General features: G+C 67.3%; 59 protein-coding genes (1 of these 59 only partly in view). 28 read left to right on the top strand and 31 right to left on the bottom strand.

Annotated elements, in window-relative coordinates; translation table 11 throughout:
- Positions 1 to 36: 36 nt before the first annotated feature.
- A complete protein-coding gene (locus ACFV15_RS19490; protein ID WP_378351879.1) occupies positions 37 to 1,587 on the bottom strand; it encodes an MFS transporter in 1,551 nt (516 codons plus the stop codon).
- 16 nt (positions 1,588 to 1,603) lie between these two features.
- The gene (locus ACFV15_RS19495; protein ID WP_378351880.1) at positions 1,604 to 2,224 is read right to left on the bottom strand and encodes a TetR/AcrR family transcriptional regulator; all 621 of its coding nucleotides are present in this window, start codon (positions 2,222 to 2,224) and stop codon (positions 1,604 to 1,606) included.
- 105 nt (positions 2,225 to 2,329) lie between these two features.
- Here ACFV15_RS19495 and ACFV15_RS19500 point away from each other — a divergent pair, with 105 nt between their 5' ends.
- Positions 2,330 to 2,620: a hypothetical protein gene (locus ACFV15_RS19500; RefSeq protein WP_378351881.1), complete on the top strand. Its 291-nt coding sequence runs from the start codon at positions 2,330 to 2,332 to the stop codon at positions 2,618 to 2,620.
- Position 2,621: 1 nt separating this feature from the next.
- Here the strand turns inward: ACFV15_RS19500 and ACFV15_RS19505 are convergent, their stop codons facing one another.
- A complete protein-coding gene (locus ACFV15_RS19505) occupies positions 2,622 to 4,013 on the bottom strand; it encodes an aspartate aminotransferase family protein (RefSeq protein WP_378351882.1) in 1,392 nt (463 codons plus the stop codon).
- A 102-nt stretch (positions 4,014 to 4,115) separates the two neighbouring features.
- Here ACFV15_RS19505 and ACFV15_RS19510 point away from each other — a divergent pair, with 102 nt between their 5' ends.
- Both ACFV15_RS19510 and ACFV15_RS19515 read left to right on the top strand, forming a co-directional pair.
- Entirely contained in the window at positions 4,116 to 4,838 is a 723-nt protein-coding gene (locus ACFV15_RS19510; protein ID WP_378351883.1) for an SDR family NAD(P)-dependent oxidoreductase, read from the top strand.
- A 103-nt stretch (positions 4,839 to 4,941) separates the two neighbouring features.
- The gene (locus tag ACFV15_RS19515; protein ID WP_378351884.1) at positions 4,942 to 6,120 is read left to right on the top strand and encodes an LCP family protein; all 1,179 of its coding nucleotides are present in this window, start codon (positions 4,942 to 4,944) and stop codon (positions 6,118 to 6,120) included.
- A gap of 52 nt (positions 6,121 to 6,172) precedes the next feature.
- Here the strand turns inward: ACFV15_RS19515 and ACFV15_RS19520 are convergent, their stop codons facing one another.
- The 6 genes from ACFV15_RS19520 to ACFV15_RS19545 all read right to left on the bottom strand — a co-directional run bounded on the left by ACFV15_RS19520 (position 6,173) and on the right by ACFV15_RS19545 (position 11,996).
- Entirely contained in the window at positions 6,173 to 7,366 is a 1,194-nt protein-coding gene (locus ACFV15_RS19520) for an acyl-CoA dehydrogenase family protein (protein WP_378351885.1), read from the bottom strand.
- Position 7,367: 1 nt separating this feature from the next.
- The gene (locus ACFV15_RS19525; protein ID WP_378351886.1) at positions 7,368 to 8,300 is read right to left on the bottom strand and encodes a 3-hydroxyacyl-CoA dehydrogenase NAD-binding domain-containing protein; all 933 of its coding nucleotides are present in this window, start codon (positions 8,298 to 8,300) and stop codon (positions 7,368 to 7,370) included.
- The gene (locus ACFV15_RS19530; protein ID WP_378351887.1) at positions 8,297 to 9,043 is read right to left on the bottom strand and encodes an acetoacetate decarboxylase; all 747 of its coding nucleotides are present in this window, start codon (positions 9,041 to 9,043) and stop codon (positions 8,297 to 8,299) included. The genes ACFV15_RS19525 and ACFV15_RS19530 overlap by 4 nt, the downstream gene beginning before the upstream one ends.
- Positions 9,040 to 9,798 carry a crotonase/enoyl-CoA hydratase family protein gene (locus tag ACFV15_RS19535; RefSeq protein WP_378351888.1) on the bottom strand — a complete coding sequence of 253 codons (759 nt, stop codon included), beginning with the start codon at positions 9,796 to 9,798 and terminating at the stop codon, positions 9,040 to 9,042. The genes ACFV15_RS19530 and ACFV15_RS19535 overlap by 4 nt, the downstream gene beginning before the upstream one ends.
- Before the next feature lie 28 nt (positions 9,799 to 9,826).
- Positions 9,827 to 10,993 carry a CaiB/BaiF CoA transferase family protein gene (locus ACFV15_RS19540; RefSeq protein ID WP_378351889.1) on the bottom strand — a complete coding sequence of 389 codons (1,167 nt, stop codon included), beginning with the start codon at positions 10,991 to 10,993 and terminating at the stop codon, positions 9,827 to 9,829.
- Between the two features lie 103 nt (positions 10,994 to 11,096).
- Complete coding sequence (locus ACFV15_RS19545; protein WP_378351890.1) at positions 11,097 to 11,996, bottom strand: LysR family transcriptional regulator; 900 nt, start codon at positions 11,994 to 11,996, stop codon at positions 11,097 to 11,099.
- A gap of 115 nt (positions 11,997 to 12,111) precedes the next feature.
- Here ACFV15_RS19545 and ACFV15_RS19550 point away from each other — a divergent pair, with 115 nt between their 5' ends.
- Entirely contained in the window at positions 12,112 to 12,336 is a 225-nt protein-coding gene (locus ACFV15_RS19550; RefSeq protein WP_378351891.1) for a hypothetical protein, read from the top strand.
- On the opposite strand, the gene ACFV15_RS19555 is transcribed toward ACFV15_RS19550, so the two are convergent.
- Positions 12,333 to 13,082: an SAM-dependent methyltransferase gene (locus ACFV15_RS19555; RefSeq protein ID WP_378351892.1), complete on the bottom strand. Its 750-nt coding sequence runs from the start codon at positions 13,080 to 13,082 to the stop codon at positions 12,333 to 12,335. The two genes, ACFV15_RS19550 and ACFV15_RS19555, sit on opposite strands and share 4 nt — an antisense overlap.
- 127 nt (positions 13,083 to 13,209) lie before the next feature.
- Between ACFV15_RS19555 and ACFV15_RS19560 the strand changes: the two genes are divergently transcribed.
- Entirely contained in the window at positions 13,210 to 13,623 is a 414-nt protein-coding gene (locus ACFV15_RS19560; protein ID WP_378351893.1) for a VOC family protein, read from the top strand.
- A gap of 51 nt (positions 13,624 to 13,674) precedes the next feature.
- Here the strand turns inward: ACFV15_RS19560 and ACFV15_RS19565 are convergent, their stop codons facing one another.
- The 5 genes from ACFV15_RS19565 to ACFV15_RS19585 all read right to left on the bottom strand — a co-directional run bounded on the left by ACFV15_RS19565 (position 13,675) and on the right by ACFV15_RS19585 (position 17,100).
- Entirely contained in the window at positions 13,675 to 15,039 is a 1,365-nt protein-coding gene (locus ACFV15_RS19565; RefSeq protein WP_378351894.1) for a sensor histidine kinase, read from the bottom strand.
- Positions 15,039 to 15,722, bottom strand: coding sequence for a response regulator (locus tag ACFV15_RS19570; RefSeq protein WP_378351895.1), 684 nt, complete (start codon positions 15,720 to 15,722; stop codon positions 15,039 to 15,041). The genes ACFV15_RS19565 and ACFV15_RS19570 overlap by 1 nt, the downstream gene beginning before the upstream one ends.
- A 132-nt stretch (positions 15,723 to 15,854) precedes the next feature.
- Complete coding sequence (locus ACFV15_RS19575; RefSeq protein WP_378351896.1) at positions 15,855 to 16,031, bottom strand: hypothetical protein; 177 nt, start codon at positions 16,029 to 16,031, stop codon at positions 15,855 to 15,857.
- Positions 16,028 to 16,444, bottom strand: coding sequence for a hypothetical protein (locus tag ACFV15_RS19580; RefSeq protein ID WP_378351897.1), 417 nt, complete (start codon positions 16,442 to 16,444; stop codon positions 16,028 to 16,030). The genes ACFV15_RS19575 and ACFV15_RS19580 overlap by 4 nt, the downstream gene beginning before the upstream one ends.
- A gap of 92 nt (positions 16,445 to 16,536) precedes the next feature.
- Positions 16,537 to 17,100 carry a TetR/AcrR family transcriptional regulator gene (locus ACFV15_RS19585; RefSeq protein ID WP_378351898.1) on the bottom strand — a complete coding sequence of 188 codons (564 nt, stop codon included), beginning with the start codon at positions 17,098 to 17,100 and terminating at the stop codon, positions 16,537 to 16,539.
- 47 nt (positions 17,101 to 17,147) lie between these two features.
- Between ACFV15_RS19585 and ACFV15_RS19590 the strand changes: the two genes are divergently transcribed.
- Together ACFV15_RS19590 and ACFV15_RS19595 are read left to right on the top strand one after the other, a co-directional pair.
- Positions 17,148 to 17,582 carry an SRPBCC family protein gene (locus ACFV15_RS19590; RefSeq protein ID WP_378351899.1) on the top strand — a complete coding sequence of 145 codons (435 nt, stop codon included), beginning with the start codon at positions 17,148 to 17,150 and terminating at the stop codon, positions 17,580 to 17,582.
- Positions 17,583 to 17,648: 66 nt separating this feature from the next.
- Complete coding sequence (locus ACFV15_RS19595; RefSeq protein WP_378351950.1) at positions 17,649 to 18,233, top strand: TetR/AcrR family transcriptional regulator; 585 nt, start codon at positions 17,649 to 17,651, stop codon at positions 18,231 to 18,233.
- 8 nt (positions 18,234 to 18,241) lie between these two features.
- Here the strand turns inward: ACFV15_RS19595 and ACFV15_RS19600 are convergent, their stop codons facing one another.
- On the bottom strand, positions 18,242 to 19,090 hold the full coding sequence (locus ACFV15_RS19600; RefSeq protein ID WP_378351900.1) for an SDR family oxidoreductase: 849 nt from the start codon (positions 19,088 to 19,090) through the stop codon (positions 18,242 to 18,244).
- Positions 19,091 to 19,210: 120 nt separating this feature from the next.
- Here ACFV15_RS19600 and ACFV15_RS19605 point away from each other — a divergent pair, with 120 nt between their 5' ends.
- Positions 19,211 to 19,570: a winged helix-turn-helix transcriptional regulator gene (locus tag ACFV15_RS19605; protein WP_378351901.1), complete on the top strand. Its 360-nt coding sequence runs from the start codon at positions 19,211 to 19,213 to the stop codon at positions 19,568 to 19,570.
- On the opposite strand, the gene ACFV15_RS19610 is transcribed toward ACFV15_RS19605, so the two are convergent.
- The gene (locus ACFV15_RS19610; protein WP_378351902.1) at positions 19,560 to 20,210 is read right to left on the bottom strand and encodes a response regulator; all 651 of its coding nucleotides are present in this window, start codon (positions 20,208 to 20,210) and stop codon (positions 19,560 to 19,562) included. The genes ACFV15_RS19605 and ACFV15_RS19610 overlap by 11 nt on opposite strands.
- A complete protein-coding gene (locus ACFV15_RS19615) occupies positions 20,185 to 21,417 on the bottom strand; it encodes a sensor histidine kinase (RefSeq protein ID WP_378351903.1) in 1,233 nt (410 codons plus the stop codon). The genes ACFV15_RS19610 and ACFV15_RS19615 overlap by 26 nt, the downstream gene beginning before the upstream one ends.
- Positions 21,418 to 21,584: 167 nt before the next feature.
- On the opposite strand from ACFV15_RS19615, the gene ACFV15_RS19620 reads away from it, so the two are divergent.
- Together ACFV15_RS19620 and ACFV15_RS19625 are read left to right on the top strand one after the other, a co-directional pair.
- The gene (locus ACFV15_RS19620) at positions 21,585 to 23,027 is read left to right on the top strand and encodes an ArnT family glycosyltransferase (protein ID WP_378351904.1); all 1,443 of its coding nucleotides are present in this window, start codon (positions 21,585 to 21,587) and stop codon (positions 23,025 to 23,027) included.
- 7 nt (positions 23,028 to 23,034) lie between these two features.
- Complete coding sequence (locus tag ACFV15_RS19625; RefSeq protein WP_378351905.1) at positions 23,035 to 23,691, top strand: GPP34 family phosphoprotein; 657 nt, start codon at positions 23,035 to 23,037, stop codon at positions 23,689 to 23,691.
- Here the strand turns inward: ACFV15_RS19625 and ACFV15_RS19630 are convergent.
- A complete protein-coding gene (locus ACFV15_RS19630) occupies positions 23,688 to 24,287 on the bottom strand; it encodes a TetR/AcrR family transcriptional regulator (protein WP_378351906.1) in 600 nt (199 codons plus the stop codon). The genes ACFV15_RS19625 and ACFV15_RS19630 overlap by 4 nt on opposite strands.
- Before the next feature lie 58 nt (positions 24,288 to 24,345).
- Here ACFV15_RS19630 and ACFV15_RS19635 point away from each other — a divergent pair, with 58 nt between their 5' ends.
- From ACFV15_RS19635 to ACFV15_RS19655, 5 genes are all read left to right on the top strand, one after another.
- Complete coding sequence (locus ACFV15_RS19635; RefSeq protein WP_378351907.1) at positions 24,346 to 24,840, top strand: PH domain-containing protein; 495 nt, start codon at positions 24,346 to 24,348, stop codon at positions 24,838 to 24,840.
- On the top strand, positions 24,837 to 26,348 hold the full coding sequence (locus tag ACFV15_RS19640) for a PH domain-containing protein (protein ID WP_378351908.1): 1,512 nt from the start codon (positions 24,837 to 24,839) through the stop codon (positions 26,346 to 26,348). The genes ACFV15_RS19635 and ACFV15_RS19640 overlap by 4 nt, the downstream gene beginning before the upstream one ends.
- A gap of 9 nt (positions 26,349 to 26,357) precedes the next feature.
- Complete coding sequence (locus ACFV15_RS19645) at positions 26,358 to 27,128, top strand: isocitrate lyase/phosphoenolpyruvate mutase family protein (RefSeq protein WP_378351909.1); 771 nt, start codon at positions 26,358 to 26,360, stop codon at positions 27,126 to 27,128.
- A 109-nt stretch (positions 27,129 to 27,237) separates the two neighbouring features.
- A complete protein-coding gene (locus ACFV15_RS19650; RefSeq protein WP_378351910.1) occupies positions 27,238 to 28,269 on the top strand; it encodes an aminotransferase class V-fold PLP-dependent enzyme in 1,032 nt (343 codons plus the stop codon).
- Positions 28,270 to 28,315: 46 nt separating this feature from the next.
- Entirely contained in the window at positions 28,316 to 28,921 is a 606-nt protein-coding gene (locus ACFV15_RS19655) for a hypothetical protein (protein WP_378351911.1), read from the top strand.
- A 59-nt stretch (positions 28,922 to 28,980) separates the two neighbouring features.
- Here ACFV15_RS19655 and ACFV15_RS19660 read toward each other — a convergent pair whose 3' ends face one another.
- Positions 28,981 to 29,880 (bottom strand): ferritin-like domain-containing protein, encoded by a 900-nt coding sequence (locus ACFV15_RS19660; RefSeq protein WP_378351912.1) that lies wholly within the window; start codon positions 29,878 to 29,880, stop codon positions 28,981 to 28,983.
- A 111-nt stretch (positions 29,881 to 29,991) separates the two neighbouring features.
- Between ACFV15_RS19660 and rimP the strand changes: the two genes are divergently transcribed.
- From rimP to ACFV15_RS19695, 7 genes are all read left to right on the top strand, one after another.
- Complete coding sequence (gene rimP, locus ACFV15_RS19665) at positions 29,992 to 30,534, top strand: ribosome maturation factor RimP (protein WP_378351913.1); 543 nt, start codon at positions 29,992 to 29,994, stop codon at positions 30,532 to 30,534.
- On the top strand, positions 30,531 to 31,592 hold the full coding sequence (gene nusA, locus ACFV15_RS19670) for a transcription termination factor NusA (RefSeq protein WP_378351914.1): 1,062 nt from the start codon (positions 30,531 to 30,533) through the stop codon (positions 31,590 to 31,592). The genes rimP and nusA overlap by 4 nt, the downstream gene beginning before the upstream one ends.
- 89 nt (positions 31,593 to 31,681) lie before the next feature.
- Positions 31,682 to 31,990, top strand: a complete 309-nt coding sequence (locus tag ACFV15_RS19675) for a YlxR family protein (protein WP_378351915.1) — start codon at positions 31,682 to 31,684, stop codon at positions 31,988 to 31,990.
- An 85-nt stretch (positions 31,991 to 32,075) separates the two neighbouring features.
- Complete coding sequence (gene infB / locus ACFV15_RS19680) at positions 32,076 to 35,138, top strand: translation initiation factor IF-2 (protein WP_378351916.1); 3,063 nt, start codon at positions 32,076 to 32,078, stop codon at positions 35,136 to 35,138.
- A gap of 91 nt (positions 35,139 to 35,229) precedes the next feature.
- A complete protein-coding gene (locus ACFV15_RS19685; protein ID WP_378351917.1) occupies positions 35,230 to 35,523 on the top strand; it encodes a DUF503 domain-containing protein in 294 nt (97 codons plus the stop codon).
- A 30-nt stretch (positions 35,524 to 35,553) separates the two neighbouring features.
- Positions 35,554 to 36,030 carry a 30S ribosome-binding factor RbfA gene (gene rbfA / locus ACFV15_RS19690; RefSeq protein WP_378351918.1) on the top strand — a complete coding sequence of 159 codons (477 nt, stop codon included), beginning with the start codon at positions 35,554 to 35,556 and terminating at the stop codon, positions 36,028 to 36,030.
- Complete coding sequence (locus ACFV15_RS19695; RefSeq protein ID WP_378351919.1) at positions 35,996 to 36,865, top strand: alpha/beta hydrolase; 870 nt, start codon at positions 35,996 to 35,998, stop codon at positions 36,863 to 36,865. Before rbfA ends, ACFV15_RS19695 begins: the two co-directional genes overlap by 35 nt.
- On the opposite strand, the gene ACFV15_RS19700 is transcribed toward ACFV15_RS19695, so the two are convergent.
- Positions 36,858 to 37,394: a TetR/AcrR family transcriptional regulator gene (locus ACFV15_RS19700; RefSeq protein WP_378351920.1), complete on the bottom strand. Its 537-nt coding sequence runs from the start codon at positions 37,392 to 37,394 to the stop codon at positions 36,858 to 36,860. The genes ACFV15_RS19695 and ACFV15_RS19700 overlap by 8 nt on opposite strands.
- A 93-nt stretch (positions 37,395 to 37,487) precedes the next feature.
- Between ACFV15_RS19700 and ACFV15_RS19705 the strand changes: the two genes are divergently transcribed.
- Positions 37,488 to 38,192, top strand: coding sequence for an SDR family NAD(P)-dependent oxidoreductase (locus ACFV15_RS19705; RefSeq protein WP_378351921.1), 705 nt, complete (start codon positions 37,488 to 37,490; stop codon positions 38,190 to 38,192).
- Positions 38,193 to 38,205: 13 nt separating this feature from the next.
- Here the strand turns inward: ACFV15_RS19705 and ACFV15_RS19710 are convergent, their stop codons facing one another.
- Together ACFV15_RS19710 and ACFV15_RS19715 are read right to left on the bottom strand one after the other, a co-directional pair.
- Complete coding sequence (locus ACFV15_RS19710; protein ID WP_378351951.1) at positions 38,206 to 39,066, bottom strand: GNAT family N-acetyltransferase; 861 nt, start codon at positions 39,064 to 39,066, stop codon at positions 38,206 to 38,208.
- 48 nt (positions 39,067 to 39,114) lie between these two features.
- Entirely contained in the window at positions 39,115 to 40,143 is a 1,029-nt protein-coding gene (locus tag ACFV15_RS19715) for a TRM11 family SAM-dependent methyltransferase (RefSeq protein WP_378351922.1), read from the bottom strand.
- A gap of 25 nt (positions 40,144 to 40,168) precedes the next feature.
- Here ACFV15_RS19715 and ACFV15_RS19720 point away from each other — a divergent pair, with 25 nt between their 5' ends.
- Positions 40,169 to 41,176: a bifunctional oligoribonuclease/PAP phosphatase NrnA gene (locus ACFV15_RS19720; protein ID WP_378351923.1), complete on the top strand. Its 1,008-nt coding sequence runs from the start codon at positions 40,169 to 40,171 to the stop codon at positions 41,174 to 41,176.
- Here ACFV15_RS19720 and ACFV15_RS19725 read toward each other — a convergent pair.
- From ACFV15_RS19725 to ACFV15_RS19735, 3 genes are read right to left on the bottom strand one after another with little or no spacing between them, the layout of a single operon-like run.
- Positions 41,173 to 41,931 (bottom strand): VOC family protein, encoded by a 759-nt coding sequence (locus tag ACFV15_RS19725; protein WP_378351924.1) that lies wholly within the window; start codon positions 41,929 to 41,931, stop codon positions 41,173 to 41,175. The genes ACFV15_RS19720 and ACFV15_RS19725 overlap by 4 nt on opposite strands.
- 22 nt (positions 41,932 to 41,953) lie before the next feature.
- A complete protein-coding gene (locus ACFV15_RS19730; protein ID WP_378351925.1) occupies positions 41,954 to 42,724 on the bottom strand; it encodes a VOC family protein in 771 nt (256 codons plus the stop codon).
- A 15-nt stretch (positions 42,725 to 42,739) separates the two neighbouring features.
- Positions 42,740 to 43,291: a TIGR03086 family metal-binding protein gene (locus ACFV15_RS19735; protein WP_378351926.1), complete on the bottom strand. Its 552-nt coding sequence runs from the start codon at positions 43,289 to 43,291 to the stop codon at positions 42,740 to 42,742.
- 96 nt (positions 43,292 to 43,387) lie between these two features.
- Between ACFV15_RS19735 and ACFV15_RS19740 the strand changes: the two genes are divergently transcribed.
- Complete coding sequence (locus tag ACFV15_RS19740; protein WP_378351927.1) at positions 43,388 to 43,696, top strand: ArsR/SmtB family transcription factor; 309 nt, start codon at positions 43,388 to 43,390, stop codon at positions 43,694 to 43,696.
- Positions 43,693 to 44,130: an SRPBCC domain-containing protein gene (locus ACFV15_RS19745; protein ID WP_378351928.1), complete on the top strand. Its 438-nt coding sequence runs from the start codon at positions 43,693 to 43,695 to the stop codon at positions 44,128 to 44,130. The genes ACFV15_RS19740 and ACFV15_RS19745 overlap by 4 nt, the downstream gene beginning before the upstream one ends.
- Here the strand turns inward: ACFV15_RS19745 and ACFV15_RS19750 are convergent.
- Together ACFV15_RS19750 and ACFV15_RS19755 are read right to left on the bottom strand one after the other, a co-directional pair.
- Positions 44,120 to 44,785, bottom strand: a complete 666-nt coding sequence (locus ACFV15_RS19750; RefSeq protein ID WP_378351929.1) for an SRPBCC domain-containing protein — start codon at positions 44,783 to 44,785, stop codon at positions 44,120 to 44,122. The two genes, ACFV15_RS19745 and ACFV15_RS19750, sit on opposite strands and share 11 nt — an antisense overlap.
- Positions 44,782 to 45,366, bottom strand: a complete 585-nt coding sequence (locus tag ACFV15_RS19755) for an ArsR/SmtB family transcription factor (RefSeq protein WP_378351930.1) — start codon at positions 45,364 to 45,366, stop codon at positions 44,782 to 44,784. The genes ACFV15_RS19750 and ACFV15_RS19755 overlap by 4 nt, the downstream gene beginning before the upstream one ends.
- A gap of 79 nt (positions 45,367 to 45,445) precedes the next feature.
- On the opposite strand from ACFV15_RS19755, the gene ACFV15_RS19760 reads away from it, so the two are divergent.
- Together ACFV15_RS19760 and ACFV15_RS19765 are read left to right on the top strand one after the other, a co-directional pair.
- Positions 45,446 to 46,765: an MATE family efflux transporter gene (locus ACFV15_RS19760; RefSeq protein ID WP_378351931.1), complete on the top strand. Its 1,320-nt coding sequence runs from the start codon at positions 45,446 to 45,448 to the stop codon at positions 46,763 to 46,765.
- A gap of 89 nt (positions 46,766 to 46,854) precedes the next feature.
- Entirely contained in the window at positions 46,855 to 49,161 is a 2,307-nt protein-coding gene (locus ACFV15_RS19765; RefSeq protein ID WP_378351932.1) for a chitobiase/beta-hexosaminidase C-terminal domain-containing protein, read from the top strand.
- Between the two features lie 207 nt (positions 49,162 to 49,368).
- On the opposite strand, the gene ACFV15_RS19770 is transcribed toward ACFV15_RS19765, so the two are convergent.
- The 3 genes from ACFV15_RS19770 to ACFV15_RS19780 form a co-directional block, all read right to left on the bottom strand.
- Entirely contained in the window at positions 49,369 to 53,052 is a 3,684-nt protein-coding gene (locus ACFV15_RS19770; RefSeq protein WP_378351933.1) for an N-6 DNA methylase, read from the bottom strand.
- Complete coding sequence (locus ACFV15_RS19775; RefSeq protein WP_378351934.1) at positions 53,049 to 53,393, bottom strand: hypothetical protein; 345 nt, start codon at positions 53,391 to 53,393, stop codon at positions 53,049 to 53,051. The genes ACFV15_RS19770 and ACFV15_RS19775 overlap by 4 nt, the downstream gene beginning before the upstream one ends.
- Before the next feature lie 383 nt (positions 53,394 to 53,776).
- Positions 53,777 to 54,214 carry the 3' portion of an SDR family oxidoreductase gene (locus ACFV15_RS19780; RefSeq protein ID WP_378351935.1) on the bottom strand. The gene runs 366 nt beyond the window's last position, so only the last 438 of its 804 coding nucleotides appear in the window; its start codon lies off the right edge, out of view — the gene reads right to left on this strand; its stop codon occupies positions 53,777 to 53,779.

Here is a 54,214-nt window from a genome sequence, read left to right on the forward strand (position 1 = left end):
GTTCTAACCGGCCGTACCACTCACGACCCTGGTGGCCTAGGCGTTCTCTTCGGCGAGCCGCTCGTTCGCGCTCTGCGTCTTGAGCGGGATCTGCTTGATGAACAGGATCGCCACCAGCGCCAGCACCGCCAGCGGCGCGCCGATCAGGAACAGCTCGCTGGTCGCTTCGCCGTACGCGTCGCGGATGACGTTCGCGATCGGCTCGGGCAGCAGCGCCAGGTTCGGCACCGTGTCACCGGAACCGGCTGGCATGTTCGCCGCCTGCGGGCCGAGACCTTCCAGCGTCAGCGTGGTGATGCGGCTGGCGAGCACCGCGCCGAGCGCGCTGACGCCGATCGAACCACCCAGGCTGCGGAAGAACGACAGCGTCGACGTCGCCGTGCCCAGGTCCTGCGGCGGCACGTCGTTCTGCGCCACCAGCACGAGGTTCTGCATCAGCATCCCGATTCCGACGCCGAGCACCACCATGTACGAGGCCAGCACCACGATGTGGGTGTGCGCGTCGATCGTGCCGAGCAGCAGCAGGCCGGCGATCATCAGCACGCCACCGAGCACGAGGTGGATCTTCCACACCCCGGTCCTGCTGATCAGCTGACCGGACACTGTGGACGAAACGAGCAGGCCGAAGATCATCGGCAGGCTCAGCAGCCCGGCCACGGTCGGCGACTTGCCCAGCGCCAGCTGGAAGTACTGCGACAGGAACACGGTGCCGCCGAACATCGCCGCGCCGACCAGGAAGCTGGCGAGCGTGCTCAGCGCGATCGTGCGGTTTTTGAACAGGCTCAGCGGCAGGATGGGTTCCGGCACGCGCGACTCGACGAACACCGCCGCCGCCAGCAAGACCAGTCCGGTGCCGACCAGCGCGACCGTCCACAGTGAACCCCAGGCGAACTGGTGCCCGGCCAGCGACGACCACACCAGCAGCGTCGAAACGCCCGCCATGATCAGGAACGCGCCCAGGTAGTCGACCTTGACGTCCTTGCGGACGGTCGGCAGGTTCAGCGTGCGCTGCAGCAGCAGGATCGCGGCGACGGCCAGCGGCACACCGATGAAGAAGCACCAGCGCCAGCCCAGCCACGAGGTATCGACGATCGCGCCGCCGATCAGCGGGCCCGCGACCGTGGCGACACCGAACATGCCGCCCATGATCCCGGAGTACTTGCCGAGGTCACGCGGCGAAACGATGCTCGCCATGATGATCGGCACGAGCGCGGTGAGCCCGCCGGCGCCGACACCCTGCGCGACGCGGCTGGCGATCAGCACCCCGATGTCCTGCGAGAACCCGGCGACCAGCGAGCCGACCACGAACAACGCGAGGCCGGCCTGCACCAGGAGCTTCTTGTTGTAGAGGTCGGAGAGCTTGCCCCACAGCGGAACCGTCGCGGTCATCGCGAGCAGCTCGGTGGTCACCACCCAGGTGTAGGACGACTGCGAGCCGCCCAGGTCCGCGATGATCCTCGGCAGCGCGTTGGCCACCACGGTCGACGCCAAGATCGCGACGAACAGGCCCATCAGCAGCCCGGACAGTGCTTCGAGCACCTGCCGGTGCGTCATCGCGCCCGGCCGCGCCTCGGATGTCGTGGTCATGTCTCCCCCATTTCCTTCAGTGTGGTTCCGGTAGTCCGTTGACGACGGCGTCCATCGCCTCGTCCAGCAGTTCTCGTAGTGACGCCTTGCCGCCGAGCGCGTGCCAGCGGCGGATCGCCGCGCTCATCCCCGCGCCGACGAGCGAGAACAGCAGGCTGGGATAGAAGTCCTTGTCCGGATCGAGCCCGCATCGCCGGGCGATGGCCTCGACCAGCTGCCGTTCGCTCTCGGCCTGCGCGACCATCATCCGCGAGACGAGATGCAGGTTCTGCTCGAAGATCGACATCCGGGCCAGCCACTCGTCCCGGTTGTCCTCGACGCGTTTGAAATCGTCGTCCAGCGCGTTCAGCAGCGCGTGCGCGGTGCCGACCTCGGGCGGCGCGGCGAGCAGCGCCTCGATGACAGCCACCGTGCGCTCGTCCCGGTCGGGATAGGCGATGACGACGGCGTCGTCCTTGGAAGCGAAGTAGTTGAAGAAGGTGCGCACGGAGACATCGGCGGCCGCGGCGATGTCCTCGACCGTCACCTTGTCGAGCCCATGCTCGGCAACCAGCCGGACGGCGGCGCGCGCCAGCGTCCGATGCGTCTCGAACTTCTTGCGTTCGCGCAGCGAAAGGCCGGGCGGGGTCTCAGGCATGAAACCAAGGTACCGAGAAACTTGCACGATCTGCAAACTTGCAGAACGTGCACTCTGTCACATGATCCACCGGCGACGCTGAGATATGACCGGCGATGGTTCCTGGTGCGCCCGAGTCGGACGTGGCACGGCTTACCCGCAGGATCGCCGCCTCGAAGAAACCCCGGTACTTCGAGATCCGCTACGAACTGGGCCCGCGCGCGAAGATCCGGCTCACCGGGAACACCGAGGAACGCGGACGGCTTCGCGTGGAAGCCGTCCGCGTTCCTCGGGCGCTGGCGCGACGAGTCGACGTGGATCGTCAGCGAGGTCACCGAGAACACCATGAACACGATGATGGCGATCTCGGTGCAGCTCGCCGAGGCGGTCGCCCAGATGCGGCGCGAGCAGACTTGAGTCAGAGCAGCTTCCACGCCTCCGTCAGCGAGGCGCGCAGGATCGACTCGATCTCGTCGAAGTGCGACTGGTCGCAGATCAGCGGTGGCGCGAGCTGGATGACCGGCTCGCCGCGGTCGTCCGCGCGGCAGTAGAGCCCATTGTTGAACAGTGAGCTGGACAGGTACTTGTGCAGTACCCGCTCGGATTCCTCCGGCGTGAACGTCTCCTTGGTCGTCTTGTCCTTGACCAGCTCGATGCCGTAGAAGAACCCGGCGCCGCGGATGTCGCCGACGATCGGCAGGTCGGTCAGCTTGTCCAAAGTGGACCGGAACGCGGACTCGTTGCGCAGCACGTTGCCGTAGATGTCCTCGCGCTCGATCAGGTCCAGGTTCGCCAGCGCGACCGCGCAGGCCACCGGGTGCCCGCCGTAGGTCGAGCCGTGCATGAACGTGGTCGTGCCTCGGGTGAACGGCTCCATCAGCCGGTCGGTGGCCAGTACCGCGCCGAGCGGGGCGTACCCGGAGGTCAGGCCCTTGGCGGTGGTGATGATGTCGGGCTGGTAGCCGTAGCGCTTGGCGCCGAAGTCGTGCCCGAGCCTGCCGAACGCGCAGATCACCTCATCGGAGACGAGCAGCACGTCGTACTGGTCGCAGATCTCGCGCACGCGCTCGAAGTAGCCGGGCGGCGGCGGGAAGCAGCCGCCGGTGTTCTGCAGCGGCTCGAGGAACACCGCCGCGACCGTGTCCGGCCCCTCGAACTCGATGGCCTGCGCGATCTGGTCGGCGGTCCAGCGGCCGAAGGCGTCGTAGTCGTCCGCGTACACGGGGGCGCGGTAGAAGTTGGTGTTCGGCACCTTCAGCGCGCTCGGCACCAGCGGCTCGAAGTCCTGCTTCGCGCCGGGCAGCCCGGTCAGCGAGAGCGCGCCCGCCGACGTGCCGTGGTACGCCAGCGCACGGCTGACCACCTTGTGCTTGGTGGGCTTGCCGATCTGCTTGTAGTAAGCCTTCGCGAGTTTCCATGCCGTCTCAACGGATTCGCCGCCGCTGACGGTGAAGAACACCCGGTTCAGGTCACCGGGCGCGTCGTTCGCGAGCCGCTCGGCGAGCTGGATCGCGGCCGGGTGCGCGTTGCCCCACAACGGGAAGTACGCGAGCTCGCGTGTCTGCTTCGCCGCCGCCTCCGCGAGCTCTTCACGGCCGTGGCCGACGCCGACGGCGAACAGGCCCGCCAGGCCGTCGAGGTAGCGGTTGCCGCGCGCGTCCCAGACGTACGCGCCCTCACCGCGCACCATCACCGGGATGTCGGCGTTGGCTCCGTCCCCGTGGCGGGTGAAGTGCATCCACAGGTGGTCGCGGGCCGACGTGGCGAGCCGGTCCGAGGTCCAGGTGTTGGTCTCGGCGGTGGCAGTCATCGCTTCCTCGCTGATTTCGTAGTCAGATTACGTGTCTTCTACGTTTATCGCATATTGAAAGCCGGTAAGCAACCGAATCGTGGCCATGGCAGACTCGCGTGGGTGACTGGAACGGTGCTTGTCCTCGGTGGCCGGAGCGAGATCGGCCTGGAAGTGGCGCGCAGGCTCGTCGACGGCGGTGCCACGAAGGTGATCCTCGCCGCACGCCGCAGCGCGGACCTCGACAAAGAGGCTTCACTGCTTAACAAGGCCGAAGTCGAGCGCGTCGAGTTCGACGCCGACGACCTCGGCTCCCACGAAGCGCTCTTCGCAAGCCTTGGCAAGCTCGACACCGTTGTCGTCTCCTTCGGCATCCTCGGCGACCAGGTTCGCGCGGAAGCCGACGCGGCGCACGCGGTTTCAATCGTCCACACCGACTATGTGGCCCACGTGAGCGTGCTCACCCATCTGGCCAATCTCCTCCGTAAGCAGGGCAGGGGGCAACTCGTGGTCTTCAGCTCGGTCGCCGGCGTCCGGGTCCGCCGCGCCAATTACGTCTACGGCTCCGCGAAGGCCGGGCTCGACGGGTTCGCGAGCGGGCTCGCCGACGCACTGCACGGCACGGGCGTCCACCTGCTGCTGGTTCGCCCCGGTTTCGTGATCGGCCGGATGACCGAAGGCATGTCGCCCGCGCCGTTCTCCAGCACGCCGGATCAGGTGGCCGACGCGACGGTCGCGGCTTTGCGCAAACGTCGTTCAGTCGTCTGGGTACCCGGACTGCTACGCCCCGTGTTCGCCGTGATGAAGCTCTTGCCGCGTGCGATCTGGCGCCGTATGCCACGCTGACCTTACTTATAACAAGAACTGAAAGACTTTCTCAGCTTCTTCCCAGGAAACGCGGTGATTCTGGAAATCACTGGGTTTCATACTGTCTGGGAGGAAAGCGGTCGTGTTGGTTACTCACCGTGTTTGGCGGCGTAGTGCCCTCGGCCTCGTCGCGCTCACCGTTCTCGGCGGCACCGGCTATGCCTGGGCGCAGCTGAGCAAGCTCGACACCGGCATCACCGTCGCCGACGTCATCCCGCCGTCCGCGAAGATCCCGGAAGGCGTCTCGCCGTCCTCGGTGGACCAGAACATCCTGCTGGTCGGCATCGACTCTCGTAACGACGCGCAAGGCAACCCGCTTCCGCAAGCACTGCTCGACCAGTTGCACGCGGGCAGCTCCGAAGACGGCGGCGACACCACCGACTCGATCATCGTCGTCCACCTGCCCGCCGGCGGGGGCGCGGCGACCGCGATCTCCATCCCGCGCGACTCCTACGTCCCGCTCGCGGGCAATCTCGGCTCCCACAAGATCAATTCCGCGTTCAGCCGGGGCAAGAACGCCGCGAAGAACCAGCTGCGCGCCCAGGGCCTCAGCGGCGCCGAGCTGGAGAAGCAGAGTGACGCGGCGGGCGCGCGTACCGCGGTCGAAACGGTCCAGCAGGTCACCGGCCTGACGATCAACCACTACGCAGCCGTCAACCTCGCGGGCTTCTACTCGCTGAGCAACGCCATCGGCGGCGTCTCGGTCTGCCTGAACAACCCGGTCAACGACAAGTACTCCGGCGCGAACTTCCCGGCAGGGGAGCAGACGATCTCCGGCGCGGAGGCGCTCGCGTTCGTCCGCCAGCGTCATGGCCTGCCCAGCGACCTCGACCGCATCAAGCGGCAGCAGGCGTTCCTGTCCGGCATGGCGAAGAAGATCCTCAGCGCGGGCACCTTGAGCGATCCGACGAAACTGTCCGATCTGATCTCGGCGGTGCAAGGCTCGCTGGTCATCGACAAGGGTTGGGACATCTTCAGCTTCGCCCAGCAGTTGCGCGGCCTCAGTGCGGGCTCGATCAACTTCACCACCGTGCCGGTCCAGTCGCTCAGCATGGCGACCGGCGACGGTGACGCGGTCAAGGTCGATCTCGGCCAGATCCGCGCCTTTGTCAAGCAGGTCACCGGCCAAGCCGTCAACGGCAACGCCTCGACCGGCACCGGCACCGACTCCAGCGCCGGCGTCGGCCGCATCAAGAACACCGCGAACACGACTTCGACGTCGGACCAGCCGACGTCGAACTCCGTCTCCTGCGTGAACTGACTCGTGAGTGTTCCCGACGGTTAGAACCGTCGGGAACACTCATGACTTCTCTTTATACGAACGCACTCTCACCGGTGATCGCCTTGCCGACGATCAGCGTGTTCATCTCGCGGGTGCCCTCGAACGAGTAGATCGCCTCGGCGTCGGCGAAGAACCGCGCGATGTCGTAGTCGAGCACGATCCCGTTGCCGCCGAAGATCTCCCGGCTCCACGCGACGACCTCACGCATCCGCGAGGTGACGAACGCCTTCGCCAGCGACGAGTGCTCGTCCTTGAAGATCCCGGCGTCCTGCAGGTGCGCCAGCTGGATCAGCATGCCCCACGAGGCGGTGATGTTGCCGAGGCTCTTCACCAGCAGGTCCTGCACCATCTGGAAGCGCGCGATCGGACGGCCGAACTGCTTGCGCTCCTTGGCGTAGTCCAGCGCGAGCTCGTACGCGCCGATCATCACGCCCAGCGCCTGCCAGGCGACGCCGCCGCGGGTGGCGCGCAGGATCTCGCCGACGTCGCGGAACGAGTTGATGTTCTGCAGCCGGTTGGCCTCCGGCACGCGGACGTCGGTCAGCGTGATCTCGGCGTTCTCCACGATCCGGAACGCGATCTTGTTCTCGATCTTGACCGGCACGAAGCCCGCCATGTCCTTCTCGACGACGAAGCCCTTGACCTTGTTGTCGTCGACGTCGCGCGCCCACACCACGACGTAGTCGGCGAAGGTCGCGTTGCCGATCCACTTCTTGGCACCGTTGAGCACCCAGGTGTCACCGTCCCGCTTGGCGGTGGTGCGCATGCCGCCGGCGACATCCGAACCGCCGAGCGGCTCGGTCATCGCGAACGCGCCGATCTTGTCCATCGCGGCCATCTCCGGGAGCCAGCGGTCCCGCTGCTCCTGGCTGCCGCCCGCGTAGATGCTGTACATCGCGAGTCCGTTGTGGACACCGAAGAAGGTGGCCACCGACGGGTCGGTGCGGGTCATCTCCATCGCCATCATGCCGCTCAGCAGGTTCGACGCGGCGGCCCGGTGTTCGCCGTAGCCCTCGTAGGGCAGCCCGGCCAGTCCCTGCTCGCGGAACATGCCGATGAGCTCCTTCGGGAACGTGCCCTTCGCCCAGTTCTCATTGACCAGCGGCTTGACCTGGGTGCGCATGAAGTCCCGCGTCTTCAGCAGAACCTTGCGCTCCTCGTCCGAGAGCAGGGTCTCGTAGTCGTAGAAGTCGGCGACGAGCTGGTCTTCGAGTGTGGTGCCCATATCAGTTCTCCTCCTTGGTGGCACTGTCCAGAGCGGACAGAACCGCGAGCTGCTTACGGTCGCGCGTCTCGGAAAGCTCCGAATACGTGGAGGAGCCGTAGGCCTTTTCGACAGCCTTGATCAGTTCTTCTTGTTCTTCCGGGCCTTGCTCGGGCTGGCCGAGACCGGCCCACATCTTCTTCATCGACACGCCGATGTGCTCGGCCATGTGTCGGTAGCCACCAGGGCCCCCGCCGAGATGCGAGCCGAGGAACGGCCCGACGGTCGACCAGCGGATGCCCAGCGAGTTGGTCATCACGTCGTCGAGTTCTTCAGGCGTGACAACACCTTGCTCGACGAGGTAGATCGCTTCGCGGCTCAGTGCGTTCTGCAGGCGGTTGCCGACGAACCCCGGGATCTCCTTGCGCTCCACCACCGGCACCCTGCCGACGAAGCGGTAAAACTCGACGGCAGCCTGCGTGGCCTCCTCGCTGGTCCGCTCGCCGGGTACGACCTCGACGAGCGGGATCAGGTGCGGCGGGTTGAACGGGTGACCGATGAGGACCCGAGTGGCGTCTTCGAGGTCGCCGGTGAAGGCGGTCGACGGGATCGCGCTGGAGCTGCTCAGCAGCAGCGCGTGCGACGGGGCTTCCTTCACCAGCGTGGCGAAGAGGTCCTTCTTGAACTCGACGTTCTCCGGGCCGTTCTCCTGCACGATGTCCGCGTTACGCACGGCTTCCGTGACGTCCTTGGCCAGGTGCACGCGAGCCGGGTCGAGCGTCAAGCCTTGCTCCGCCAGGTGCGGCATGAACTCCGCCAGCGCGTTCGCGACGGCTTCTTCCAGGTCGGGCCGGGGATCGGAAACCCAGACGTCCATGCCGTGTCCCGCGAACAGTGCTGTCCACGAGAGACCGATGGTGCCCGCTCCGATGACTGCCGCTGTGCCGAACTTCATGACCGGGCTTCTTTCAAGTAGTCGTAGACCGGCTTGACCGGAGCCAGGGTGAGGTCGGTGAGGATGTGGCTGGCGGAAACGACTTCCCGCACCGGCAGGTCCGCCAGCGGCGCCAGCACGTGTTCGAAGAGCTGCAGCCGCGCGGGCCCGGTCCATGCCTCCTTGACCACCACATCGGTGATCTCGGTGCGGACCAGCTCGCTGACGCGGGGGCTGCCGTCGTAGTTCGGGACGATCTTGAGCATGAAGGTCGGCACGGTGATCTGTGCCTCTGCCTCACGCAGGTCGAGCCGGTTGTGCTTGTAGCCCATGGTCGCGGTGGCGACCCGGAGCGTGCCGTAGTCGAGCGTGCCGACCAGCGTGCCGTTGTCGGTGTAGAGGTTCGGCGCCCCGACGGTCTTGGGGTAGGCGCTGATCTCGCGGCCGGACGCGGTCGCGGCGAAGTTGTCGAGGTACATCGCGTGCAGGTACTCGCCGTGCTCGCCGTCGAAGGTGACCGGGATGGCCTGGCCGGACTCGGTGTACGGGCCGTACCCGCTGACGTCACCCATCTTCATGACCTCGAAGCGCACCAACGGTTCTTCGATCTGAAGCGGCTCGGGGACGACCGCGCGCAGTGCTTCGATGTCGGTCCGGTAGACGATGTTGAGGTACTCGCGGTTGGTGAAGCGGGGGACCACCGGCGCGTACGCGGGGTTCGCGAGCGGGGTCGTGACGTGCTGGAGCACTTCCTGGGTGTTCATCGTCCTGTCCAAACCGGCTGGCGGCGCTCGGCGAAGGCCTGCATGCCTTCACGGACGTCGGCCGAACCCATCAGCTGAGCCATTTCCTTGCGCTGCGCGTCGAAGGCGTCCGTTTCCGGGACACCGTGCGCGGCGGTGACGATCTTCTTCACGGCGGCCAGCGCGAGCGGCGCGTTGGCGGTGAGCTGCTCGGCGAGCTGGAGCGCGACCGCGGTGGCCTCGCCGGTCGCGACGACCCGGTTCACCAGGCCGAGTTCCGCGGCGCGGGTGCCGGTGACCGGCTCCCCGGTGAGCAGGAACTCCATCGCCAGGTGATGCGGGATCCGTTGCGGCAGGCGGATCACACCGCCGCCCGCGGCGACCAGGCCGCGCTTGACTTCGGGGAGACCGAACTTCGCGTCCTCGGCGGCGACGATCAGGTCACACGCCAGCGCGAGTTCGAACCCGCCGCCCATCGCGAAGCCTTCGACGGCCGCGATCAGGGGCTTGGCGGTCTCCCGTTCGGTGAGCCCGCCGAAGCCGAGCCCGTCGATCGACGGCGACTCGCCTTTCAGCGCGGCCTTGAGGTCCATACCGGCGCTGAAGGTGCCTTCCGCGCCGGTCAGCACGCCGACTCGGAGGTTCGGATCGGCTTCGAGCTGGTCGATCGCTTCGGCGATGCCCCGCGCGACCGCCGCGTCGACGGCGTTGCGGGCCTGGGGCCGGTCGATCGTGATGAGTAGTGAAGAACCGAGGATTTCGGTGCGCACACTCATGGTGGTGCCTTCTTTCTGCTTACGCTTCTTACGCGAGTTCGCTGAGAACCTCAGCGGTGTGCTGCCCGGGAAGCGGGGCCAGCGAGCGGATCGAGGCCGGGGTGGCCGAGAACTTGACCGGGATGCCGACGGAGCGGATCTTGCCCTCGCTCGGGTGCTCGACGACGTCGAGCAGGTGACCGCCCGTGACGTAGGTGTCCTCGTGCGCCTTGTCGAGTTCGAGGACCGGGGCCATCGGGATGCTGTGCTTCGCGCAAACCTCGGACCACTCCTCGGTGGTCAGCGCCGGCGCGCATTCGGTGACCAGTGCCATCATCGCGGTCTGGTCCTCCGGGGCGACCGTGTCGCCGTTGACGCGCGGGTCTTCGGCGAGGTCGGGACGGCCCGCCGCCTGGAAGAAGTCGCGGAAGTTCTGCGGGTTGTAGGGGATCACGCAGGCGAGGCCGTCCTTGGTGGGCACCGCGGCGTGGCCCTTGAGCATCGACAGCGGGAACCCGGTCTGGCCCTGCACCGGCTCGAAGACGTGCCCGGAGAGGTGCTCGACCAGGTTGAACGCGATCAGCGTGTCGGTCATCGGGACCTCGATGTGCTGGCCTTCACCGGTCTTGCGCTGATGCACGAGCGCCGCGAGCACGGAGTAGACGATGGTCAGCGCCGAGACCTTGTCGCCGATGATGGTCGGCAGGTAGGCGGGGGTGCCGAGCGCGCGGTTCGTGATGTCGACCAGGCCGGAGGAGGCCTGCACGGTCTCGTCGTACGCGGCGTTGCCCGCGCGGTCGGAGTCGGCGCGGAAACCCTGGGCGTGCGCGTAGATCAGCTTCGGGTTGCGCTCGGCGACATCGGCGTAGTTGAGGCCGAGGCGGGCCAGCGCGCCGGGGCGCATGTTGGTGATCAGCACGTCGGCGGTGTCGATGAGCTCGAGCGCCTTGGCGCGCTGGTCTTCGTCCTTCAGGTTCAGCGCCACACTGCGCTTGTTGCGGTTGACGTTGAGGTTCAGCGGGGTCATGCCGGGGGTGGTGCGGTACTGGCCGTTGCGGACGGTGTCCGACGGCGACTCGATCTTGATCACGTCCGCGCCGAGGTCACCCAGGATCTGGGCCGCGTACGGGCCCATGACCACCGTCGAGAGGTCGATCACCCGCACGCCGTCCAATGCCCCGGTGCTGGCGCCGGTGACAGTTTCTGTGGTGTCCATCGTCACTCCTCTTCGGTGTCTCTCTTCGCTATGCCAATGACGTTAGTAGCGAAAAGACAAAGAGGGAATGATCATGATGCGAAGAATGGCATGACCGCAGCGGTCATACCATTATCGGCTCCTGGAATACGATTTTCGCGTGCTCGATCAATTCGCTCAGATCGGTTCGATCGGCGCGCCAGAGCAGGCCGGTCCGCAGTTCGGGAGTGAAATCCTCAATAGGTAGAATGGTGACATTGTCCAGTTTGTACCCATGCATGGGACTGCTCGGATCGAGCATCGAGATCGAGAATCCCATTCCGCTGGAAATGAGTTCCGCCATCCCGCTGTAGCCCGTGCTCGGGAGTTTCAGCCGCTGCTTGACGCCGGCGGCGGAGAGCGCGGTGTCGAGTTGCTCGAAGTAGGTGGGCGTGGCTTCGGCCGGTGCCGCCATGTACGGCAGATCCACCAGATCGGCGAGCCTGACGGTCGTCTGCCCCTCGAAGCGATCGGCGGGCACGGCGGCGCCGAGGCGTTCGGACATCACTTCGATCTGGGAGAGCGCGGGATCGTTCGCCGGCAGCCTGGCGAGGGTGAGCGCGAGCCTGCCTTCGTGCACGCCGTCGACCAAATCCGCTGTGGTGCCAGGCCAACGCTTGAGATCGAAGCGCTCGCGGCAGCGGTCTTCGAGAAGCTTGACCTTGTCGCGCAGCGCCGGATGCACGCCGGCGGGCATGCCGATGAAGACCGTGCTGCGTGCCGGCTCGGCCGCCTCGCGCAGCCGCCATGGGATCGCGTTGACCTGTTCGAGGATGTCCTTGGCGAGGGGGAGCAGCGCCTGCCCCGCGGGGGTGAGCGCGACCTTGTGGGTGCTGCGCTCGAACAGTTTCTGGCCGAGTTCGTGCTCGAGATCCTTGACGCGCTGGCTCAACGGAGACGCGGCCATGTGCAACTTGCGCGCCGCCTGGGAGAAGTTGAGTTCCTCGGCGACCGCGACGAAATACCTGAGGTGCAGCATCTCCATGTCGTCAGCCTAGCCGGACCTCGCCCCCTGCCTGATCAGGGCGTTCTTCCTCCCCGATCACTCGCCAGAGTGACAAGGTTGCACATCCCCGACCCGCCCTCGTAACGTCGAACAGGTGAGCGAAACAAATCCACTGACAGAGGCGGCCCGCCCGGTGCGGGACGCGAATTCGCCGAAGATGTCCAAAATCGAGCTGGGAGAAGTGATCCGTGAAACACAAAAAGCAGCAGCGCAGGTGGAAGCGGTTCGGCTCGGTGCGGCCGTCACGGCCGAAGACGACCACGCCGAGGCGCTGGTGGCCGAGAGATTCGAGGTCGCACCGAGCCGATCACCCGGCTAGCCGGTCGCGTCCCGGTCATCAGTCCGGCGCAGCACCAGGCACAGGAATCCCCACGTCTCCCGGTAGGTCCGCAACCATTCGGTCCGGTGCGTGGTGGCCACCGTGAGCGCTTCGCGGCCGTCCGGGTCGTCCTGGCGGTCGAGCGCCCACGAGGCGAGCGAGCCCGTCCAGGCCCACTCGTAGTCGTCCAGTTCCCGCCGGGTGCTGACGTGCCCGGTCACGGGCGTCCAGCCTTCGGCGACCACGCTGTCCACTGTGGACGCCAGGTCGCGGAAGTCGCCGAGCATCTCGATGGCTTCGGCGCTGGGTTCGCGTTCCCAGAACCCGTCGCCGACCAGCACCCGCCCGCCGGGTGCCAGGTGCTCGCGAGCCGCGGCCAAGGTGGGCAGCAGGCCGCCGAACACGTGCGCGGCCCCGACGCTCAGCACGACATCGAACGGGCGCTCGGAAGCGAACTCGGTCGCGTCCTGCCGATGCAGGGTGAGCCGGTCGTGCACGCCGAGTGCTTCGGCGGCCGCACGGGCGTGTGCCAAAGCCGGCTCGGCGACATCGACGCCGTCCGCGTGCAGATCCGGGTAGGTGGCAAGGGCGCGCAGCAGCCATTCCGCGCCACCACAGCCGAGGTCGAGCACGCGGTCGCCGGGCCGGATGGCCCTGGCGAGCAGCGCGCGCACGGAGTCGTCGGCGAGCGGTGCGGCGATCGGGTGATCGGCATGGGCGAGGCGGGAGATGAGATCACGATCCACGGCGCGCAGCCTACGGAAATCGCCGCCGAGCGCACCCGGTTTTCCCGTCCGCGCTTGACAGCGTGGGATCTGGCACGACGATGGCCTCGGGTTCGAGTCGCTCGCGCCGCCAGCCGAAGGAGAAACGATGAACTGGACCTTGGAAGTCGTGGCCGTGCCGGTGTCCGACCTGGACCGCGCCAAGACCTTCTACGCGGACAAGCTCGGTTTCACCGTGGACCACGACACGAGAATGGGCGGTGACGACGGTTTCATCCAGCTGACACCGCCCGGCTCCGGCTGCTCGGTCGTGCTCAGCAAGGGCATCGTCGGGATGGCGCCCGGCACGCTCAAGGGCGTCCAGCTGGTCGTCAACGACCTGCCCAGGGCCAGGGCCGAGCTGATCGAACGTGGCATGGAGGTCGGCGAGATCCAGGTGTTCGGCAAGGAAGGCCCCCGTCCGATGGAGGAGGGAGACGACCTGAACAACGTCGGCTTCGTGTTCTTCGAAGACCCCGACGGCAATGGCTGGGCCATCCAGCAGATCACCGCCCGCGACTAGAAAAGCGTTACCGCTGTTTGAAAACACCAGAGTGGTTACTGGCAGCCGAACTCACCGCGCGAGCGGCAGGGTCACCGTGAACGCGGCCCCGCCTTCGGGAGCGGGGCCCGCGGTCAGCGTGCCGCCCATCCGGGTCACCAGGCCGTGGGCGAGCGCGAGCCCGATCCCGGAGCCGACCGGCCGCTTGTCCCGGTACTTCTTGTTGAGCACGCCGCGATCGAAGGCCACCGGGTAGTCCTCGGCGGCCAGGCCGGGCCCGCCGTCCCGCACGGCGAGCCTGGCCTGTCCGTCGACGGTCAGCGCCAGCACGATCGGCGCACCGGCAGGGGTGACCCGCAGCGCGTTCTCCGCCAGCCCGTCGATGACCTGCCGCAGCCGTCGCGGGTCGGCCACGACGTGCACCGGGTGCGGCGGGACGACCACCTCGAGTGCCACCTCCCTGGTGGCGCACCGCAGCCGCCAGACCTCGGCGCAGTCGGTGACCAGCGCGACCAGGTCGAGTCCGGTCAGGTCGAGCCGGAACTCGTCGGCGCCCAGCCGTGCCAGGTCCAGCAGATCGCTGACCAGGCGTTCGAGGCGCTGGGCCTCGCGCTGGATGGTGTCGCCCGCCCGCCGCGCGTCTTCGCCCTCGGCCACTCCGTCGGCGATGGCCTCGGCGAAGCCGTTGACGGCGGTCAGCGGGGTGCGGAGTTCATGGGAGACCGAGAGCAGGAACTCCCGTTGCCGCGCTTCGCTGTAGCGCAGCGCGTCGGCCAGTTCGTTGATCGAGGTCGCCACCTCGGCGACCTCGGCGGGTCCTTCGATCGGCACGCGCAGGTCCCGCCGTCCGCCTCGCATGCTCGCGGCGACAGCGGCCGCGTGGCGCAGCGGGCGGGAGAGGAGCCTGCCCAGCGCGACCCCCGCGAGCGCGGCGACCAGCAGCCCGATGCCCAGCGCGATCAGGATGTTCCTGATCAGCTTGCGCATGGCCACGCCCTGCGCGTCCACGGACTGCACGAGCGCGAAGGTCTCGCCGGTCCCGATCGATCGGGTCTCGACCAGGAACTGCTCGCCGTCGATCAGCACCTGCTGCGACGAGTTCCCGTTGAGGCCCGCCTTCGCCGCGGCGCGGGTCGCGATCGGGTCGTCGCCGGCGGGCTTGCCGTTCGGGCGCTGGACGACGACCGTGATCCCTTGCCCGCGCACCACTTCGGTGATCCTGCCCGCGCGGAAGCGTGCGTTCGGGATCCCGCCATCGAACTGGCCGGCGAGCACGTTCGCCTGGGCGGCCAGTGACTGCTGCAGCACGTCCTTGCCCGCCGAGTTGACCAGCCTGGCCGCCACCAGCCCGGCGACGACCACGGCCACCCCCGCGACGGCGAGGCAGACCACGGTGATGCGCAACGCGAGCGAGGTGCGGCGGCCGGGCTTCGTCATCACTTGTCCGCCGAATAGCCGATGCCGCGGACCGTCCTGATCGGACTGTGGTCACCGAGTTTCGCCCGCAGCTGGGCGATGTGCACGTCCACCGTGCGGGTGCCTGCGGACGCGGCGTACCCCCACACGGAGCTCAGCAGCTGCTCACGCCCGAACACCTGGCCCGGATGGCGCAGCAGGTGCGCGAGCAGGTCGAACTCCGTCGAGGTGAGCCCGATCTCGGCCTCACCGGCCCAGGCCCGGCGCTGCGTCAGGTCGACGCGGACGCCGCCGGCCGAGTAGACCTCGGACGGCGGCGTCGCGGCGGCGGCCCGCCGCAGTACGGTGCGGACCCGGACCGCGAGTTCACGGGGGCTGAACGGTTTCGTCAGGTAGTCGTCGGCGCCGATCTCCAAGCCCAGCAGGCGATCCAGCTCGTCGTCGCGTGCGGTCACGAACAGCACCGGCGTCCAGTCGCCCGCCGCGCGCAGCGTCTTGCAGATCTCCAGGCCGTCCATTCCGGACAGCCCGATGTCGAGCACGATGGCGACCGGCTTCAGCCTGCGCACCGCGGCGAGCGCGGCCGCGCCGTCGGACTCGACATGGACGCCGAACCCGTCGCGTTTCAGGTACATCGCGGCGAGCTCGGCGATCGCCGCCTCGTCCTCCACGACGAGGACCAGACCCCGTCCTTGCTGCTGCATGGCAGGCATCCTGCCAGCCTCGTCCCGACCCTTCAGGTACACGTCCCGACTCTCCCGGCACGCGTGCCGACCCTCCGGGTACGTGCCCCGACTCCCGAGGCACGCGTGCCGACTCGCCGGGAACCCAGCGCGCTAGCCGTCACCGGCCATGTCCGCGTCGATGCTGTCGAGCATGGACTGGATGGCTCCCAGCTCACCCGGTGCCGTGGTCGTCTCCGTGGCCGGGCCCGAGGACGCCTCGTCCTGGCAGGCCGCGCAGCCGAGCACGGCCAGCAGGGTCACCGCCACCGCGGCGGCCGCGCGCCTCACTTCGTCGGCCCGGTGGCGGGCTTGCAGTGCGCCGCGGTGAAGTCGTCGAGCTTCTTCTTCGCGTCGGCGAGCTGCGGAAGCCGGTCAGAGCGCTTCTTGGCGCGCTCGTCGAGTTGCGCGGCGCGGTCGTTGTGGTTCTTGGCGCGCTGGTCCTGGGCTCGGGCCTTCAGGTTGGCCACCGAGCCGCGGATCTCCGCGCCGCCGTTGATCCGCTCGGTCGCCTTGGCGGTCCGGGTGGTCAGCCTCGGGATCCAGGTGCCGCAGACCGCCTGGGACTCCTCGGGGCTGAGCGTGATCGGCGCGACCGGAGCCGGGGAAGTCTGCGCGGACGCGAGCGGCGCGATGGCCACCAGCCCGATCGCCACCCCGCTGCCCGCCAGCGCCAGCCTGCGCGTCCAGCTGGTCAGTTCCATCGTTGCTCCTCGAGTTCGGGTCACCGGCGCGCTGCCGGTATGACAGAACTCTGGCCGCCACGTGTTCGAGCGGTGTGGGAGCAATGTTCGGGTTAGGTAAGGACTCCGCGCGCGTATCTGTCGAGGAAGCGGTCCATCGCCGCCGTGACCGCTTCGACGTCACCGGTAGTGACCAGATCGAGCAGGAGCCCGCGCGTCACGGCGAGCCCCAGCCGGGCGTGGCTTTCCCGGTCGGCTTCGTCGACGCCCAGCCTGCCGAGCAGCTCGGCCATCGGCGCCAGCCAGTCGTCGATGATCCCGTCGAGCATCTCGGTGGTACCCGGCCTGCCCTGCAGTGCCTGGCCGTAGAGCTCGAAGAACAGCCTTTCGTTGTGGCGCAACGCTTCGCCGGTGAGATGGCGCCAGAACTCGCGGGCGATCTCGAATGGTGACCGGTCCGCGCCGAGATCCAGCCCGGCGAGCACCGCGCGCTGACGGGCTTCGACCTCGCGGACGACCTCGACGAGCAGGCCCTCCTTCGAACCGAAGTGGTAGATCAGCATCCGGTGGCTGGTGCCGATCGCGGCGGCCAGCGTGCGCAGGCTGAGGTCACCGACCCCGTGCCTGGCCACGTGGTCGATGGCGGCTTCGAGCAGCTTGCGTTTCGGATCCGGCACCGGTGCTTCCCTTGCCTCGCTGGTGAACCAGATGGTACATGTACCACATGGTTCAGATTTCGGCGCGAGCGCACGCGCAGGCGGCGCCGGCCGTCGTCTACGCGCTGCTCCGCGATGGCGCGAGCTGGCCGGAGTGGTCGCCGCTAGGGGCGTTCGAGCTGCTCAGAGAGGGCGAGACGGAACGTGAGGGCGTCGGTGCGCTTCGCCTCTTCCGTACCGCGAGTATCAAAAGCCGAGAGGAGATCGTCGAGCTGGTCCCGGACCGGCGGCTCAGTTACGAGCTGCGCGGCGGGCTTCCGCTGCGGGACTACCGGGCCGATGTCGACCTCACCCCGCGTGATGGTGGCACGGACATCCACTGGCATTCCCGGTTCGAGCCCAAGATCCCCGGCACCGGCTGGTTCTATCGCTGGTTCCTCGGCCGGGTGCTCCGGCAGATGGCCCGAACCCTCGCGGCGCGGGCGGATGCGACGGCCCCATAAGCTGGCCCCATGTCAGCGCCACGACGGGGAACGACCGGCCGTACCCAGGAGGAACGCAGTTCGGCCATGCGGCTGCGGCTGCTGGACGCCACCATCGACTGCCTGGTCGAGTACGGCTACGCGGGCACCACGACCACCAAGGTCGCCGACCTCGCCGGTGTCACCAGGGGCGCGCAGGTGCACCACTTCCCGACGAAGACCGACCTGGTCACCTCCGCGATCCGGCACCTCGCCGCGAAACGCACCGAGGTCGCGATGGCCGAGCTGGACCGGCTCAAGGCCTCGGCCGACCCGATCGGGGACGCGCTGCAGCTGCTGTGGGAGATGCACCAGGGCCCGGTGTTCTCCGCGACCGTCGAGCTGTGGGTCGCCTCGCGCACCGACGACGAGCTCCGGCAGCAGATGGCGGCCGTCGAACCGATCGCCACCAGCAGCCTGGTCGACTTCGGCAAGGCACTGATGCCGGAGTACGCCGGGCATCCCGAGTTCCTGCACGCGGTCTACACGGCGATGGACGTGGTCCGCGGCATCCTCATCGCGAGCTGGGCCACCCGCGACCAGGCCGAGCTCGAAGCCCGCTGGGCACGCGGGCGCGGCCACCTCCGCCTGCTGTTCGCCGGCCTGCTGGAGTCGGCGGCCGCGCCACACTGAGCCCGGGTTCAGTGCACCGCCGAGGCGACGAACTCCTTGAGGGACACGGGGTCCCGCCCGATCAGCTTGCGCAGGTCCTCGCGCGGCAGGTCCATCTCGCCGCGGGCGAGCGTGGCGTAGAAGTCCACGATCAGCCCGACCATGTGCTCGGGCACGCCTGCCGCTGCCAGCCCGGCCGTCGCCTGCTCGGGCGTGATCTCCTGATAGGTGATCTCCTTGCCGGAAGCCTCCGCGATCGCCGCCGCCCAGTCCGCGTAGCTGTACGAAACCGGGCCGCCCAGCTCGTAGATCGCGTTCTCGTGGCCTTCGGTGGTGAGCACCACCGCGGCGGCCCGCGCGTAGTCCTCGCGCGCGGCGGGCGCGAACCGGCCGCCCTGGCTGGAGTTGGCGATCGAGCCGGTGGCCAGCGCGCCCGCGACGGTGCCCAGGTCGTTCTCGAAGTACCAATTGTTGCGCAGGAAGGTGAACGGGATCCCGGTGGCCTTGATGGCCTCCTCGGTCGGGCGGTGCGTGTTCGCCAGCGAGATGCCGTTGGTGTCGGCCGCGGTCAGTGACGTGTAGAGGATGTGCTTGACGCCTGCCGCTTTCGCCGCGTCGACCGCGGCGGTGTGCTGGCGAAGCCGGACCGAGTCCTCGCCCGCGGTCGAGATGATCAGCAGCTTGTCGGCGCCCGCGAACGCGGCTGGCAGCGTCTCCGGCCGGTCGAAGTCGCCGTGGCGGACTTCGATGCCCAGGTCACCGGCCTGCTCGGGGGTGCGCACGCTGCCGACGACCTCACTCGAGGGCACGCGCTCCAGCAGGTGTTTCACGATCAGCCTGCCGAGCTGTCCGGTCGCTCCGGTCACCACGATGGTCATGTCATCTCCTTGGTTCGAGGTCGTTCACCAACTCGAACTCGGCTTCAAAGCCAATAATTCCTTTGGGAAAGTAATGACTTTGAGGTGTGTTACTATCTCAGGGAAAGTAAGGAGCGTGCCGTGCTGCCCAACCCGTTCGAGAAGGAATGCCCGACCCGCCAGATCCTGGACCGGATCGGCGATCGCTGGACCGTGCTGATCATCCTGACGCTCGCGGACGGGCCGCGGCGGTTCACCGACATCGGGAAGCGGGTCGAGGGCATCTCGCAGAAGGTGCTCACCCAGACCCTGCAGAGCCTGGTCCGCGACGGCATGCTCACCCGCACCGCGTACGCCGAGATCCCGCCGCGTGTCGAATACGAGCTGACCAAGCTGGGTCGCAACCTCGCCGAAACGGTCGCCTACCTCGACCGCTGGGCGCGCGAGCACATCGACGAGGTCATCAAGGCACGCGAGGCCTACGACGGGGTCAACGCGTGACGAGCCCGGCCTCGTGCGCGAGCAGCCCGGCCTGGGTCCGGTTGGCGCAGCCGAGTTTCACGAGCATCCGCGAGACGTAGCTCTTCACGGTCGCCTCCGAAAGATGCAGCCGCTTGGCGATGTCCGCATTGGACAGTCCTTCGCCGAGGCATGCCAGCACTTCGGTCTCACGCTCGGTCAGCGAGGCCGCGCGGCGGCGGGCGTCCTCGCCGCGCTGCGCGCTGTCGGCGCCCGCGGCCACCAGCCTGCGCGCGGCTGACGGCGAGAGCACGGTGTGCCCGTCGGCGGCCACCCTGACCAGCCCGATCAGGTCTTCCGGCGGCGTCGACTTCACCAGGAACCCGGCAGCGCCGGCGCGCAGCGCGCGGATGACGTAGGTGTCGGCGTCGAACGTGGTGAGCGCGACGACGGCGGGCGGGCTGGGCAGCTCGGCGATGCGTTCGATCGCGGTGAGCCCGTCCACCCCCGGCATCCGCAGGTCCATCAGCACCACCCTCGGCCGGTGCCGCACCACCATTTCGACGGCTTCGGCGCCGTCCTGAGCCTGCGCGACGACCTCGATGTCGTCGGCGGAGCCGAGGATGGTGCGCAGATGCGCGCACACCATCGGCTCGTCATCGACGACGACGACCGTGATCATGCTGTGCGCTTTCTGCTGTGGGGACATAGGCGGGCAGTATCGCACTGACCTCGAAGCCGCCGCTGATCACCGGCCCGGCCCGCAGGGTGCCGCCGATCAGCTCGACCCGTTGCCGCAGGCCGGACAAGCCCGCGCCGGAGCCGCTCCCGGCGAGCACCGGGTCCGGCGCGCCGCGTGGCGGCGAGTTGCGGACTTCGATGTCCAGACCATCGGGCCGATAGCGCAGCGCGAGGTCCACTTCGGATCCCGGCGCGTGCTTGCGGACATTGGTCAGCGCCTCCTGCACCACCCGGTAGGCCGTCCGCGCGACAGTGGGCGAAAGCCCGTTCCCGTCGCCGTCGACACTGAGCCGTACGGGGATGCCGACCGACTCCGACTCGGCCGCCAGCGTCGCGGGATCGGGCAGATCGACCACGGCGGCGGCCTGGGCGGTGCCGGTGTCCTGTTCGGTGCCACGCAACACCCCGACCAGGTCACGCAGCTCGTCGAGCGCGCGGGTGCCCTCGCTGCGGATGCCTTCGGCGGCCTCACGCACCGAAGGCTCCTTTGAGGACACCGTCAAGGCGCCCGCGTGCAAGACCATCAGGCTCAGCCGATGCGTCACGACGTCGTGCATCTCGCCCGCGAGCCGTCTGCGCTCCTCGGCTCGCGCCTGCTCGGCGAGCAGATGCTGCTCGCGCTCCGCCCGTTCGGCGCGGTCGCGCAGCGAGCGCAGCAGATCCCGGCGGGCCTGCAGGTACAGCGAACCCAATGACGGCAACACGGTGCTGGCCAGCCCGAAGGGAATGACCGCCCAGCTCGGATGCCAGACGCGGGTACTCAGCACCATGAAGATCCCGGTGAGGATGAGCACCGATCGCCGGTCGAGCACGCGCACCAGCACGCAGAGCAGCACCGAGGTGATGGTCGGCACGGTCGCCAGGCTGATCGGATGTTCGGGCGTGAACAACCCGGGCGCCAGCTCGTCGGAGATCAGCATCAGCGTGGCGCCCGCCAGCACCAAGCCCGCGACGATCCTCGGGTAGCGGAAAGCGAAGATCAGTGAGAGGTCGAGCGGTATCTGCAGCAGGAACACGGCATAGGGACCGGCCCAGCCCGTCGTCGGCTCGTTGAGCGAACCCATCAGCGCGTCGAGCCCGGTGAACACGACCGCGGCCACCACCAGCCAGATGTGGTCGCTCTTGGTCGGCGCGGGTCCGCAGGTCATTCGCCCACGGTAGCCACCGGCCGCCCGCGCGGCGGCGGAAAACCCCTTTCGCGTGATCGTGAGCCGACGAAAGTTGCGGGTGCCCAGGCAGGCGGCGACTTTCGTCGACGCGGTTGCCCACCTTGATCCGTTACGCCGTGCCCTCCCGATGCCGTGGACTGAGCACCATGGACGGGATCGACAAATTCGCCAGGTGGCCGGTGCTCGCCATCGCCGGGGCGGCGGGCGTGGTGCTGCTGATCACGAGCGGGCGCTACGGGCACGGCTTTGACGAGGCCTACTTCCTCGTCGCCGGTCGAGATCACTTGAACTGGGGGTATTTCGACCAGCCGCCGTTGATCCCGCTGCTCGCGGGCGGGCTGGACAGTCTGTTCCCGGGGAACCTGGTCGCGTTGCGGCTGCCCATGACGCTCGCCGCGATGGGCGGGATCGCCGTCACCGCGCTGATCGCCCGCGAGCTGGGCGGCCGCCGCGCGGCCCAGGTGATGGCCGCCGCGGCGTATGCCTGCAGCAGCGCGTTGATCCTGAGCCACTGGATCGCGACCTACGCGCTGGATCCGTTCCTGTGGACGGTGATCACCTGGCTGGTGGTCCGCTGGGTCCGGGTGCGCGATGATCGGCTGCTGCTCCTCGCGGGCGTGGTCACCGCGATCTCGCTGCAGACCAAGTTCCTGATCCCGGCGTTCTGGGTGCTGCTGGCGCTGAGCGCGCTCGTGTTCGGCCCGCGAGACCTGCTCCGCAGGCCGATGTTGTGGGCAGGCGCCGCGATCGCGGTCGTGATCACGATCCCCAACTTGGTCTGGCAGGCTCGCAACGGCTGGCCGTACGCGCAGATGAACGAAGTCGTGAAGGCCGAATTCCCCGGTGTCTGGCCATTCCTGCGTGACGGCTTGCTCGGCGCCGGCATCAGGATCGGCGTGCTCGCGTTCCTCTACGGGCTGTGGCGGCTGCTGCGTTCACCGGACTTGCGGCCGTACCGCTTTCTCGGCGTGACGACGCTCGCGCTGATCGCCGCCTTCCTGCTCGCGCAGGGCCGGTCGTACTACCTGATCGGTGTCTACGCGCTCCCGTTCGCCGCCGCGTCGGCGGAACTCGAACGCCGGCGGCTGGTCCGGTGGTGGAAAGCCGTTGCCTGGCCCGCTTTCGTGTTGTCGGCCGTGGTGACCGTGGCGGCGCTGCCGATCTACCCGGCATCCACAGTGGACAAACTGCCCACGTATGTCGGCATCGCCCCGCTCGGCACCTCCTTCGCCGGCGGTGAGCTCCCGATCGCGCGGCTGGCCGAAACCGTGGACGGGATCTGGGCTTCGATGCCGCCGGAAGAACGCGCGCGCACGGCGGTGTACGCGGAGATCTACCCGTTCGCGGCCGTGGTCGAACGGGACGGCGCGTCGCACGGTATCGATCGTGTCTACAGTGGACACCGAGGCTACTGGTACTTCGGCGCGCCACCGGAGTCCGCGGACTCCGTGCTGTTCTTCGGTCTCGACCCCGGCTTGCTCAAGCCGCATTTCGCCACGATGACGCCGGTCGTCGACGGACTCATCTGGCGCTACACCGGGAAACTGGCACCATGGAAGCAGATCTGGCCGCAGCTGAAGCGGCAATGAGGGGAACATGATGAGGGAACTGTCCTTACCGGCCCAGGCTTACCTGCTGGCGTTGAACGTCGAACGCCATCGCCTGCCCGACCGGCAACGCGCCGGCTACCTGATCCGCGCGGCCGCTTTGACCGACCTGCTGACGCGTGGACGGGTGACCGACGACAACGGCATGGTGGCACCGGTCGCCGCCGGCGCCACCGGCGACGTCGTGCTCGACGACGTCCTCGCTCACATCGCCGAGCACCGGCCCGCCAAGTGGAAGACCTGGATCCGCCGAGACTTCCGCGGCACGCTGGCCGCGGTCGAGGCCCAGCTCGAAGCCGCGGGCGTCATCCGAGTCGACCACGCCCGGGTGCTGGGGTTGTTCCCCAGCGTCCGGCCGGTGGTGCTCGACGCGCGGCTGGTGGAGAAACTGCGCGCCCGGATCATCGAGGCAGTGCGCGGCCCGAAGCCGGTCCACGAGGTCACGTCGGCGGACGCGGCGCTCGCGTCGCTCGTCGCGGCGATCGAGCTCAAAAGCGTGATCAGCGGGCGCGACCGGCGGGAGAACCGGGCCAGGCTGGACGCACTGGCGAGCCAGGGCGGCGCGACGGTTCCCGCGCTGCGCAAGGTTTTCCGCGACCTGCGCGCGGTGCGGGCGAGTGCCGCGAGCTCGGGAGGCGGGGGCTAGACCCGGAAAAGCCTGGCCAGGTGGTAGTCGAGCAACGCGACCGCCTCGGACGGCGTCCGTTGCCCGAGCAGGATGCTGGTGCCCTGCGCGTCGGCGAGCGCCCACAGGATCTCGGCCTCACGGCCGGCATCCAGCTCTGGGGAGACTTCGCCGGACGACTGCGCCTGCCTGATCTGGTCGGCGAAGAACTCGAACAGTTTCGGCATGCCTTCGGTGTACACCGCGGCCATCGAAGAACTGGCGAGCGCGCGGATGAAGTAGGCGACGCCGACCAGCCATTCGCTGGTGCTGCGCTCGTCGGTCGGGATGATCTCCACCAGGCAGGCACGCAGGATGTCGCGGGGCGTGGGGGAGACGCCCGCGGTGGCCAGGCTCGCGGTGATCCGCCGCTCGCGCAGGTCATCCTGATACCGCAGCGCGAACAGCAGCATCTCGTCCTTGGTCTTGAAGTAGTGCTGCACCGCGCCCATCGACACGCCCGCCTCGGTGGCGACGTGCCGCAGGCTCACCGCTTCGAGTCCTTCGCGCGCGGTGAGGCGCAGCAGTGCTTCGGCGATCTGGCCGCGGCGCTGTTCATGGTCAACCTGCTTGGGCACCCGGCCTCCGGTATGTTTACGATGCGATCGCATTGTAAACGACTCTCGGGGGTATGCGATGACGGACACGGTGCGGCTACGGCCGCCGAGTCACCGGCTGGACCGGCGGGTGCTGGGGTGGTGGCGGACGCACGGGCTGATCTGGTTCGGCCCGCCGGTGCTGACGCTGGTGCTGCTCGGCCTGCTCATCCCGCCTGCGCGGATGTGGCTGCTCGCGCCCGCGGCGGTGACCGCGGTGCTCGGCGCGGCGTGGATCCTGCTCATGCCGATGTGGTGGTACCGCGTGCATCGCTGGGAGGCGACGGAAACGGCGGTCTACACCCGCACCGGGTTCTTCTTCCAGGAGTCCAGGGTGGTGCCGCTGTCGCGGATCCAGACCGTCGACACCGTGCGGGGCCCGCTGCAGCAGGCGTTCAAGCTGGCCACGGTCACCGTGACCACGGCATCGGCCAGGGGACCTGTCAAGATCTCCGGCCTCGACCGTGAGCTCGCCGAGAACCTGGCCGAGCGGCTCACCGAGACCACCCAGGCCACGCCGGGGGACGCGACGTGAGCGAGTGGCTGACGCTGGACCGCCGGACCGTCCGGGTCACGGCGCTGACGTTCGCGGGCCTCGCGGTCGGGTCCGGGATCCCCGCCGTCATCGCGCTCTCGGACGGCCTCTCGTTCGGCATCGCATTGCTCATCGTGGTGCCGTGCGCGCTGCTCGTGGTCGGCGCGACGGCGCTGCTCGACCTCCTGCGCTGGCAAGCCACCCGCTACCGCCTCACCGACGAACGCCTCGAAAAGCGTTTCGATCTGGTCCTCAAGACCCAGAAGTCGTTGCCACGCGAGCGGATCCGCAGCGTCGATCTCACCGCGAACCCGCTGCACCGCCTGTTCGGCCTCGCGGTTCTCACGGTCGGCACCGGCCAGCACGAGAGCTCCGAAAACGCACGCCTCAAGCTCGACCCGTTGACCAGGGCCGACGCCGAGCGCCTGCGCGTCGAACTCCTCCATCGCGAGCAACCGGCCGAGCGGCCGTCGGATGGCCCGATCGCGCAGCTCGACTGGGGCTGGATCCGCTACGTCCCGGCGTCGTTCCTCGCTCCGGCGCTGGGTCTCGCCGCGGTCGGCGTCGTGTTCAAGGTCGCCGACTGGTTCCAGGCCGGAGGCGGTGTGGTCCGCTGGGCGATCGACCTGTTCGGCGATCTCCCGCTGGTCGCGTCCATTCTCATCCTCGCGGTGCTGATCTGGCTGCTCGGCGTGCTCGGCGCGGTCGGCCTGTTCGTCGAGATGTGGTGGGATTTCCGCCTCGAACGCGAGCCGGGTGGCACCCTGCGCGTCCACCGCGGCCTGTTCACCACTCGCTCGATCTCCATCGAGGAGAAGCGCCTGCGCGGCGTCGAGGTGGTCGAGCCGATCGGCGACCGCCTCACAGGCGCGGCGAGGGTCGACGCGATCGCGACCGGCATGCGCAAAGCCGACGACAACGACAAGACCGACTACCACACCCTGCTGCCGGCGGCCCCGCTCGCGCTGGCCAACGAAGTCGCCGCCGCCGTGCTCGACGAACCCGTCTCACCCACGGTCTCGGCCCGGCTGACCGGCCATCCCGAAGCCGCCAGGGGCAGGCGCCTGCGCTGGTGGCTCGGCTCGGTGCTCGTCGTGCTGGCGACACTGGCGCTACTCGGCATCCTGCTCACGGACGTCCTCCTCATCATCGCCGGAGCACTCGCGGTCCCGCTGATCCCGCTCGCGGTGGCGCTCGCACTCGACGCCTACCGCAACCTCGGACACGGCCTCACCGGCGAGTACCTGGTGAGCAGGCACGGAGCCATGCGCCGCAGCACGGTCGCCCTGCAGCGAAGCGGTGTCATCGGCTGGACGATCAAGCAATCGATCTTCCAGCGCCGCAAGGGCCTGCTCACCCTGGAATCGACGACGGCCGCAGGCAGCGGCGGCTACTCCGTCTACGACATCGGCGAGCCGGACGGCATAGCGTTCGCCGACCAGGCGGTCCCGGACCTGCTCACCCAGTTCCTCGACACGTCGGCCGCCACCGACAAGTCCCGCGTCTAATTCGGACCGATGGACTTCGCCGCATTGCACCGGCCGGGACACCCGCTGCTTCTGCCCAACGTCTGGGAATTCGGCCTCGCCGCCCACCTCGTGGCCCGAGGCCTCCCAGCATTGGGCACGACCAGCCTCGGTGTCTCGGCCGCGGCGGGTCACCCCGACGGCGCGCCGGAAACCCGCAGGCACACCGTCGCCTTGGCCGCGTCCCTCTGCACCCTCGGCGCCTTCGTCAGCGTCGACATAGCCGACGGCTTCAGCGAAGACCCCGCCGAAGTAGCAGCGCTCGCGGAGGAACTGTCAGCACTGGGTGTCGTAGGCGTCAACCTCGAAGACGGCCGCCCAGACGGCTCACTGACCGACCTCGAACACCAAAGCGCCAAGATCCGCGCGGTCACCACCCGAGTGCCCACGCTCTTCGTCAACGCCCGCACCGACACTCACTGGCTCACCGACAACCCACCGCCGGTCGACGCGGCACTCACCCGAGCCCGCGCCTACGTCGAAGCGGGCGCCTCCGGCATCTTCATCCCCGGCCTCAAGGCCCCCTCGGACATCGAAACCGCCTCCACCGCCCTCGACGTCCCGTTGAACGTCCTCTTCCAGCCAGGCAGGACCCTGTCCGACCTGGCCTCCTTGGGCGTCGGCCGAGTCAGCCTCGGCTCCTTGCCTTACCGAGTCGCCCTGGCGACAGCCGCCGACTCGGTACTCGCCGTCGCCGAAGGCCGCGACCAGTCAGTGGTCCCGCCCTCGTATTCGCAGGTCGTCGCACTCCTGTCCAGCTGACAAAGGTCTCGCGCGTCCAGCCAGAATTCCGCCCGTGCCCGAGCCGCCGCCTTGCCCCACCGCCGGCGCCTTCGCATAAACCGGTGGCGCGTTCAGGGATGCTGGAGGCATGACGAGTACCCGCAGTGCTTTCGGAGCCGAATTCGCCGTTCCCGCCGGATATCTCAACAACCCCAGCATCGGCATCCCACCCCGCCAGGTAGCGGAAGCGGTCGCCGAGACCGTCGCGCGCTGGAGCCGGGGCGAGAGCGCGCCGCCGGACTTCGACAAGGCCGTCGCCATCGCCCGCGAAGCCTTTGGGCAGCTCGTCGGCGTGCCGGGGGAGCGGGTCGCGAGTGGGGTCTCCGTCTCGCATCTCGTCGCGAACGTCGCCGCCGGGCTCAACGACGGTGCGAAGGTGCTCGTCGCCAAGGGGGACTTCACGAGTGTCACGTTCCCCTTCGCCGCGCAAGCGCATCGCGGTGTCACGGTGACCGAAGTGGACTTGGCGGAGTTGCCCGGCCAGCTTGCCGGTTATGACCTCGTCGCCGTCAGCGTCGTTCAGTCGGCCGACGGCTCGATCGTCGATCTCGAGAAGCTGCGCGAGACGGCGGAGGCCACGGGCACCGCCGTGCTGCTCGATGCGACGCAGGGGCTCGGGTGGCTGCCGCTCGACCTTGGCTGGGCGGACTGGGTTGTCGGCGCCGGGTACAAGTTCCTGTTGTCCCCCAGGGGTTCCGCGTGGCTGGCCGTGCATCCGCGGGTACACGAGCGGACACTGCCGGTGAGCGCCAACTGGTATGCGGGCGAAGATCCTTGGCAGTCGGTCTACGGGCTTCCGCTGCGGCTGGCCGGGGACGCGCGGGCGTTCGATCTGTCGCCGGTGTGGTTCGCGCAGGCCGGGGCCGCGGTCGCCTTGCCTTATTTGGCCTCGTTGGACATGGAAGCCGTGCGGGCGCACAACGTCGGGCTCGCCGACACGCTGCTGACCAAGCTCGGGCTGCCGGAGCGGGGCACGGCGATCGTCGCGCTGGACGGCGACGCGGACCGGTTCGCCGAGGCAGGAGTCATCGCGAGCGTGCGGGCGGGCAAGGTACGGGTCGGCTTCCATCTGTACAACGACCTCGGGGATGTGGAGCGGGTTCTGCACGCCATCGGGTGACGAACTACCGTGTGGACCCGTGGTTGGTGCACCTTTTTCGCCCGGGATGGGCGACACGGCTCCACTGAGGCGGGTCGAGCCCGCGAAAAGCCCGGTCAGCCCGGTCCTCAAGGGAGCGGGCCTGGTCGGGATCGCGTTGGTGTCCGGGTTGGTCTGGTGGCTGATCCGGCACGAACCCGCGGCGCCGGTGGCCGAGCCGCCCGGCAAGTCCGCAGGCGAGTTCCAGTTCACCGTCGCGGAGAGCCCGCAGGTGGCGACCGACTGCGAGGCGCACGCTTACTCGAAGACCAAGGAGTTCTTCGCCGAGCACATGTGCACCCGGCTTTCGCGTGCGCTGTACACGACCACCTCCGGCGGCGCGAAGGCGTTGGTCTCGGTCGTGCTGGTCACCATGCCCGACGGTGACCAGGCACAGGAGCTCAAGAAGCTCACCGACCGCGACGGCACCGGCAACGTGGACGATCTCGTCAAGGACGGCACCGCCAAGATCCCCAACGCGCCCAAGGTCTACAAGGCGAAGTACGACTCCCACGTGACCGGCAACGAGGTCGCCATCGTGATGGCCGACTTCTTCGACGGCCACAAGGACGACCCGCTGCTCAAGCGCATCACCACCGACGCGCTGAGACTCGCGGGCACCCTCCGCCAGTAAAAAATCCCAATGCGTCGTTCGGTACCTCGTGGGGACCGAACGACGCATTGGGATTTCTTTCACGAGACCAGGAGGGCGGCCGGCTTCAGGCCCGACTGGGCCCGCCAGGGGGTTCCCCGGCGCGAGGCCGAGATCAGGGCTTGGGTCGCGGTGTCGCGCATGGCGCCGTCCGAGTGCTCGACGACCGAACGCCACGCGCCGGCCACGTCGCCCTCGGCCGACGCGACGACGGCCATCGCCGAGGTCTGGTCGGTCACCGGCTTGGGCGGGACGTAGGCGGCTTCGGGGCCGCGCGGGGTCGCGCCAGCGGCCGTGAGGGTGCGCTCACAGAAGTCGCGGCGCTTGACGTGGTCGGCGGCGCCCTCCGCCACCGCCTTGCTGAAATCGGCCGGGAGGAACGCGCTGACCAGGCCATACACCCAGATCGCCGCGTGCTCGGCGGCCAATGCCTGCTGGAGCGCGTCGACTGTGTCCTTGCTCGCTTCGACCACGGTCAACGGGGCGGCGTCGTCGCCGGGGCCGAGCGCGGCGGGCTTGAGCTTCTGCAGGGCCGCGCAGTCGGCGATGATCGAGGCCAGGATGCCCGCGCGGAAGCGGCTCTCCGTCGGCAGGAGCTGCGCCGCCTGCGACCGGGCGGTGGCGAGGCGCTGCTTGAGACCGGCCATGCCGTCCGGGGCGCTCACAGGCGTGACCGCGGACTTGGGGCGGTTCAGGCGGTCCACTTCGGACTGGAGGGCGCGTGCGTGCGCCTCACGGGCGGTGGCGACCTCCTTGGCCGCCTCGTCCTCCTCGGCGAGCGCCTGTGCGGCGGCCGCGTCGGCTTTCGCCTGCTCGAGCAGCGGGACCAACGGGTCGGGGGCATCCGCGTACCCGGGGCCGCACGCCGCCACCAGAGGCACCGCCAGCAACGCCGAACGCAGGAGCAGGCGCCTGCTGAGCTCACTCGATCTACCGGTCACGCCGACCCATCCTGCCAGTAGACGCCGACGCCCCGCCGCTAACACGTTCGTAAACACCTACCGGATAAGCTTGACGACCTACGTGACCATCGGTGAACAGGAGAGCTCCACGTGCCCAACGAACTCGCCAGCCGGCTCGAGCCGATAGTGGCCCAAGCCGTCACGGCCGCGGGTTTCGACCTCGATTCGTTCGAGGTGCAGCAGGCCGGCCGCCGTCAGCTGGTCAAGGTCGTCGTCGACGGCGACGACGGGGTGGGCTTGGACGAGGTCGCCGAGATCAGCCGCGCGGTCTCGGCCGCGCTCGACGAAAACGAGCACGTGCTGGCCAGCGCGTACACCCTCGAGGTCACCTCGCCTGGCCTCGACCGGCCGCTGGTGCGGCCCCGCCACTGGCGCCGGGCGAAGTTCCGCCTGGTCAAGGTGACCCCCAAGGACGGCGCCGAGTTCATCGGCAGGGTCGGCCACTCCACGGAGCAGGCCGCCCGCGTGCTCGTCGACGGCAAGCTCCGCGACGTCGCGTACGCGCACGTCGCCAAGGCGGTGGTCGAGATCGAGTTCAAGCAGCCACCCGTTGAAGACCTGAAACTTCTGGAAGCGGACGCTTCCGGCATGATCGACGCCGCTGAAACCGGGTCGAAGGAGGAGCCGAAGTGAACGTCGACATCGCCGCGCTGCGTGCGATCGAGCGGGACAAGGACATCCCCTTCGAAACGGTCATCGACGCCATCGAGACCGCGCTGCTGACCGCGTACAAGCACACCGAGGGCCACCAGCCCCACGCCAAGATCGACATCGACCGCAAGAGCGGCCTGGTGCGCGTGCTCGCCCGCACCTTCGACGAGACCGGTGCGGTCGCGGAGGAGTGGGACGACACCCCGGAGGGCTTCGGCCGGATCGCGGCCACCACCGCGCGGCAGGTCATCCTGCAGCGCCTGCGCGACGCCGAGCACGAGCGCACCTTCGGCGAGTTCGCGGCCAAGGAGGGCGAGATCATCGCCGGGGTCATCCAGCGTGACGCCCGCGCCAACGCCCGCGGCATGGTCGTCATCCAGGTCGGCGAGGTCGAGGGCGTGCTGCCGTCGGCCGAGCAGGTGCCCGGCGAGTCCTACGAGCACGGCAGCCGGATCAAGGCCTACGTGGTCGGTGTCTCGCGTGGCAACCGCGGCCCGCAGATCACCCTGTCACGGACGCATCCCAATCTGGTGCGCAAACTGTTCGCGCTCGAGGTGCCCGAGATCGCCGACGGCACCGTCGAGATCGCCGCGGTGGCGCGCGAGGCAGGCCACCGGTCCAAGATCGCCGTCCACTCCAAGGTGCCCGGCGTCAACGCGAAGGGCGCCTGCATCGGGCCCGTCGGCGCCCGTGTCCGGAATGTGATGAGCGAGCTCGCCGGCGAGAAGATCGACATCATCGACTACTCCGAGGACCCGGCCCGCTTCGTCGGGAATGCTTTGTCCCCCGCGAAGGTTGTGTCCGTCAAGGTGGTCGACGAGCGGGCCAAGACCGCCCGGGTGGTCGTGCCGGACTTCCAGCTGTCGCTGGCCATCGGCAAGGAAGGCCAGAACGCGCGGCTCGCCGCGCGGCTGACCGGCTGGCGGATCGACATCCGCAGTGACGCCGCCGTGCCGGAGGCGGAGGGGTCCGAGGACGAGGGTGATGAAGGCCACCCCGGCCAAGGGCGGCGCGCGGCGGTAACCGGTTCGGCTGAGTGAAGGTCGACGGGCTAGACTCACTAGTGGTTCACCTCGCGCGGCCTGCCGCACACCCTTCGCTGGGCCCTCTTGAAAAAGGGGACAGTCCGGTGCGGACGTGTGTGGGATGCCGCAAGCGGTGTGAATCCGGTGAGTTGCTGCGAGTGATCGCGGTGGACGGACGGCTGGTCGTCGACGAACGTCGGCGGCTGCCTGGCCGGGGTGCCTGGTTGCATCCCGAGCAGGACTGCCTGACGAAAGCCGAACGTCGCCGGGCGTTCCCGAGGGCCCTCAAGGCCACCGGGGCGCTGGACGCCAGCGGCGTGCGAGACCACTTCGCGCGGTTCGCCGCGGTGAGTGCGGACAAGGGACAGCCCCGAGTCCATCAGGAATCAAGGAAGCAGGTCGACCCGTCATGAGTCAGCCGTGAAGCTGAAGCCATGAACGCGAGACAATAGGACGAGGTCGACGGGTCTGCCGGCGGCCTCCCCAGTGAGGAGAGCTGTGCCAGGCAAGGCCCGAGTACATGAGCTTGCGAAAGAGCTCGGAGTTACCAGCAAGGAAGTTCTCGCCAAGCTCAAAGAGCAGGGTGAGTTCGTGAAGTCCGCGTCGTCGACGGTCGAGGCCCCGGTGGCCCGCCGCCTCCGCGACGCGTACCCCAGCAAGGGCGGCAAGAAGCCGACCCCTGCCCCGCCGCGTCCCGCGGCCCCGGCGTCGAACGGCACCCCTGCCGCACCGCCAGCCCAGAGTGCCCCGTCCGCCCCGGCCAAGCAGGCTCCTGCTGCCGCCGCCGCGCCCTCGGCACCCCAGGCACCTTCCGCTCCGGCTTCGACCGGCCCGCGTCCCGGCGGCATGCGCCCCGGCCCGCGTCCCGGCCCGAAGCCCCCGGCGCCCGCTCCCGTCCAGGAGCAGGCTCCGGTAGTCAAGGCAGAGCCGGTCGCTCCCGCGGCCAAGGCCGAGCCCGCTGCCCCGGCCACGCCGAAGCAGCAGCCCGCCGCTCCGCAGCAGCCGCCCGCACAGGCGCCCGCTGCCGCGTCGGCGGCTCCGTCCACGCCGTCCGTGGTCCCGCCGAAGCCGCAGGGCCCCAAGCCCGCAGGCCCGAAGCCCGGCCCGCGTACGCCGAAGGTCGGCAACAACCCGTTCGGTGTCGGTTCCGGTGCTCCGGCCCCGCGTCCGTCCGGCCCCCGTCCCGGTCCTGGCCAGAGCCAGGGCGGCGCGGGTGACCGGCCGCCGCGTCCGGGTGGCGGCGCCGGCGAACGCCCGGCTCCGCGTCCCGGTGGCGGCCAGGGTGGCGGCAACCGGCCGACGCCCGGCAACATGCCCCCGCGGCCGAACCCGGGCATGATGCCCGGTCGTCCGGCTCCCCGTCCCGGTGGTGGCCCCGCCGGTCGCGGTGGACCCGGTGGCGGCGCCCGTGGCGGCCCTGGCGGCGGTCCCGCCGGTCGTGGCGGTCCCGGTGGCGGCGCCCGTGGCGGTCCCGGTGGCGGCGGCGGTGGCTTCCGTCCCGGTGGTGGCGGCGGCGCCGGTGGCGGTTTCCGTCCCGGTGGCGGCGGCCCCGGTGGTGGCGGTGGCGCACCTGCCGGTGGCGGCGGCTTCCGCGGTGGCGGCGGCGGTCGTGGTGGCCCCGGTGGCCGCGGCGGTACCGCTGGTGCCTTCGGTCGTCCCGGTGGTCCCGCTCGCAAGGGCCGCAAGTCCAAGCGCCAGAAGCGCATGGAGTACATGGACAACATGCAGGCGCCCAGCGTCGGTGGCGTTCGCCTGCCCAAGGGCAGCGGCGAAACGATCCGCCTGCCGCGTGGCGCTTCGCTGACCGACTTCGCCGAGAAGATCGACGCCAACCCGGCTTCGCTGGTGCAGGTGCTCTTCCACCTCGGTGAGATGGTCACGGCGACGCAGTCCGTGTCGGACGACATCCTCGAGCTGCTCGGCGGCGAGATGAACTACGTCGTCCAGGTCGTCAGCCCGGAGGAAGAAGACCGCGAGCTGCTCGGCGCCTTCGACATCACCTATGGCGACGACGCCGGTGGCGAAGAGGACCTGCAGGTCCGGCCGCCGGTCGTGACGATCATGGGTCACGTCGACCACGGTAAGACCAGGCTGCTCGACACGATCCGCAAGACGAGGGTGCGCGAGGGCGAAGCCGGTGGCATCACCCAGCACATCGGCGCCTACCAGATCGAGACCGAGCTCGAGGGCAACCCGCGTCTCGTGACGTTCATCGACACCCCGGGTCACGAGGCGTTCACCGCCATGCGTGCTCGTGGTGCGAACGCCACGGACATCGCGGTCATCGTGGTCGCGGCCGACGACGGCGTCATGCCGCAGACGGTCGAGGCGATCAACCACGCGCAGGCCGCCAAGGCCCCGATCGTGGTCGCGATCAACAAGATCGACAAGGAGGGCGCGAACCCGGACAAGATCCGGCAGCAGCTCACCGAGTACAACCTCGTGGCCGAGGAGTACGGCGGCGACACGATGTTCGTCGAGATCTCGGCACGGGAGAACATCAACATCGATGGTCTCCTCGAGGCGATCCTGCTGACCGCGGACGCCGCACTGGACCTCCGGGCCAACCCGGACATGGAGGCCCAGGGTGTCGCGATCGAGGCGCACCTGGACCGCGGTCGCGGTCCGGTCGCCACGGTGCTGGTCCAGCGCGGAACGCTGCGCGTCGGCGACTCGGTCGTCGCCGGTGACGCGTACGGCCGCGTGCGGAAGATGGTCGACGAGCACAACCAGAACGTCACCGAAGCGACCCCGTCGCGTCCGGTCCAGGTCATCGGGTTCACCTCGGTGCCCGGCGCGGGCGACACGTTCCTCGTCGTCGACGAGGACAGGGTCGCCAGGCAGATCGCCGAGCGGCGGTCGGCCCGTACTCGCAACGCGCTCAACGCGTCGCGTCGCAAGCGGGTCAGCCTGGAAGACCTCGACGAGGCCTTGAAGGAGACGAGCACCCTTAACCTGATCATCAAGGGTGACAACTCCGGTACGGTCGAGGCCCTCGAAGCGTCGCTCATGCAGCTCGACGTCGGTGAAGAAGAGGTCGAGCTCAACGTGGTCCACCGCGGTGTCGGTGGCGTCACGGAGTCCGACATCGACCTGGCGACCGCGTCCAACGCGATCGTGCTGGGCTTCAACGTCCGTGCACAGGGCAAGGCGACCGAGCGGGCCACCCGCGAGGGCGTCGATGTCCGGTACTACACGGTCATCTACCAGGCGATCGACGAGATCGAAGCCGCGCTCAAGGGCATGCTCAAGCCGATCTTCGAAGAGGTCGAGCTGGGCAAGGCCGAGATCCGCGGGATCTTCAAGTCGTCGAAGGTCGGTACGATCGCCGGTTGCATGGTCATCTCGGGCGAGATCCGGCGTAACGCCAGGGGTCGTCTGCTCCGTGACGGCAACGTCGTCGTGGAGAACCTGCCGATCAACTCGCTGAAGCGCGAAAAGGACGACGTCACCGAGGTCCGCGAGGGCTTCGAGTGTGGTCTCACCTTGGGCAACTACAGCGATCTGAAGCTCGGCGACATCATCGAGACGTACGAGCAGCGCGAGAAGCCGCGCTCGTAGTGCGTTGAGCCCGGCCGGGGGAGGCCCAGTGCCTTCCCCGGCCGGACTTTATTCATGATCATTTTCCGGCCGACTGTTTTACCCTGATGCCATGTTCGTTGGAGCCATCGAGCTCGACATCCTGCTCGGCGATGTCCATTCGCTGAAGCAGAAGCGATCTGTGGTGAAACCGGTGCTCGCCGAGGTGCGCAAGCGTTTCGACGTCTCGGTGGCCGAAGCAGGCCATCTCGATCTGCACCGGCGCACCCTGATCGGCGCCGCCGTCGTCGCGGCGGACGGCGCACACGTCCGGGACGTGCTCGACAACTGCGAGCGCTTCATCGCGAGCAGGCCGGAGTTCGAACTGCTCTCCGCGCACCGCAGGCTCATCGGCCCGGACGACTAGAACCAGTTTTTCTTGAGAAAGGAGTGCGTCGTGGCCGACCCGGCACGCGCGCGCAAGCTCGCCAAGCGGATCTCGCAGATCGTCGCGTCCGCGATCGAGCATGACATCAAGGACCCGCGCCTCGATTACGTGACGATCACCGACACGAAGATCACCGCAGACCTGCACGATGCGACCGTCTACTACACCGTGCTCGGTGAGCGGCTCGACTCCGTGCCGGACGTCACCGGTGCCGCGCTGGCGCTGGAGGCGGCCCGCGGTGTCCTGCGGACGAAGGTGGGGCAGGGGACCGGCGTCCGGTACACCCCGACGCTGACCTTCATCACCGACAACATCCCCGAAGACGCCAAGCGGATCGAAGACCTGCTGGCCAAGGCCCGTGAGGCCGACGCCGAGGTCGCCAGGCTCGCCGCCGAGGCCCAGCACGCGGGCGAGCCCGACCCGTACAAGGCGCCTCGCGAGGACAGCGACGATGAACTCGCCGAGTCCGAGGAAAGCCGTAGCTGACCAGGGTTTGTCCCGCCGGGGTCTGCTCCTCGGTGGTGCGGCGCTGCTGATGACCGGCAGCGCCTGCACCACCGCGCCGCGGGCACCCGAGCCGGGACCGCCCGCCGAGCCGCCACCTTCGACACCTGCTCCGCTGACCGCTCCGGTGGTGGTGGAGCGGGTGAGCTCGGCGGCTCGGGGCACCGACGTGAACCTGGTGCTGATCACCCCCGAAGGCGTGCCGGCCGCGGATTTGCCGGTATGCCTGGCTTTGCACGGCCGCGGCGCCAACGCGCGGGTGTTCCTCGATCTCGGCATGCCCGCGGCGCTGACCGCGGCGGTGCGGTCCGGGATGAAGCCGTTCGCGGTGGCCGCGGTCGACGGCGATCACTACTGGGTGCGCACGACCTCCGACGACGATCCACAAAGGATGCTTCGCGAAGAAGTGCCTGGCTGGGTCACGCATCGAGGTCTGCGCGAGCCGTCGGCCGCCTTCGGGATCTCGATGGGCGCGTTCGGCGCACTGCGGTACGCGCGTGACCATCCGAACCTCAAAGCCGTCGCCGCCTGCAGCGCGGCGTTGTTCGTCAGCTGGCCGGATGCCAAGTCGCGCAAGGTGTTCCGCGATCAGGAGCAGTGGGAGTCCGAGGAGCCGTTGCGGCACACCGGCGAGTTGCGCGATCGGCCGATCGGGCTCTGGTGCGGCAACTCCGACCCGTTCGTCGCCGCCGACCGCAAGTTCTCGCAGGCCGCCCAGCCGGAAATCTCCGCTTTCTCGGCCGGTGCCCACAATGACGCCTACTGGAAGCGTGTCCTGCCGGACATCGTGAAGTTCGTCGGCGCCAAGATCACTTAGCCCGTATGCCGTCCAAGAAGAAGCTCAGGTGACGCCGCCATTCGGGAATGCTGGAGGTCGCGGCGATGGCCTGGAGCAGATCTTCGGGCTTGAAGTCCTGACGTAGTCTCGCCGCGTCCTGGGCTCGGGCGACCAGTTCGCTCACCGTGTCCCAGATCGCGGTTTTCGCCGCTTCGAGCGCGGGTGCGTCGATGCGGCCGGCACAGACTTCGGCGAAGCCCTGGTCCGTGGCCTGCCGTGCGCAGCCCGACTCGACGAAGAAGACCAGGCCCTCCCACGGGTCTTCGAAGGCGAGTGCTTGCGCGCCGGTCTGCGCGACCTGGTCGAGTTGGGGCAGGAAAGCTGCTTCGACCAGGTCGACCCGGGTGGGGAAGCGGTTGTAGAGCGTGCCGATGGCGACGCCTGCCCGCCGCGCGATCTCCTCCAGCGGCGCGTCCAGCCCTTTCGTGCCGAAGATCTCCCGCGCGGCCACGACCAGTAGCTCGCGGTTGCGTTGTGCGTCGCGGCGCAGCGGGCGTTCTTCGGGCATGGATCCAGTATAGATAAGTTGAAGGCTCCCTCAAGTTCAGGTACGGTGGCGAATATGAGGGTCTCCTCAACTTAGCTTTCCTGGAGGGAAAACATGAAGACACTGGCGATCTTCGGCGCCGGCCCCGGTTTGGGAATCTCCACGGCGCGCCGGTTCGGCAAGGAGGGGTATCGGATCGCGCTGGTCTCTCGCAATGCCGATCGTCTCAAGTCCTTTGTGGACGACTTGGCGGCCGAGGGGATCAGTGCGGAGGCGTTCCCCGCGAACCTGGCGGACATCAGCGCGCACACGGCGCTGGTCGAGGCCATCGGTGATATCGACGTCGCGGTGATCAACGGCTACTTGGACTACGAAGCCCTTCGTCCCACGCTGGACATCGACGTCGAGTCCCTGCGCTCCGCGCTGGAAGGCGTCACCCTCGCTCCGCTTTCGCTGACCAGGCTGCTGCTGCCACGGCTTCTGGAGCAGGGGGACGGCGGCCTGCTCTACGGCCTCGGCTCGTCCTCGAAGGACCCGATACCGCAGCTCGCGACGCCGGGCGCGGCGCAGGCTTCACTGCGCAATTACGTGCTCAACCTGCACGTCGCGTTGGCGGACAAGGGAATCTACGCCGGGGCGCTCACACTGGGGGTGCTCATCGAGCGCAGCGACGCCCAACGGATGTTCGACTCCATGCCCGAAGCGAGCTACGGCTTGCAGCCGCATCGGTCCGAACCGGATGACCTCGCCGAGCTCTACTGGGATCTCTACACCCGCCGCGACCGGGCCGAGCAGGTCGTCGTCGGCCCCCTGGAGTAATCCGGCTACTGGTTCATCGCCTGACGTAAGTGACGGTCCTGCCGTAACCGGCGAACCCGAGGTTCTCGTACAACGGCGCCGCGGCGGCGGCCTTGGCGAGACCCCGCACCGGATAGACGACGGCCTGGTCCGCGCCCGCGTCCCGCAGCGCATGCAGCGCGGCGAGACACACCGCGCGGGCCAGGCCCCGCCGCCGGAACCGGGGATCGGTGCCGACCGGTTCGAGTTCCCCGACCCGGTTGCGTTCGTCCAGCCAGATCAGGCAGCTGGCGGCGAAGGTGCCGTCCTCGGCTTCGGCCACCCAGTCCAGAGTGGACCGGTACGGCCAAGTGTTCATCGCGGTGCGGTAGCTCTCCTCGGTGACCTTCGACGGATGCCAAGCCGCGTGATGCACGGCAACGCGCCGCGAGAGGTCCTCGGGTTGGACGTGCCGGACACGGAAGCCTTGCGGGACAACGGGGTCCGGCAAGTCGTCGAGCGGGCGGCGCATGTAGTCGTTGTAGACGGGGGAGTCCTCGCGCTGGTAGCCCTGACGTTCCAGCGCGGCTATGAGGTGGGTTTCCTTGTCCAGCAAGGTGATGCTGCGCTCGTTCGTCTCGGCGACCTCGTCGAACCAGCGGAGTACCTCGTCGGCGAGTCCGGGCCGCGCGGGGTCGACGATGAAGTGCATCCCGCCGGGCAGGAACACCCAGCCCCAGGCGACGACCTGGCCGTCGTCCTCCCAGAGCGCGGTCGGCCACTCGGCCTCGCGCCCGGCGATGTGTGTCCGTTCCCAGGCCTGGTCGCCGATGTGGCAGTAGCTGCGGAGCGTCCAGATCCGCTCGGTGAGCGACTGCATCGCCCGCAGATCCTCGGGCCCGGCATACCGGCGCATGGTGGTCACACCCCGAGCATGCCGACCGGCCCGAGCCTCCGCCACCGATTAAACCGGCTTGACCGCCACCACGAGGTCACGGACGATCGCCTGGTCGACACGGTGCGAGAACTCCTCGTAAGCCCCGCCTTCGCGGACTTCGAGGCCCGCACGCTTCAGGATGGCCACCAGATCCGCACGAGGGCAGACATTGGTGTTCCACGAGATGCCCACAGCGCCGCCCGGACGGAGCACCCGCGACCACACCGGGATGGCCGCGGCCAGCAGGTCGTGCGGGCTGCGGGCGAGGCCGGCGTCGCGGTGGCTGCCGTGCTGGACGCCGTACGGGGCGTCGGTGATGATCAGGTCGACCGAGCGCGCGCGCAGCAGTTCGTCGGTCGTGAGGGTGTCGGCGTTGAAGTACGTGATCTTGCGGGTGTCGCCCGCCTTGTACTGCTCTTTCGTCAGCCCGAACTCGAGGTCGAGCCGGCGCCCGAGCCGCACCTTGTTGCGGCGGACCTGGCCGGACTCGGCGGTGTGCTTGACACGCTTGGTGCGCAGCCACGTCTTGATGAACATCTCGTAGGCGTCGAAGTCCTTGCCGTCGACGTCGAGCCCATAGGCGTGGCAGCCGTACATCATCGCCTGGTTCAGCGTGGTCCCGCGCCCGCACAACGGGTCGAGCACGTACAGCGGGTCGCCGAAGACGGGCTTGGCGCCTGCCAGCAGTGTGACGTTGAAGAGCAGCTTCGTGAACAGCTCGTTCGTCTTGCCAGGGTACTTCTGGATGGTCAGCAGGTCCGAGTCGAAGGCCGCGAACGGCTCGATCGTCACCGGCTTCAACACGCCGTCGCCGCGTTCGAACAGCGCGTACAGCGAGGACAAATTGGACAGTAAGGCCAGGTCGGTGTCCGTCAGCGGCGCTTCGCTGCCGAAGGTCACGTAGCTGACGCCACCGATCCGGTCTTCGCCGATTTCGCCGAGTGGTGAGCTCAACGCGGCGCCGAACACGGCCAGTTCGGCGCGCAACAGCGCGGGGGAGGAGTCGGTGTACACCCGGTTGGCCGACGGATACACCAGGATCGCGTACTCAGGCATCCCGAAGAGCGTAGCGTGACCGACCGTGACAGCGTCTTTGGAGCACGACATCCGGCAAGCGGCCGCCCTCCTGTCCACCGCCACCGACGTGACCCTGCTCGGGCATGTGCGCCCCGACGCCGACGCGCTCGGCAGCGCGCTCGCGCTCGGCCGGGTGCTCAGCAAGCGCGGCGCGACCGTGCGCGTGTCCTTCGGGACCGGCGGCGGCGAGTGGATACCGCCCGAGACGCTGCGCGGGCTCGACACCGACGGCCTGCTCGTGCGGCCCGACGAGCTGCCCGAGACCGAGCCGCTGCTGATCGGGCTGGACACGCCGACGCTGGGCAGGCTCGGCTCGCTCGGCGGCCGGGTCGCGAAGGCGAAGGAGACCGGCGGGCAGGTGCTGGTCGTCGACCATCACGCGTCCAACCAGTTCTACGGCACCCACCACGTGGTCGACGAGACCGCCGAAGCGACCGCCGTGCTGGTGCTGCAGCTCATCGACGCGCTCGGCGACGACCTCGACGAGCCGACCGCCCGCTGCCTCTACGCCGGGCTGGTCACCGACACCGGCGGCTTCCGGCGTGCGCGCCCGGTGACGCACGCGATGGCCGCGCGGCTGCTCGAAGCCGGGGTCCAGCCGATGGCGCTGACCAGGGAGATCATGGACTCCCACCCGTTCGCCTACCTGCCGATGCTCGCGACCGTGCTGGCGGGCGCGCGTCTCGAGCCGGAGAGCGTGCAGGGTCTCGGCCTGGTGCACGCGGTCGTGACGGCCGAGACGGCGTCGACCGTGCGCTCGGAAGAGGTCGAGTCCGTCATCGACGTACTGCGGTCCACTCGCGACGCCGAGGTCGCCGTGGTGCTGAAGGAGGGCAGGCCGGGGGAGTGGCAGGTCTCGCTGCGCGCGATGGGGAAGATCGACGTCTCGCTGGCCGCGCGCGAACTCGGCGGCGGCGGGCACCGGCTGGCGGCCGGGTGCACCGTCCATGGCACCGCCGAGCACGCGCTCGGCCTCTTGCGTGACGCGCTCGACCGCGCCCCGCGCCTTTAGCTCACCGGGCCGTTGTAGGCCCAGACGCTGAACGAACCGCCCTGCGGGTCACGCAGGGCGGCCAGCGGCCCGACCGGCGTGTCGACCGGGCCGTGCACCGTGGTGGCGCCGAGTTCCTTCGCCAGTGCGACGGTCGCGTCGACGTCGGCGACGGAGAAGTAGACGATCCAGCGGCTCGCGGCGCCTTCCATGGTCGGCGCGTGGATGCCGCCGATCATGGTCTCGCCCGCGTTGAGGCCGGTGAACGGCGAGCCGCCGAGATCGACGACGTTCTTGGTGAGCCCGAGCACCTCTTCGTAGAACGCGAGCGCCGCGTCGATGCCCTCGGTCATCAGCTCGCTCCAGATGAACGAGCCCGGCTCGTTGACCAAGGACGCGCCGATGTGGTTCTTCGCCTGCCACACCGCGAAAGTGACGCCGTTGGGGTCTTCGGCGAAGGCCATCCGGCCCGCGTCCATCACGTCCATCGGACCGGCGAGCACCTTGCCGCCTGCCGGTTCGATCTTGGCCGCGACGGCGTCGGCGTCCGACACCGCGAAGTAGGTGTTCCACCTGGCCGCGTCGTCCGAGGCGATGGCCGCGACCACCGCGCCGTCCTTCAGTGCCATGGAGTAGACGGACCCGTGCGGGCCGTCCAGGTCGGTGAACTCCCAGCCGAACAGGCCGCCGTAGAACGACTTCGCGGCGGCCGGATCGGTGGTCTGCAGGTCGACCCAGTTGGGCGTGCCCTGGCTGTAAGCGGTGCGTTGAGGCATGCACCCAGCCTAGCGATCAAGCTCAGGCGGTCGCCGCCTTCGGCTCGAAGATGCTGAACATCCCGCCCTGCGGGTCGCGCAGCTGGGCCATCGGGCCGATCGGGGTGTCGAACGGTCCATTGAGGACAGTGCCGCCGAGTGCGGTGACCCGCTCGGTCGCGGCAAGGGCGCCGGCCACCGCGAAGTAGACGTGCCAGTGGTTGGGGACGCCCGGCGCCTGCGGTTTGATCGTGCCCGCGATCCGTTCCCCGCCGACCACGAGCGCGACGTACTCGGTGCCGCCGCCCAGGTCGCCCGCCGCCCAGGAACTGCCGAAAACCTGGTCGTAGAAGGGAAGCGCGGCCTCGTTGTCGGTCACGAGCTCGTTCCAGATCACCGCGCCCGGCTCGTTGACGAGCGTCGCGCCGATGTGCTCCTTCGCTTGCCAGAGCCCGACCGCCGCGCCGGACGGATCGGTGGCGAAGCACATCCGGCCGGCGTCCATCACGTCGAACGGCGGCATCAGCAGTTTGCCGCCCGCCGCCTCGACGCGCGCGGCCGCGGCGTCGACGTCGTCGACCGCCAGGTACGTGTTCCACATCGGCGGGACGCCGGCCTGTGGCTGCGACGCGATGGCCGCGACGACCCCGCCGTTCTTCGTGGCCATCGAGTAGACGGCGCCGTCCGGCGTCTTCTGGTCGTCGAACTCCCAGCCGAACAGCTCGCCGTAGAACGACTTGGCCGCGGCCTGGTCGGTGGTCCGCAGGTCCACCCAGCTGGGCACGCCTTGCGGGTAGGAGGTGCGTTGGGGCATGACGCTGTCCCTTTCTCAGGAAGTGCGGCCGGTGAACGCGATGAGGCGTTCGAGACTGGTCGCGTTTTCGGGGGCGGCCACTTCGGGTCCGAAGCGGCCCTCACGCATTTGCGGGATGACGACCTGGCGCGCCTGCTCGAGCACGTACGAGCTGAGCTGGTCGCTCACCTCAAGGGTGCGGCCGAGCGCGACCGACACGTCCCAGGCGTGCACGAGCAGTTCGAGCGACACGATCGCGGCGGTCAGCGCGGCGGACCGTTCGCCGGCGCCGACCTGGATGACGCCGTCGAGCCCGCGTGCGCGCCACGCGTCGATCGTGTGCCTGCCCGCGGCGGCGACCCTGGCCTCGTGCGTGCCGTCCGCGGTCGTCTCCAGTGGTTTGCCCGCGATCGCGCTGAGGCTGGTCAGCGAGGTGAGCAGGTGCTCGATCACCTGGTCGATGTCGAATTCGGCGCAGGGCGTCCGCCGGGTGCCGTCTTCGGGGCCGAGCTCGTGCAGCGTCGTGACGCAGATCGCCAGCGCGGCTTCGGCGGCGGAAAGCTGATCGGTCACGGGGCCTTCGGGCATCGCGGGATCTCCCTCACTGGTGGTTACTTTAGTGGTGGCTAAAATAGCTCGTCCGCCGGATTGAGGCAAGCTTTAGCCCTCGCTAAACTCACCCGTATGGACGCATTGGCTGTGGTCGCCGAACCCCGCCGCCGCGCGATACTGCGGCTGGTGTGGGACGCCGAGCGCACCGCGGGCGAGGTCGCCGAGCAGTTCGACGTCACCTTCGGCGCGGTGTCGCAGCACCTCGGTGTCCTGCGCCGGGCGGGCCTGGTCAGCGTGCGCAAGGATGGGACGCGCCGCTTCTACCTGGCCAACCGCGAGGCACTCGGCTCGCTGGTGCCCTGGCTGGAGCAGATGTGGGCCACCGAGCTCGACCGGCTCGCCGAGCTGGCCGAAGCGGCCGAGCGCGAGGGGACCGCATGACACCCGAGGTGGTGGTCGAACGCCGGATCAACGCCTCGCAGGCCACGGTGTTCTCGTTCTTCACCGACAGCGCGCGCTGGCTTTCATGGATGGGTGTCGAAGCCGAGCTCGACCCGCGCCCCGGCGGCGTCTTCCGCATGAACGTGCGCGGCGACGACACGGCGGCAGGCGAGTTCGTGATCGTCGAGCCGCACAGCCGTATCGTGTTCACCTGGGGCTGGGAGGCCGAGGGCAGCCCCGTGCCGCCGGGCTCCAGCACCGTCGACATCACCTTCGAAGCCGACGGTGCCGCCACGAACCTCCGCCTGCGCCATCGCGGGCTGCCGGTGGAGCTGTTCGCCGCCCACGGCAAGGGCTGGAACCACTACCTCGACCGGCTGGTCATCCGCGGTGACGGCGGCGACCCCGGCGTCGACGAGGGTTTCACCGACTAAGCGATTCCCACCACTTGTTCCAGCGCTCGTTGAGCGCGTCGAAGTCGTCGAACCCGTAGGTGGTCAGGACGGCCAGGCAGTGACCGCCCGGTTTGGGGGCATCGGCCACGATGAGCAGGCCGATCGAGTCCACGGTGAGCGCGAGCTGGAGCTCGGTGCGCGAGTAGACCTCGCCCTCGAAGGTGTCGCCGGTCGGCAGCGTCACGCGGTAGGCACCGTCGATTCCGGCCACGCCGAGCGTGGACCGCAGTGAATCGCCGGGCACCGGCCCGTGCAGGAACACCGTCCGTCGTTCGGCGAGGCCGTGGCGCTCCAGCCCGAACCGCAGCTGCGCCAGGAAGGTCCGCCAGCCCTCGGTGATGTCGTCGTAGTAGGCCTCCCACTCCGGGTTCGCGCCACGCGGGCCACGGGTGAGGCGGACGGTCGTGCCGCCGGGCGCGGAGTGGAGGCTGAACCGGTCGCCGCCGGTCTCCAGCACGTGGTGCTCGGCGTCTTCGGTGACGTCGTCGAGGTAGATCATGCGGATTTCGGCGTCGAGGCTGTCGACGTGCCAGCCGTGCCAGCGCCGGATGAGCTCCGGATCGCGCATCGCGCGCCAGACCTCGTCGGCCGGCGCGGCGATGGTGACCTCGATCTTGAGTGGTTCTTCGGTCATGACTTGCTCCCTGCTGGCGAAAACGGGGCGGGATAGCCGGCGCCGATCAAGCGGTACGGCCTGCCGTCCGGGCTGTCGAACGCGGCGACGACGTCGGCGATCGCGCCGGCGAGCGCCTCGGTGAACCGGTGCACATCGGCCGGGGCCTCGAAGCGGACCTCGGTTTCGAGCGTGAAGGTGAGCAGGCGGCGGCCGTCGCGCTCGGCGGCCGACCGCATGCGGGCGACGTCGCGGACGGTCGCGGACGCCGTGTCGATGAGGTGTTCCGCGGCGTGCCGGTCGCCGTCGACCGGTCCCTGCGGGCGGCCGAGCACGTCGGGGTCCACTACGTAGGAATCGGCTGTGGCGCGCAACACCCGCTCGATGAACCCGCGGCGCCTGCGCTCTTCGACGAGCTCGACCAGCCCGGCTTCCTCGAGCTGCTTGAGGTGATAGCCGAGTCGCTGGCGTGGCATTTCCAGCTCCGCTGCCAGCTCGGACGCCGACGCCGGGGTGCGCAGCCGGGTGAGCAGGCGCAGCCGCAACGGGGACAGCGCGCGGCGGAGCTGCTCCGGCTCTTCCAGCAGGTCGTGCGACGTCATGGCACCACGATCCTCTTGACAGTTTATTCTGTCAATTAGCCCGATGATCTTGTCGGACCGCCGGGTTAGGGTTCAGCACGTGGAGAACTCGACCGACGAGCGCGTGCCTGCTCGCAAGGTGCTCGGACTCGCCGTACCCGCGCTCGGCGTGCTGGCGGCGGAACCGCTGTACGTATTGGTGGACACGGCGGTGGTCGGGCATCTCGGCGCGCTGCCGCTGGCGGGGCTGGCGCTCGGCGGCGTGCTGCTTTCCCAGATTTCGGGACAGCTGACATTTCTGTCCTACGGCACGACTTCGCGCACCTCGCGGCTGCACGGCGCGGGCAGGCGGGCGGAGGCCGTGGGGGAGGGTGTCCAGGCCACCTGGCTCGCGCTCGTGGTCGGCGTGCTCGTGCTCATCGCGGGCCAGCTGCTCGCGTACCCGGTCGCGCGCGGGCTTTCCGGCAGCGACGAGATCGCCGACGCGGCCGTGTCGTGGCTGCGCATCGCGTTGTTCGGCGCGCCGCTGATCCTGGTGACCATGGCGGGCAACGGGTGGATGCGCGGCGTGCAGGACACGGTCCGCCCGCTGCGTTTCGTGTTGGCCGGCAACGCCATTTCCGCCGTGCTCTGCCCGGTGCTGGTCTACGGATTGGACTGGGGACTCGAAGGTTCGGCGATCGCGAACGTCGTCGCGCAGGTGATCTCGGCGTCGATGTTCTTCGCCGCGCTGGTCCGCGAACAGGTGCCGTTGCGGCCCGATTTCAAGCTCATGCGCGCGCAGCTCGGCCTCGGCCGTGATCTGGTGTTGCGCAGCCTCGCTTTCCAGGCGTGTTTCATCTCCGCCGCAGCGGTCGCCTCGCGGACGTCGACGGAAGCCGTTGGCGCACACCAGGTCGTGTTGCAGCTGTGGACGTTTTTGGCGCTGGTGCTCGATTCCGTGGCCATCGCCGCGCAGTCGCTGATCGGCGCGGCGCTCGGCGCCGGCTCCAGCCGCCAGGCTCGCGGGGTCGCCACGCAGATCACCAAGTACGGGCTGGCGCTCGGCTGCGTGCTGCTCGTGGTGTTCGCGGCGCTGACGCCGGTGCTCCCGCAGGTGTTCACCTCCGACGCCGGGGTGCTCGCCGAGATCCCGCACGCGTGGTGGTTCTTCGTTGCGCTGCAACCGATCGCGGGTGTCGTGTTCGCGCTCGACGGGGTGCTGCTCGGCGCGGGTGACGCGGCGTTCCTGCGCAACGCGACGCTCGGCAGCGCCGCGCTCGGGTTCCTCCCGCTGATCTGGTTGTCGCTGGCGTTCGGCTGGGGCCTGACCGGGATCTGGACCGGCCTCACCCTGTTCATGCTGCTGCGGCTGGTCTCGCTGATCTGGCGCTGGCGGTCGGGTCACTGGGCCGTCGTCGGCGCGGTCCGGACCAATTGACCCTTCCGTATTCACGGTCGGCCGGGTTAACCTCAACGGCGAGGGCGCCTCCTCACAGTGTTGGTTTTCACTATGGAGGTGCCTTTTTCGTGAGTACGAAGATTCGGCAACGTCGCCGAGCCGGTGTGGTCCTGCTGGTCGCGTCACTGCTGGCGCTGACGGGTTTCGGGGGCGTCGCCGCCGCCGAGGCCGACTACACCCAAAGCGTCGCGAGTCTCAGCGCGACGCAGGCTCAGATCTCGTTCACTCCGACCACGCCCGCCCTCTACGTTGACGTGCACTACCTGGTCAACGGCTCGGGTCAGCAGAACGTCCGGATGGTCAACGGCAGCGGGACCTGGCGGCACACCGTCAGCTCGCTGAGCACCGGGACCGTGCTGGACTATTGGTTCACCTACGAGAAGAACGGCCCGCAGTACGACTCGCCGCACTACTCGTACACGCACGGGAACACCGCCTCACAGGTGACCACCCCGACGTTCAGCCCGCCAGGCGGCAGCTACACCTCCACCCAGTCGGTGACCATCTCGACCGCGACGGCGGGCTCGACCATCCGGTACACGGTGGACGGCTCGACGCCGACGGCCTCGTCGCCCCAGTACACCGGGCCGATCAGCGTCCCGTCCTCGCGGACGATCAACGCGATCGGCATCAAGGCCGGACTGACCACTTCGGCCGTGGCCAGCGCGACCTACACGATCGGCACCAGCGCGGGCTGCCCGGCACAGCCCGAGGTCCCGAACTTCGGGCCGAACGTGCGTATCTTCGACCCTGGCATGTCGGCCACCGCGATCCAGTCGCAGCTCGACGCCGACTTCAACCAGCAGAAGGACACGCTGACCGCGCAGTTCACCGAGCGGCGGTACGCGCACCTGTTCAAGCCGGGCACATACAACGGCATCCACGACGACGTCGGCTACTACACCTCGGTCGCGGGCCTCGGTCAGAACCCCGGCGACGTGGTGATCAACGGTGACGTGACCGTCGACGCGTTCAACGAGTCCGACCACGGTGTGGCGCTGCAGAACTTCTGGCGCTCGACGGAGAACCTGGCGGTCGTGCCGAGCAGTGGCGCCACCCGCTGGGCGGTCGCGCAGGCCGCGCCGTTCCGCCGGATGGACATCCGCGGTGGGTTGAACCTCTTCCCTGCCAGCTACGGCTTCGCGTCCGGCGGTTACACCGCGGACTCGAAGGTCTCCGGCAAGACGGCGTCGATCTCGCAGCAGCAGTGGTACACCCGCGACAGCAACTACGGCAGCTGGGAGGGCGGCGTCTGGAACATGGTGTTCTCGGGCACGAACGGCGCGCCCGCCAACACGTTCCCGAACCCGCCGGAGACCACACTCGGCACCACGCCGGTCTCGCGGGACGTGCCGTACCTCTACCTCGACGGCTCCGGCAAGTACCGGGTCTTCCTGCCTTCCTTGCGCACCAACGCTTCCGGTCCGTCCTGGGCCAACGGCAGCACGCCGGGCACCTCGCAGTCGATGAGCACGTTCTACGTGGTCAAGCCGGGTGACAGCGCGGCGACCATCAACACGGCACTGTCCCAGGGCTGCAACCTGTTCTTCACGCCGGGCGTCTATCACCTCAACCAGACGCTCAACGTGACGAAGGCCAACACGACCGTGCTCGGCATCGGCTACCCGACGCTGGTGCCCGACAACGGCGTCAACGCCATGCAGGTCGCCGACGTCGACGGCGTCCGGTTGAAGGGCCTGCTCTTCGACGCGGGCACGACCAACTCGCAGTCACTGCTCACGGTCGGCCCGTCCGGCTCGTCCGCTGGCCACGGCGGCAACCCGACGACGTTGCAGGACGTGTTCTTCCGCATCGGCGGCCAGTTCGCGGGCAAGGCGACCAACAGCCTGATCGTCAACAGCAACGACGTGCTCATCGACCACATCTGGGCCTGGCGCGCCGACCACGGCAGTGGCGTGGGCTGGACGTCCAACACGGCCGACACGGGCTTGACGGTCAACGGCAACAACGTGCTCGCGACCGGCCTGTTCGTCGAGCATTACCAGAAGTACCAGGTGATCTGGAACGGCCAGAACGGTAGGACGATCTTCTTCCAGAACGAGATCCCTTACGACGTCCCGAATCAGGCGAGCTGGATGGCCCCGAACGGGCGCAACGGCTATGCCGCGTACAAGGTCGGCGACAATGTGACCTCGCACGAGGCATGGGGTCTGGGTAGCTACTGCTTCTTCGACACCAACCCGGCGGTGAATCTGTACCACGCCTTCGAGGTGCCGAATCGGAGCGGCGTGCGCTTCCACAACCTGCTCACGGTTTCGTTGAACTACAAGGGAACCATCACCCACGTCATCAACGACACCGGCGCCGTGACGCCGACGGGCACGGTCCCGGTCAACGTGGTGGCCTACCCGTAGATCTTTAGTGAGTGCTGGTATGTGACTGGTTGCGTAGGGTCTAGGGAGCGAGAGAGAGGGGCGCTGGATGCTTTGTTGGCAGCTAGGGGCCCTCTCGGCTCTCGGAAACTGCTGGCCTAGGGATTGTCCCTTGTTGTTTGGTAGCGTTTAGCTGCGCTGCCAAACCGTTGCAACCCAAGAACGACACACTGATGCGACCGTTGACCTTCATGACAGCAGCTTCTTTACAATGGTGTCGATATCGTTCAATACGCCGCTGTTGGCCAGCGCTGTTCTGATTGTTCTCCGGAGTGACTCGAAGCGAGCGTTTGGCAGTTCTGTGCTTCTGGCTATTTTCTCGGCTTTCTCTGCCAAATCAACCAGTCTTCGGTGCGACAAGTCTTCGGGGTTGTAGAGCGGAATGGGAATTTGGAAGATGTACTTGTCGAAGTCGCGAGGGTTGTGTTCGCCGCGGGCTTGCAGGGGGCGAACCGCCATGGTTAGCGTGGTCGAGTTCAAGATTGCGCTGAGGAACCTGCCTTCGCTTAAGGTGTCTATTGTTCCCCAATAAAGTTTGTGGTCAATGATGGCAGAATTGTCCTCTATTATTGCTGCGGCTAGGTACATTCCACTTTTTGTATAGACTACGCGTCGATTGGACTTGGATAGCTGTTGGGAAAGGCCTCGGTGGTAGTCGAGTCGATCTATCAAGTTTAGTTTGGCGTTCGATCGATTATCTTTCCAGGTTGACTCTGCGGAGCGCCACCACTTGGCGAGTCCTGGGTATAGGTCAAGGTCCGGGTCTTCGGTGTCTAGTAGTTTATTTCCGTCCCAGGGAACCACAGACAGTGTGGGTTCTAATGTGCGAAATGGAAGTATCGAATCGCCTGCGTACAGGGAGTGTATGAATTGGCGTTCGACGGCCCCTTGAAGGCCTGGCAGTCCTTTCCATGGGCTCTTTTCCAGTGTGCTGCGACGGCTGCGGACTGCCTGCCTGTTAGATCCCGTTCCTAGAGGATTCTGTTTCACTGGCTCGACAACGAATAGTACCCTTGGGACGACTGTCGCTCCTTGTGAAAATTTGCGTGCGTACGGAGAGGTTTGTTTGTCAGGTGGTGACTCGCCGAGATTTCTAGATATGCTTGTTCTCGCTTCGATGCAGGACGCTGTCCTCGTGTTAAACCTGCCTGACCACATCTCGCTCACAGCGTTGAGGGGTGAGGAGGGCTCGCCTGAGTTAGCGCGGCGACCGAATACTACTCCGACGGACTGTGGAAAGAACGCTGGTTTAATGAGATGGAGATCCCAGGGTTGAGTGAACGCAACTGAGACAGATTCTGTGTGTGTCGATAACGAGCCGGATCGGAACCCCCTATATTGTTGTCTCGATAGCGTTCCGAGGGGCATGACGTAGCCGAAGCGACCACCTGGTCGGAGGTATTGCTCGATGCATCGAGTTACGAATAATGCGGACAGATCTTGGTTAGTTGCAACGCTGGCTCCTGTCCAGAGTCCGCGTTCTAAGGACATCGCTCGGAATGATTCCTTCTGATCTTGAGTCATGTATCGAAATGCGAGCCATGGAGGATTTCCTACAAGAACATCAACCCTATTTTCAGGGCGGCCTAGCCATATTGGTCTGACTAGATTTCGAACGTAGTATCCCCAGATGTGATTGCGTTCTTCGTCATGTAGTACGCACATGCATTTGAAAGTCTTGCTCAGGGTTTCTCTGTCGAATTTGTCATCTATATTGAATCTTCTAAATAGTGCGGTCAGGCGTGGGATCGGTGAGTGTCGCTCGCGTTCTGTCGCTAGGGTTGCTAGTTCGCCAACTAAACGGTCGAAGTGGTCGGCGTTGGCCAGTATCGAGTCGGGAAATTCCAGATGTGGAGCGGTTTCGGAACTTTTGGTGAATTTTGGATCGTTGAGAAACGTTGGGTGGTCAAGCTGCGTAGGTACGCTTAATCCTGTATGTGACCAAAGTGTCGATTCTTGCCCCCAGCGTAGCGAGTCGCCAAGGTAAACTGGTACGGCGAAAGCGGGCCTGTCGTGGGCCTGGAGTCTTTGCATGCCAATAGCCAAGAGGTATGTGACTCGTGCCAATGTCACTGCTACGGGGTGAACATCAAAACCAATTACGTGTTCGCCTACGTGGCGGATTATCTCGGCGTCTGATGCGCCGTTTTCGGCTGCGGCTTTGGCGTATCGACGTACTGCATGGAAAAGAAACGTTCCACTTCCGCAGCTCGCATCGAGTACTCTTTGAGAAAGGGGAGCGATGACACAATCATCGATTATCTCTTCGGCTAGCCAATCTGGCGTGTAGTACTCCCCTAGTTGATGGCGTACTTCTTGAGGGATGATGGACTCATAGAGTATTTTTAGTACGTCGTGTTCGACCCTATCCCAAGCGAAACGCGCCACCTCCTGAGCGAGGTTCTTGACGAATTCTTCTCCTCTTGGAACCTGGGCGACCCAGTCGAAGAAGTCTGCTTCGACAACTCCGCTTATCTGGGCGTCGCTGAATAGTGTTCCTGCTACTAGTGTTGAGGCGGTGATTGATGGATCTTCTGGATTGAAGCCAACAACAGCATGTCCTATAATTTCAGCCATCACGACTAGTAGGGTGTGGTCGACGAATAGGGAATCATCATCTCTGAAGTTTGTGCCCGCTGCTGTCGTGAGAAGATTTGCCCACATAGCACGCTTCAGCTTTACTGCTGGAGTTCTCTTGTTCTTTCGATAAATTTCGTGGAGTTCGGCGACGGCGAGCGCGTAGGATGGGCTCTTGGCACCTAATTTACGAACTATTTCATTTGGCGTGGGCGGGAGGTTTTGGGTGGTAGTAAATATTGCCTCAAGCCATGATTCGATGTGATCAACGCTCTCGGCATTGGCGTCGACGATCAGTGTTGCTTTGTTGACCCTTTTAAGTCGTCCGTCGATTCTGTGGTACAGATGCCACTCTGCGCCGTCTGTCAGTACTCCGAGGTATCGTCGATTATTTGAGCGTGCATCGGCTGCCAGTCTCCGGCCCAGTTGCCATTCCCCAGATTTACTCGCTCCGTTGGTTCTGAGGTCTGGTCGGAGTTCAATTGTGGTCGAAGCTTTGTCGATATCGATCCGACAAGAAGAATTTCTACCTTCGTGATCAAACGTTATTTTTAGGTCGGTTCTTTCAAGATTGAGATCGGCTCTCAAGATGAATTCTGAAAGTGCTTCCAGTGTGTCGTGCGAGGTTCGCGGGCCTTTGCGTGTTGTTAATTGTTGAACGAGAACCTTAAGGTCTACCTGAGTGGATGCGTCATGCGTATTGAGTACCGGCCATCTATCTAGGGCGGAGGTGGCCGGTGTTGCAAATATTGCTCCTCCTGCCGCAAGGCCCGGGCTGTCGACGAGTTCTGGGTTCCAGCGAACGACGCCGATTGCTTTCTTTGGTTGGCCGACTAAGACCGGCGCGCCACTGAGTCCATGAAGTGATAACCTTGCAAGTGCGTCTGTGCAGGAAAGCTGTATTGCTACGGCGTTGCCTTCGGTGAGTTTGCTGTTGAGCCAAGTCACCTCGCCCGATGCGGCGTAGGAGAATACTCCGTTAATTTCTGCTGGTGCGCCCGGTGCGACGAATCGGGTATGTTCTGCGACGGCTCTGCTGAGTTGTATTGGCTCGAGATCTGCCGGTAGACTATGAACTAGGCGAAGTAGTGCCAAGTCGTTTGTGGGGTCAACATCTTTAACTTGCGCCTCGGTGTAACTGTTGTGCCACATGCATTTCACGCGCCGTGATGTTATTTTCCCCGAGGATCGATCGCCGACGCAGTGAAATGCGGTCAAAGCGTACCGGTCTGTTACCGCGAAAACTGTGCCGAGCTCGCCTGCGGCATCAGATAGTCGGCCGACTGCGGGGATCACTGTGGATCCAAGGGGGCCTTTAGTGTGAGTTTCGCGGAAAATGTCGCGCCGGTCGAAGCTTTGGCGATAAGAACTCCCGCTTCGGCCTGAACTGTAATATCGAATCCGATTTCAATTGATTCTAAGCCCCACTCTGTGTTCGACGGGTTCTTAATGAGACGTGCGAGCCTTGTGCGAAACTCGTCAGCAACCTCTTGGACGCTTTCAGCGATCTCGGCTGCTCGTTGGCGAAAATCTTCAGGCACAACCTTGCGGGGGGCAAGGTCGCCAGAGACTTGTCGGGGGGTCACTTCCAGAAGCAAGTCGGGAGAGCCTTGCTTGCTGTCTGCGCGCTTGGTCATGGTGTGCCCCTCATCGCAACATTGTCCAGACTCTGGGTTAGTGCAACGATCAAGTCTGGCAAGGCTTCTCGCTACGTGTAAGACCTGCTGCCAAGTTGTCACCTAATGCCCGAATGAATACCACGCTCCGTGTCTTCCTGTCGGTTGCCTGTACCCTTTTGGAGCAGTCTTCGACACAGTTAGACTAATTGATTTGATGGTGAGTATTGATAATGAAATAGGTGTTAGAAAAGTTCTAACCTCTTTATGGCGAGAGCCCATGGCTCTGTGGAGGGATGTTCTGATGTGCTTGCCGAGGTTTACTCAATGAATTTGGGACGTTTGGGTATTTGCTAGCGGTGTCTTGGTTGAGATCTTGTGGCAAGGGTCGACAGATGGCGCCGTCAACCCAAGCGCTTGCGCACGTCGCGGACCTTGCGGTCGGTCACCCAGCGGACGAACGGCGCGGCGAGCGGGCCCAGTCCGGCCAGCAAAGCCATCGACCGGTCCGGGTAGACCGCGAAACGCTCGCGCTCGATCGCGCGCACGATCTTCGCGGCGACCGCCGGGGCGGTCATCGGCTTGACCGAACCGCTGATCGCCGCCGTCTCCGCAGGCTTGAACTCGTTCTCCTCCGCCAGTTGAGGGGTGTCGACGTCCGGCGGGTACACGCAGCCGACGTGCACCCCATGCGGCCGCAACTCCCCGCGCAGGCATTCCATCAAGCCACGGACCGCGAACTTGGCCGGGCTGTAGGCGGTGTAGCCGTAAATCCCGAGCAACGCCGTCGCCGAGGAGATCGCCACGATCGAGCCGCGGCCACGTTCGATCATCGACGGCGC

The organism is Amycolatopsis sp. NPDC059657 (genome assembly GCF_042734395.1).
Taxonomy (GTDB): Bacteria; Actinomycetota; Actinomycetes; order Mycobacteriales; family Pseudonocardiaceae; genus Amycolatopsis.

Coding starts and splice junctions, on each gene's coding strand:
- ACFV15_RS19490 (WP_378351879.1), bottom strand. CDS start 1,587: ATGACCACGACATCCGAGGCGCGGCCGGGCGCGATGACGCACCGGCAG.
- ACFV15_RS19495 (WP_378351880.1), bottom strand. CDS start 2,224: ATGCCTGAGACCCCGCCCGGCCTTTCGCTGCGCGAACGCAAGAAGTTC.
- ACFV15_RS19505 (WP_378351882.1), bottom strand. CDS start 4,013: ATGACTGCCACCGCCGAGACCAACACCTGGACCTCGGACCGGCTCGCC.
- ACFV15_RS19520 (WP_378351885.1), bottom strand. CDS start 7,366: ATGGGCACCACACTCGAAGACCAGCTCGTCGCCGACTTCTACGACTAC.
- ACFV15_RS19525 (WP_378351886.1), bottom strand. CDS start 8,300: ATGAAGTTCGGCACAGCGGCAGTCATCGGAGCGGGCACCATCGGTCTC.
- ACFV15_RS19530 (WP_378351887.1), bottom strand. CDS start 9,043: ATGAACACCCAGGAAGTGCTCCAGCACGTCACGACCCCGCTCGCGAAC.
- ACFV15_RS19535 (WP_378351888.1), bottom strand. CDS start 9,798: ATGAGTGTGCGCACCGAAATCCTCGGTTCTTCACTACTCATCACGATC.
- ACFV15_RS19540 (WP_378351889.1), bottom strand. CDS start 10,993: ATGGACACCACAGAAACTGTCACCGGCGCCAGCACCGGGGCATTGGAC.
- ACFV15_RS19545 (WP_378351890.1), bottom strand. CDS start 11,996: ATGGAGATGCTGCACCTCAGGTATTTCGTCGCGGTCGCCGAGGAACTC.
- ACFV15_RS19560 (WP_378351893.1), top strand. CDS start 13,210: ATGAACTGGACCTTGGAAGTCGTGGCCGTGCCGGTGTCCGACCTGGAC.
- ACFV15_RS19565 (WP_378351894.1), bottom strand. CDS start 15,039: ATGACGAAGCCCGGCCGCCGCACCTCGCTCGCGTTGCGCATCACCGTG.
- ACFV15_RS19570 (WP_378351895.1), bottom strand. CDS start 15,722: ATGCAGCAGCAAGGACGGGGTCTGGTCCTCGTCGTGGAGGACGAGGCG.
- ACFV15_RS19580 (WP_378351897.1), bottom strand. CDS start 16,444: ATGGAACTGACCAGCTGGACGCGCAGGCTGGCGCTGGCGGGCAGCGGG.
- ACFV15_RS19590 (WP_378351899.1), top strand. CDS start 17,148: ATGGTTCAGATTTCGGCGCGAGCGCACGCGCAGGCGGCGCCGGCCGTC.
- ACFV15_RS19595 (WP_378351950.1), top strand. CDS start 17,649: ATGCGGCTGCGGCTGCTGGACGCCACCATCGACTGCCTGGTCGAGTAC.
- ACFV15_RS19600 (WP_378351900.1), bottom strand. CDS start 19,090: ATGACCATCGTGGTGACCGGAGCGACCGGACAGCTCGGCAGGCTGATC.
- ACFV15_RS19610 (WP_378351902.1), bottom strand. CDS start 20,210: ATGATCACGGTCGTCGTCGTCGATGACGAGCCGATGGTGTGCGCGCAT.
- ACFV15_RS19615 (WP_378351903.1), bottom strand. CDS start 21,417: ATGACCTGCGGACCCGCGCCGACCAAGAGCGACCACATCTGGCTGGTG.
- ACFV15_RS19620 (WP_378351904.1), top strand. CDS start 21,585: ATGGACGGGATCGACAAATTCGCCAGGTGGCCGGTGCTCGCCATCGCC.
- ACFV15_RS19625 (WP_378351905.1), top strand. CDS start 23,035: ATGATGAGGGAACTGTCCTTACCGGCCCAGGCTTACCTGCTGGCGTTG.
- ACFV15_RS19635 (WP_378351907.1), top strand. CDS start 24,346: ATGACGGACACGGTGCGGCTACGGCCGCCGAGTCACCGGCTGGACCGG.
- ACFV15_RS19645 (WP_378351909.1), top strand. CDS start 26,358: ATGGACTTCGCCGCATTGCACCGGCCGGGACACCCGCTGCTTCTGCCC.
- ACFV15_RS19650 (WP_378351910.1), top strand. CDS start 27,238: ATGACGAGTACCCGCAGTGCTTTCGGAGCCGAATTCGCCGTTCCCGCC.
- ACFV15_RS19655 (WP_378351911.1), top strand. CDS start 28,316: ATGGGCGACACGGCTCCACTGAGGCGGGTCGAGCCCGCGAAAAGCCCG.
- ACFV15_RS19685 (WP_378351917.1), top strand. CDS start 35,230: ATGTTCGTTGGAGCCATCGAGCTCGACATCCTGCTCGGCGATGTCCAT.
- ACFV15_RS19695 (WP_378351919.1), top strand. CDS start 35,996: ATGAACTCGCCGAGTCCGAGGAAAGCCGTAGCTGACCAGGGTTTGTCC.
- ACFV15_RS19700 (WP_378351920.1), bottom strand. CDS start 37,394: ATGCCCGAAGAACGCCCGCTGCGCCGCGACGCACAACGCAACCGCGAG.
- ACFV15_RS19705 (WP_378351921.1), top strand. CDS start 37,488: ATGAAGACACTGGCGATCTTCGGCGCCGGCCCCGGTTTGGGAATCTCC.
- ACFV15_RS19710 (WP_378351951.1), bottom strand. CDS start 39,066: ATGCGCCGGTATGCCGGGCCCGAGGATCTGCGGGCGATGCAGTCGCTC.
- ACFV15_RS19715 (WP_378351922.1), bottom strand. CDS start 40,143: ATGCCTGAGTACGCGATCCTGGTGTATCCGTCGGCCAACCGGGTGTAC.
- ACFV15_RS19725 (WP_378351924.1), bottom strand. CDS start 41,931: ATGCCTCAACGCACCGCTTACAGCCAGGGCACGCCCAACTGGGTCGAC.
- ACFV15_RS19730 (WP_378351925.1), bottom strand. CDS start 42,724: ATGCCCCAACGCACCTCCTACCCGCAAGGCGTGCCCAGCTGGGTGGAC.
- ACFV15_RS19735 (WP_378351926.1), bottom strand. CDS start 43,291: ATGCCCGAAGGCCCCGTGACCGATCAGCTTTCCGCCGCCGAAGCCGCG.
- ACFV15_RS19740 (WP_378351927.1), top strand. CDS start 43,388: ATGGACGCATTGGCTGTGGTCGCCGAACCCCGCCGCCGCGCGATACTG.
- ACFV15_RS19745 (WP_378351928.1), top strand. CDS start 43,693: ATGACACCCGAGGTGGTGGTCGAACGCCGGATCAACGCCTCGCAGGCC.
- ACFV15_RS19750 (WP_378351929.1), bottom strand. CDS start 44,785: ATGACCGAAGAACCACTCAAGATCGAGGTCACCATCGCCGCGCCGGCC.
- ACFV15_RS19755 (WP_378351930.1), bottom strand. CDS start 45,366: ATGACGTCGCACGACCTGCTGGAAGAGCCGGAGCAGCTCCGCCGCGCG.
- ACFV15_RS19775 (WP_378351934.1), bottom strand. CDS start 53,393: ATGACCAAGCGCGCAGACAGCAAGCAAGGCTCTCCCGACTTGCTTCTG.